The sequence below is a fragment of the Martelella mediterranea genome, from assembly GCF_021021415.1.
Classification (GTDB): Bacteria; Pseudomonadota; Alphaproteobacteria; order Rhizobiales; family Rhizobiaceae; genus Martelella; species Martelella mediterranea_C.
Genome location: NZ_JAINWJ010000009.1, coordinates 57672 through 114886, shown reverse-complemented (window position 1 = coordinate 114886; position 57215 = coordinate 57672). Strand labels below are relative to the sequence as shown.

The following is a 57215-nucleotide window of genomic DNA, read 5'->3' as shown; positions in this document are numbered from 1 at the left end:
CAAGACACTCGACAATGAAGGCAAGAAGACGCTTAAGCTTAAGCCGTCGGGTGTGAGCCAGGGCACCGTGCGCCAGGATATGGGCCGCGGTCGCAGCAAGGCGGTCGTGGTGGAAACACGCAAACGCCGGATCCACAAGCCCGGCGAAGACACTTCAAATGCAGCCTCGACATCGCGCGGGCCGACCTCTCCGAGCGGCCAGCCGCGCGTTAGCGAGACCCGCCGCAATGACGACCGGCCGACGCACCAGCCGAAGGGCCAGCCCTCGCGGCCGGGTGCGCAGAACCGCCAGCGCGGCGGCCAGCCGGATCGCGGTAACGCTGACCGTGGCGGCCAGAACCGCCAGCGCGGCAATGTGCTGCACGATCTTTCCCAGGGTGAGATGGATGCCCGCCGCCGCGCGCTGGTAATGGCCCAGCAGCGCGAGGCCGAGGACGCCGAACGCCGCAAGCGCGAAGCCGAAGAGGCCCGCATTGCCGAGGAAAAGGCAAAGCGCGAGGCCGAGGAAAAGGCCAAGCGCGAAGCCGAAGAGGCCAAGGCCCGCGCCGCGGAGCCGGCGCCCGCCGCCGAGGAAACGCCGGCCGAGGCCGAAGCGCCGGTTGTGCCCGATCTGCCGCCGGGCGAAGACGCCAAGCCGAGCCGGACCGCGCAGCGTCCGCGCCCCGCCGCGCGCACGACCGAAGATGATGATGACGCGGCGCGCGGTCGCAAGCCCCGTCGCGAAGGCGAGAGCGAAGGCGGCCCGGCGCGCGGCAAGGCGCTGCGCCCCGATACCGCGCCGAAGCCCGCATCGCGCCCGAAGGGCACCGGCGAGCGCCGTCGCGGCAAGCTGACCGTAACCGCGGTTACCGGCGACGACGAGGGCGGCAGCCAGCGCGGCCGTTCGCTTTCGGCGATGCGCCGGCGCCAGGAAAAGATGCGTCGCGCCCATTCGCAGGAACCGCGTGAAAAGGTTCTGCGCGAGGTCATTCTGCCGGAAACCATCACCATTCAGGAACTGTCGCAGCGCATGTCCGAACGCTCGGTCGATGTGATCAAGTACCTGATGAAGGAAGGGCAGATGATGAAGCCCGGCGACGTGATCGATGCCGATCTCGCCGAGCTGATCGCCACCGAATTCGGCCACACCGTCAAGCGTGTTGCCGAATCGGACGTGGAAGAAGGCATTTTCGACGTCAAGGATGACGAGGGCGATCTGGAGCCGCGCGCCCCGGTCGTGACCATCATGGGCCACGTCGACCACGGCAAGACCTCGCTGCTCGATGCCATCCGCCATGCCAATGTGGTCTCCGGCGAAGCCGGCGGCATCACCCAGCATATCGGCGCCTATCAGGTCGAGCAGGACGGTCAGAAGATCACCTTCATCGACACGCCCGGCCACGCCGCCTTTACGGCGATGCGCGCCCGCGGCGCGGAGGTGACCGACATCGCCATTCTCGTGGTGGCGGCGGACGACAGCGTCATGCCGCAGACGATCGAATCGATCAATCACGCCAAGGCTGCCGGCGTGCCGATCATTGTTGCCATCAACAAGATCGACAAGCCCGCCGCCGATGCCCAGAAGGTGCGCACCGAACTGCTTCAGCACGAAGTGTTCGTCGAAACCATGGGCGGTGAAACGCTGGAAGTCGAGGTCTCCGCCAAGACCGGCAAGAACCTCGACAAGCTGCTGGAAGCGATCCTGCTGCAGGCCGAACTTCTCGACCTCAAGGCCAATGCCGACCGCACCGCCGAGGGCGTCGTGATCGAGGCCCAGCTCGACCGTGGCCGTGGTTCGGTCGCGACCGTTCTGGTGCAGAAGGGCACGCTGAAGCCCGGCCAGATCGTGGTTGCCGGCGATCAGTGGGGGCGCGTGCGCGCGCTCGTCAACGATCGCGGCGAACATGTGAAGGAAGCCGGACCGTCGATGCCGGTCGAGATCCTCGGCCTCAGCGGCACGCCCGCTGCCGGCGATCGCTTCGCCGTCGTTGAAAACGAAGGCAAGGCCCGCGAGGTTTCCGAATACCGCCAGCGGCTCGCCCGCGACAAGGCGGCGGCCCGCCAGTCGGGTTCGCGCGGCTCGCTCGAACAGATGATGAGCCAGTTGCAGGATACCGGGCTGAAGGAATTCCCGCTGCTGATCAAGGGCGACGTGCAGGGCTCGGTCGAGGCGATCGCTGCGGCGCTCGAAAAGCTCGGGACCGACGAAGTGCGCGCCCGGATCGTCCATGCGGCGGCAGGCGGCATCACCGAGTCGGATATCTCCCTTGCGGAAGCCTCCAATGCGGCGATCATCGGCTTCAATGTCCGCGCCAACGCGCAGGCTCGCCGGCTTGCCGAGCAGGAAGGCATCGAGATCCGCTACTACAACATCATCTACGATCTGGTGGATGACGTGAAGTCGGCGATGTCGGGTCTTCTGTCGCCGGAACGGCGCGAGACCTTCCTCGGCAATGCGGAGATCCTCGAGGTCTTCAACATTTCGAAGGTCGGCAAGGTCGCGGGTTGCCGCGTCACCGAAGGCCGCATGGAGCGCGGCGCCGGCGTCCGCCTTGTCCGCGACAATGTGGTCATCCATGAGGGCAAGCTGAAGACGCTGAAGCGGTTCAAGGACGAAGTCTCCGAAGTGCCGGTCGGCCAGGAATGCGGCATGGCCTTCGAGAACTACGAAGACATCCGCGCCGGCGACGTCATCGAAGCCTTCCGCGTCGAGCACGTCACACGCACGCTCTGATTTTCAGGGCACAACGGAAATCGAAAGGGCCGGCAGCGATGCCGGCCTTTTGCTTGTTGTGGATGGTCGTTTTGCGGTTGCCGCTTTGGCGGAGTGTGTCGTGCGAAGAGCAGGGCAGCCCACAATCTCTCCCCTTGAGGGAGAGATGCCCCGACAGGGGCAGAGAGGGGGGAACCCTATTCTGAGAGCACGGCGTCTGCGGCTTATGCCCGATACCCCTCTCTGTCGCTTTCGCGACATCTCCCCCTCAAGGGGGGAGATTGGGAACGGTGGGGCCTCAGGTGGGGGGAAGCCTCGTGATTCGGCGTTTTTCGTTCAAAGGCAGGCAGTTCGCCGGCCAGCGCCTCATACCCAATGCCCGTTTCGCCCCATCACTCCGCCGGCGGCGTGGCGGTGGCTGCGGCGCCGAGCGGGCGGATGCGCAGTTTGGTGATGCGGTTCTTTTCGCGTTTCATCACGATGAAGCGCTTGCCGTAGAAGGTGAAGGACTGGCGCTCCTCGGGGATGGTCTGGCTTTCGTGGATGACGAGGCCGGCAATGGTGGTCGCTTCCTCGTCGGGCAGGTTCCAGTCGAGCGCGCGGTTGAGGTCGCGGATCGGGACCGTGCCGTCGACCACGATCGAGCCGTCGGCCTCCTGCTGCACGCCCGAGATTTCCAGATCGTGCTCGTCGGCGATATCGCCCACGATTTCCTCCAGAATATCCTCCAGCGTGACGATGCCCTGCACCTCGCCATATTCGTCGACCACCACCGCGATATGCACCTTGCGGCGCAGAAACGCGTTGAGCTGGTCCTTCAGATTGGTGCTGTCGGGCACGAACCAGGGCTTTTGCGAGACCTTGACGATGTCGATGGTCGATGGCGCTGCATGCGGTTCGGCGAGCGCACGCGAAAGATCCTTCGAATGGATGACGCCGATGATGTTGTCGATCGAGCCGCGCCACACCGGAAGCCGTGTATAGGGGCTTTCGAGTACGGTCTTGACGGCCTGTTCCGGCGCGTCATCGGCATTGACCGCGCGCATGGCGGTGCGGTGGATCATCACGTCGGAGACTTCGAGCTCGCCGAGATCGAGCACGCCGCCGAGGCGGTCGCGGTCGGCCTTGATCACCGAGCCCTCACGGTGGAGCAGATCGACCGCGCCGCGCAGCTCCTCATGCGCGGTCAGCATTTCCGTGCCCTTGGTCAGCGTCACGCCGAAGACGCGCAGGATGCCGCGCACCACGATGTTGACGAGGCTCGAAAGCGGGCCGACCACCAGAACGAACAGCCGAACGAAGGGCGACACCACAAGCGCGAACCGGTCGGTGGCCGAGATCGCCCAGCTTTTCGGCAGCACTTCGGCGAAGATCACCAGAAGCGTCGTCATGATCAGCGTCGCATAGGCCACCCCACTGTCGCCGAAAATGCTCAGGAACAGCGTGGTCGTCAGCGACGAGGCCAGAATGTTGACGAGGTTGTTGCCGATCAGAAGCGCGCCGATCAGACGGTCGCGCCGGGCGATCATGGCGTTGACGAAGCCGGCGCGGCGGTCGCCCTGCTGCTCGAGCGTGTGCATGCGCGCCCGCGAGACGGCGGTCAGCGCCGTTTCCGAACCGGAGAAAAAGGCCGAGACGACGATCAGGGCGAAAATGATCGCCATGGTGAGGCCGTAGTCGGAGAAGAATTGCGAAATATCGCCTGTGGTCATTGCGGATGTTTTTCCGTCAGAAACGCCAGAACCTCGGAGGGCGGCACGTCATCTGCGATGAAGGCTTCTCCGATGCCGCGGGTGAGAATGAAGGTCAGCTTGCCGCCCTTCACCTTTTTGTCCTGGCCGATGGCATCCAGCATTATATCAGGCGGGGGCAGGTCCCCGTCAATATCGGCGAGCGATGTCGGCAGGCCCGCTTCCTTCAGATGCGCCGCCACGCGCTTGGCGTCGTCCGGGCTTGCGAGGTTCATGCGCGCGGAAAACTCGTGCGCCAGCACCATGCCGATCGCCACGCCCTCGCCGTGGACCAGCCGGGCGCTGTCGTAACCGGTGGCCTTTTCCAGCGCGTGGCCGAAGGTGTGGCCGAGGTTCAGCAGCGCGCGCCGGCCGTTTTCGCGCTCGTCGGCGGCAACGACGGCGGCCTTGGCCGCGCAGCTTTGCGCGATCGCCTCGATCCGGGCACCACCGCCGGCAAACACAGCCTCGCGGTGCTTTTCCAGCCAGTGGAAGAAGTCCGGCTGGTCGATCAGCCCGTATTTGACGACTTCGGCATAGCCCGCGGCAAATTCGCGCGGGCTCAGCGTATCGAGCACGGCGGTGTCGGCCAGCACCAGATCGGGCTGGTGGAAGGCGCCGATCAGGTTCTTGCCGTGGCGCGAATTGATGCCGGTCTTGCCGCCGACGGAACTGTCGACCTGGGCCAGCAGCGAGGTCGGCACCTGGATGAAGCGCACGCCGCGCCGGGCGATGGCGGCGGCAAAGCCGGTGAGGTCGCCGATCACGCCGCCGCCAAGCGCGATCACCGCGTCGGAGCGCTCGATCCGGGCCTCAAGGATGAAGTCGACCACGGCGGTGAGGTTGTCGAAGCTCTTGGTCTTCTCGCCGGCCGCAAGCGTCATCGAAAAGGTCTCGATGCCGTCGGTCTGCAGGCTTTCGACGAGCGTATCGAGGTAGAGCGGCGCGACATTGACGTCGGAGACGATCGCGACCTTGCGGCAGTCAAGCCGCGCGAGCGTCTCGCCGCCGGCGCTGGTCAGAAGGTCCGGGCCGATCAGGATGTCATAGCTGCGGTCTGCGAGATCGACGCGGACGATCCGCTTGTCGGATACGCTTTCAGTCATGGGAATATTTTCCTTCATCAACGGCGGCGAGCGCCTTCAGCACATCGCGCATCACAGCTTCCTTTCGGACATTGCGGGAGTGGACGGTGATATCGGCTTCTCCATAGACCGGATAGCGCTTGTCCATCAAATCCTTGAGCGTCTGCTTCGGGTTCTCGGTTTTCAAAAGCGGGCGGGTCTGGCGGCGCTTGACCCGGTCCCACAATGTCTCGAGGTCGGCCTTCAGCCACAGCGACAGGCCGGAACGGGCGATCAGTTCGCGGTTCACCGGGTTGATGAACGCGCCGCCCCCGGTGGAGACGATCGCCGGCCCCTCCGCCAGCACGCGCTCGATCACCCTTGTTTCGAGCGCGCGGAATTCCGGCTCGCCATAGGCCGCAAAAATATCGGCGATCGACATCTGGGCGGCGGATTCGATTTCGTGGTCGGTGTCGATATAGGGCAGGCCGAGCTGGGCGGCGACGAGCTTGCCGATCGCGCTCTTGCCGGCGCCCATCAGGCCGACCAGGATCAGATTGCGCCCGGCAAGGCCGGCAATCGCCTTTTGCCGCAGTCCCGCGCCGCCGGTATCTTGTTTTACGTTCATAGCGTGCCCATTCTTGTCCTGCCACGTATCGGCAAATGCCGTGATGGCGTCAAGGCGAAGGGCGCCGAATTCCGGTTTCGGACAACAGGGAGTTAACCGCATTGGATCTTTCCGGCGCCCATATCGAGGCGTTCATCGAAATGCTGAGCGCGGAGCGGGGGGCGGCCGTCAATACGCTTGCCGCCTATCAGCGCGATCTCGACGACTATCGCGATTTCATGATCGACCGCGGGATTGCGGTCGATGACGCGGCTTCCGGCGATGTTTCGGCCTATCTCGCGGACCTTGCAAAACGCGGCTTTGCGGCCAGTTCCCAGGCAAGGCGGCTTTCGGCGCTGAAGCAGTTCTATCAGTTTCTCTATGCGGAAGGTCTGCGCGGCGACGATCCGACCGGCGTCATCGATGCGCCGAAAAAGGCGCGGCCGCTGCCGAAAACCCTATCGGTCGCCGATGTCGACCGGCTGCTGGACCAGGCGGCGGCGGAGGCCAGCGCCCCCGGTCCACAGCATTTTGAAAAGCTGCGCATGAGCGCGCTTTTGGAAACGCTTTATGCCAGCGGCATGCGGGTTTCCGAACTGGTGACGCTGCCGGCGAGCGTGATGAAGAAGAGGGAGCGGTTTCTGACGGTGCGCGGCAAGGGCAACAAGGAGCGCGCCGTGCCGCTGTCGCGCCGCGCGCTGGAGGCGCTTGTCGCCTTCGATGCCGAGCGGCAGAAGGCAGCGGGCGACGACGAGAACCCCTATCTGTTCGCCTCGAGAGGCGCTGCCGGGCATTTGTCGCGCCAGGTCTTCGCGCGCGACCTGAAAGGCTTGGCTGCGCGGGCGGGGCTTAGGACCACCGCGATCTCGCCGCATGTGCTGCGCCATGCCTTCGCCAGCCACCTGCTGCAGAACGGCGCGGACCTGCGCGCGGTGCAGGAAATGCTCGGCCATGCCGATATCTCGACCACCCAAATCTACACCCATGTGCTGGAAGAAAGGCTCCGGGAACTGGTGGAAATGCATCACCCCCTTGCAAAAGAGGCCAAAAAACGGGATTAAGCGGCACAATATTGTAAGTGGAAGCCCGAGAACGCGGTTCCGGGCGCGGCGGAAAACCCAGGGAAATTGCGACAATGTACAGCTATCTCGATTTCGAAAGGCCGATCTCCGACCTGGAGGCCAAGATTATCGAGCTGAAGAAACTGGCCGACGACGGCGAGAGCATCGACACGTCGGAAGAGATCGCGCGTCTGGAAACCCGCGTCAGCGAAGCGATGACCGACATCTACGGCAAGCTTTCGCCATGGCAGAAGGCGCAAGTTGCCCGCCACCCCCAGCGCCCGCACTTTCTCGACTACGCAAAGCGGTTGTTCACCGAGTTCACCACGATCGCCGGCGACCGCAATTTCGGCGAGGACGCGGCGATCCAGGCGGGCCTTGCCCGGTTCCGCGGACGCCCGGTCGCCGTCATCGGCGAGGAAAAGGGCCACGACACCAAGAGCCGGCTGAAGCACAATTTCGGCATGCCCCGGCCGGAAGGCTACCGCAAGGCGATCCGCCTGATGGAGCTTGCCGACCGCTTCAACCTGCCGGTGATCTCGATCGTCGACACGCAGGGCGCCTATCCGGGCGTCGGCGCCGAAGAGCGCGGTCAGGCCGAGGCGATCGCGCGCTCGACCCAGATGTGTCTGAGGCTCGGCGTGCCGATGATCACGCTGGTGATCGGCGAGGGCATGTCGGGCGGCGCGATCGCGATTGCGGCGGCCAACCGGGTCTATATGCTGGAGCACGCGATCTATTCGGTGATTTCACCGGAAGGCGCGGCCTCGATCCTGTGGCGCGATTCCGCCCGGGCCAAGGAAGCGGCCACCAACATGAAGATCACCGCGCAGGATCTGAAGGGGTTCGGCATCGTCGAGGAGATCATCCCAGAGCCGGTCGGCGGCGCGCATCGCCATGCCGACACCGTGATCGATGCTTCGGGTGACCAGATCGCCGAGGGGCTGGCGGAGTTTGAAGGCAAGTCTTCCGAGGAAATCCGCAATATGCGCCGCCAGAAATTCCTCGCCATCGGCCGCAATCTCTGAGGGCTGCGCGCTCTTGCCGGGTTGCCGCCAGCGGGGCGGAAAGAAAGAGTTAACGCTTTCTTGAAGTTTGACTGTGCATTATGGTGCCACTCAGCGGCGGGCGACCGTTGCGTTTGAAGGCAAAATCCGGCAGGTTCTATCCATGCGCTTGACTGTACTGGCCCCGATAATGTTCGCCGCTGTGGCGCTGACGGGCTGCAACAGCTTTTTTGACAGTACCGACTTCTCCTCCGTGCAGGAGAAGATGAACTATTCTTTGCCGTCTTCCATGGTGGCGAAGATGAGCAAGTACGACATGGCCAAGAACGCGCCGATCACGATCCGGATTTTCAAGGAAGAGGGCGTTCTCGAAATCTGGAAGCAGAAGCGCGACGGCACCTATGGCGAACTCGAGACCTACGAGATCTGCGCCTGGTCCGGCAAGCTCGGCCCGAAGAAGAAGGAGGGCGACCGTCAGGCGCCCGAGGGCTTCTATCCGCTCTCCAAGGGTCTTCTGAACCCCTATTCGCAATATTTCCTGGCGATCAATACCGGCTATCCAAACCGCTATGACCGCGCCAACCAGTTCACCGGCTCCGACCTGATGATCCACGGCGCCTGCTCCTCGCGCGGCTGCTATTCGATGACCGACGAGCAGATACTGGAAATCTTCGCCTTCGCGCGCGATGCCTTTTCCGGCGGCCAGCAGGCGATCATGCTGCAGGCCTATCCGTTCCGCATGACCGCGGAGAACATGGTGCGCCACCGCTATAACGAGAACTATCCCTTCTGGCAGATGCTGAAGGAAGGCTACGACTATTTCGACGTGACCCACAAGATTCCGGACGTCGATGTCTGCGGCGGCGAATATCTGTTCAACAAGGACCCGGTCAATGGCGGCGATGTCGCCTCCGATCGCGCCTGCCCGGTCATGGCGTCCAATCTTACCGCCCAGGACAAGATGGCGCTGGCTCAGAACCAGAGCGACTATCAGAAGCAATTCGCCAAGGCGCTCGCGGAGAACGACGACAAGGTCTGGATCGATCCGAGCGAAGCGGAACGCAAGGCCATCGTCGCCGATCTGCGCGAGGACCCGACCGATGCGCTTTACCAGCCCACCGGTTCCTCGCTGGAAGCCGGCCGCTTCGTGACCGTGGAACAGTACCGGATCTCGAAATACGGCCCTCTGGAAACGCCGGAAGATGTCGCTTCCGAAATCGATACCGTCACCCAGACGGCCGCGATCCCGGATGTTCCGGAGGTGCCGGTTTCCTCTGCGGTGCCGATCCCCGAGCCAAGCCCGATGGCGGCCTATGCCGAGCCGGAGCAGCCCACGAAAGGCGACAGGCCTTTCTGGAAATTCTGGTGAGCGACGGCTTCGTGCCGCAGTCCTTCCATTATGATCTGAAGGGGCTGAAATGCCCGCTGCCGGCGTTGAAGACCGGCAAGCGCCTGGCCGAGCTTGCGCCCGGAAGCCTGCTGACGGTGGAGACCACCGACCCGCTCGCCGTGATCGACATACCTCATCTCTGCCAGCAGGACGGCCACCGGCTCATTGAAAGCATGGCGACCGAAAGCGGTCATCGTTTCGTGATTGAACGGTCGTGAATTCGATCAGCGCTTGAAGCCGAAGGCCGCAAGCGGGTTGTCCTCGAGCGCCGCCCGGTCCGGTCGGTCGACCGCCGGCTGGTCCAGGAAGCTTGCGAAGAGGTCGCGCACCGCCTTCTCGCCGAGGTCCGCGCCAATCACGACGATCCGCGTTTCAGGCGCGCTGTCCTCCGGCCAGCCGGCGAGATAACGCGACGGATAGACCGTGGCGCCGACGCCGTGGATCACAAGCGGTCGGGGCTCGCCGGCAATCGCCACGATCCCCTTGACCCGCAGGATATGCTCGCCGTGTTCGCGGGCAAGGCGATGCTGGAAGGCTTCGATGACCTGTCGCGACGGGAGCGCGCCCGCAAGAAGCGCGAAGGCGCGGATATGCTCGTCATGGCGATTGACGTCGTGATGGTGGTGATCGTGGCCGGTTTCGGCCGCCCGCAGCCATTCGCCGACTCGCGGCGATTTGCGCGCCGGATCGAACAGGCCTGCGACCAGGAGATGGGGATTGGCGGCCATCGGCGTCGCGCCATCGACGATTTCGGCGGTCGGATTGATGGCGGCGAGCCGTTCGGCAAAGCTTGCCGCGATTTCGGCGGAGACGAGATCGGTCTTGGTGATGACGAGGCGATCGGCAACGGCGACCTGGCGGGCGGCCTCGTCATGGCGTTCCAGCGTCGCGATCCCGGTCACCGCGTCCACCAGGGTCACCACGCCGTCGACCGAAAAGGCGGCGGCGATCGCCGGATGCGCCATGATCGCCATCAGCACGGGAACCGGATCGGCAAGGCCGGTGGTTTCGATGATCACCCGGTTGACCGGTTTGATCCTGCCGGTCTGCATCCGGTCGAGCAGGTCGGCGAGCGTGTCGATCAGTTCGCCGCGCACGGTGCAGCACAGGCATCCATTGGCAAGCTCGATGACCGAATCGCCGGAGCGTTCGACCAGGAGATGGTCGATGCCGACCTCCCCGAACTCGTTGATGATCACGGCGGCATCGGCCAGCGCCGGATCAGCGAGAAGGCGGTTCAGAAGCGTCGATTTGCCCGCGCCGAGAAAGCCGGTGACGATCGAGACGGGGATGGGATGCGATGGCTGATACATTCTGGCTTCTATTGCTCGGGCCGGGCATAGGGCAGCGGCACATAGGTAAGATTGTCGAGCGCGCCCGCCACGGTTTCGGTGTCGTTGGGCAGGCGGAAAGCGTCGATGGTCGCGTATTCCTTCGGCAGCGGCTTCAGATAGGGCGACTTGAAGATGTAATTGCCGTCTTCATCGCGGATATCGCCGCGATCCTCCACGGCCTGCGCGCTGCAGACCTCGTTGGTGATGTCGGCAACGGGGCGGTCCGGAGCGGGCGGCGGCAGATAGCTCGAAAGCTCCGGCCCGGAGCGATCGTTGGACGTCAGCCCGGCCTGCAGCAGCTCGGCGGCCTTGTCGGCGCGCGCGGGCACACTGTTGGCGCCGAAGGCGACGGCGATCACCTCGCGGCCGCCGCGCTTGGCCGATGAGACCTGATTATAGCCCGAGGCGCAGACGAAGCCGGTCTTCATCCCGGTGGCGCCGTCGAAATTGCCGACCAGCAGATTGGTGTTGCGGTATTTTCCGCTGTCGGCCGCAATGCCGGGGATGGTGAAATAATACTGGTATTCCGGAAAGTCGCGGCTCATGGCAAGCGCCAGCACAGCCATGTCGCGCGCGGTGGTATATTGGCCGGTCTGCGGATTGGCCATCGAGGTCATGCCGTTGGCATTGACGAAATGGGTGTCGACCATGCCGAGCTCCGCGGCCTTGGCGTTCATGCGCGCGATGAAGGCGTCGCGCCCGCCGATCGCGGCGTCGGCCACGGCATGGGCGGCGTCATTGGCCGAATGCACCAGCATCATCTTCAGCGCATTGTCGACCGTCACGCGCGTGCCGGGGGCGAAATACATCTTCGAGGCGGGCTCGTTGGCGGCGGCGGCGGAAAAGGTGATCGCCGCGCGCGGATCGAGCCGTCCCGATTTCATGTCCTCGAACACCAGATAGGCCGTCATCAGCTTGGTGAGGGACGCCGGATACCATTTCTTGAACGGCTCATTGGCAAACAGCACGCGCCCGGTTTTCGCATCGACCACGATATAGGGATGAGCGAGCGCCGCCGCGCCGGCGGAGACCAGCGTTGCGAGCACTATTCCGGCGCACAGCACAGCGGCGGCCATCCTCCGACCAAGGTGCCGGGTTGTCGATTTCGTCCTGGCGATTTGAAACACGGTAGCTCTCTCTACTTGCCTGTCGGCTGCTATCGATATACCCCTTGAAGGGCTCGTCTTCTTGATGCGGACACGTTTTGATCCCACTTAATATTAGCGTGTTTTACAACGAATTTTGCAAAAATGCAGGGGTATCATTAATGCCGGTGCTGAACTACGCCGCCGAACTCCAAAGTCAAGCGACCGAATGGCGCCATCACCTTCATCGGCATCCGGAACTTCTCTACGACGTCGAGGCGACGGCGGGCTTCATAGCAGAACAATTGCGGCAGTTCGGTGTCGACGAGGTCGTTGAAGGCATCGGGCGCACCGGGCTTGTCGGCGTCATCCATGGCCGGGCGGGCGAGGGGCGCACGATCGGCTTGCGCGCCGACATGGATGCCTTGCCCATCAGTGAGAAAACCGGCCGTCCGTGGGCCTCGATGGTTCCCGGCAAGATGCATGCCTGCGGCCATGACGGTCATATGGCGATGCTGCTGGGGGCTGCGAAATACCTCGCCGAGACGCGGAATTTCAGGGGTAGGGTCATCGTGATCTTCCAGCCGGCGGAAGAGGGCGGCGGTGGCGGCAAGGCGATGATCGAGGACGGGCTGATGGACCGGTTCTCGATTGCCGAGGTCTACGGCATGCATAATTTCCCGGGCCTTCCGGTCGGCGAATTCGCGATCCGGCCCGGCCCGATCATGGCGGCGACCGACGAGTTCCGGATCCTGATCCGGGGCAGGGGCGGGCACGCGGCCCAGCCGCACACGACCATAGATCCGGTCGTGATCGGCAGCCAGATCGTCGGCGCGCTGCAGACCATCGTCTCGCGCAGCGCTGATCCGGTGGGCGCGCTGGTGGTCTCGGTGACTGAGTTTCATGCGGGCTTTGCCCATAACGTCATTCCTTCGGAGGCCGAACTCGGCGGCACGGTGCGCTCGTTTACGCCGGAAAACCGCGACATGGCGGAGCAGCGGCTCACGGCCATCGCCGAAGGTCTTGCCGCCGCCCAGGGCGGCGAGGCCGTGGTGACATACACCCGCAACTATCCCCCGACGGTCAATCACGAGGAAGAGACGCGCCATGCCGCGGATGCGGCGATCGCGGTCGCGGGGCCTGAGGCGGTTAACACCGCGGTTGAGCCCTGGACGGCGGCGGAGGATTTTTCCTACATGCTGGAGGCAAGGCCCGGCGCCTTCATCATGCTCGGCAATGGCGACAGCGCCGGCCTGCACAATCCGGACTATGATTTCAACGACGAGGCGCTCGCCCACGGCATTTCCTACTGGGTCCGTCTTGCCGAAGCCCGCCTCGCCGCCTGAGCCATGGCTGCCGCAAAGCAAAAACAGGGCTTTTCATCGGAGCCCCGCTTTTGTATGGAGAGGCGAGTGGTCCCGTAGCTCAGCAGGATAGAGCATCAGATTCCTAATCTGAGGGTCGCGCGTTCGAATCGCGCCGGGATCACCATTTTTCAGTTTTAGCGTCTCATGAGTCGTGCGCAAAGCGACACTCGACATTACGCTCTGTTTGGCCTATATGGGCGCCAGCATTGAGATAGATGCGCATGAATGGCCCCTGCTGGACGACATCCCGGCCCGGGCGACTTGAAACACCCTCATTTCTTAAAGAAAGGATGACCGATGTCGATTACTGCTGAACGCAAGGCAGAGCTGATCAAGGAATTCGCAACCAAGGAAGGCGACACCGGTTCGCCCGAAGTTCAGGTTGCCATCCTGACCGAACGGATCACCAACCTGACCGAGCACTTCAAGGACCACAAGAAGGACAACCATTCCCGCCGTGGTCTGCTGACGCTGGTTTCGACCCGTCGTTCGCTGCTTGACTATCTGAAGCGCATCGATGAAAGCCGCTATACGAGCCTTATCGGCCGTCTCGGCATTCGCCGCTAAGCTTTATCCGGCGGGCGTTTGCGCCCGCCGGTTCCATTTGCGCTGACAAGCGCCGGTTTTGCGCCGTGGCGGGCGCTGGATCAGAAGACGCGGCCCCGGAACGTCCGGCGCCGCATGCCGAAACGGACCTGTCATGGGGCAGGATTGCAGGCTGCTTCGCCACCGGAAGCAGCACGTTGTCTTGCCCGTGACGTGTCGAACGAAACGTGACGCCGTGATTTCGCCTTTCCTTCGGGTAAGAGCGGGATCACAGCATTTGTTAAAGGACAAGACATGTTCAACTCCCACAAAGTGGAAATCGAGTGGGCCGGCCGCACGCTCACGCTTGAGACCGGCAAGGTTGCCCGTCAGGCTGACGGCGCGGTTCTGGCCACCTATGGCGAAACCGTCGTTCTGGCCACCGTTGTCTCCGCCAAGGAGCCGACGCCGGGCCGGGACTTCTTCCCGCTGACCGTCAACTACCAGGAAAAAACCTTCGCCGCCGGCCGGATTCCGGGCGGCTATTTCAAGCGTGAAGGCCGTCCGAGCGAAAACGAGACCCTCGTTTCCCGCCTGATCGACCGTCCGATCCGTCCGCTGTTCCCGGAAGGCTACAAGAACGACACTCAGGTGGTGGTCACTGTTCTCCAGCACGACCTTGAGAACAATCCCGACGTTCTGGCGATGGTCGCGACCTCCGCCGCTCTGACGCTTTCCGGCGTTCCGTTCATGGGCCCGATCGCCGGCGCGCGCGTCGGTTACATCAACGGCGAATATGTACTGAACCCCCATGTCGACGAAATGCCCGAAACCGCGCTTGACCTGATCGTCGCCGGTACGGGCGATGCGGTGCTGATGGTTGAATCGGAAGCCCAGGAGCTTCCCGAAGACGTCATGCTCGGCGCCGTCATGTTTGGCCACAAGGGCTTCCAGCCGGTGATCGACGCGATCATCAAGCTTGCCGAAGTCGCCGCCAAGGAGCCGCGCGAATTCGAGCCGGAAGATCATTCCGCCCTTGAAAACGACATGCTCTCCTTCATCGAAAACGAGCTGCGCGACGCCTACAAGATCACCGAAAAGGCCGCCCGCTACGCCGCCGTCGACGCCTGCAAGGCCAAGGTGAAGGAGCGCTACGCCCCGGCCGAAGGCGAGGAAGCCAAGTACACGGCGGAAGAAATCGGCGCGGTGTTCAAGCACCTCCAGGCCAAGATCGTCCGCTGGAACATTCTCGACACCAAGAGCCGCATCGACGGCCGCGATCTCGAGACCGTCCGTCCGATCGTCTCGGAAGTCGGCATCCTGCCGCGCACTCATGGTTCGGCGCTGTTCACCCGCGGCGAAACCCAGGCGCTGGTCGTCGCCACGCTCGGCACCGGCGAGGACGAGCAGTATGTCGATGCCCTGACCGGCATGTACAAGGAACGCTTCCTGCTGCACTACAACTTCCCGCCCTATTCGGTGGGTGAGACCGGCCGCATGGGTTCCCCGGGCCGTCGCGAAATCGGCCACGGCAAGCTCGCATGGCGCGCTATCCGCCCGATGCTGCCGACGGTGGAGCAGTTCCCCTACACGCTGCGCATCGTTTCCGAGATCACCGAATCCAACGGTTCGTCCTCGATGGCGACCGTCTGCGGCACCTCGCTGGCGCTGATGGATGCGGGCGTTCCGCTGGCCAAGCCGGTTGCCGGCATCGCCATGGGCCTGATCCTCGAAGGCGAACGCTTCGCGGTTCTCTCCGACATTCTCGGTGACGAGGACCACCTCGGCGACATGGACTTCAAGGTCGCCGGCACGTCCGACGGCATCACCTCGCTGCAGATGGACATCAAGATCGCCGGCATTACCGAGGAGATCATGAAGGTCGCGCTCGGCCAGGCTCAGGGTGGCCGCAAGCACATTCTCGGCGAAATGGCCAAGGCCATCACCGAGGGTCGCGAGCAGCTCGGCGAATACGCACCGCGTATCGAGATGATGACCATCGCCGTCGACAAGATCCGCGACGTTATCGGTTCGGGCGGCAAGGTCATCCGCGAGATCGTCGAGAAGACCGGCGCCAAGATCAACATTGAGGACGATGGCACGATCAAGATCGCTTCTTCTTCCGGCAAGGAAATCGAAGCGGCCAAGAAGTGGATCCACTCGATCGTCGACGAGCCGGAGCTGAACGCGATCTACGAGGGCACGGTCGTCAAGACCGCCGATTTCGGCGCTTTCGTGAACTTCTTCGGCCCGCGCGACGGTCTCGTCCACATCTCGCAGCTCGCCGCCGAGCGCGTTGCCAAGACCACCGACGTGGTCAAGGAAGGCGACAAGGTCTGGGTCAAGCTCATCGGCTTCGATGAGCGCGGCAAGGTCAAGCTGTCGATGAAGGTCGTCGACCAGGAAACCGGCAAGGAAATCGAGCGCAAGCCGAAGTCCGACGCCGCCGAGTAAGGCTGGCCTGAGTGGTGGTGGGTTTGCCCTGTAGAGGGGCGTCCGGTTCTTTCCGCGTCTCCTAGCCCACGGCCGTCATGCTCGGGCTTGTCCCGAGCATCTAACCACCTTTCCTGCGGGAGGAGTGGCGTTTTGGCTCGGCCTTTTCCGTGCCGCTCACGCCAGTTGTGCGGTTACGTGCTTAGATCCTCGGGTCAAGCCCGAGGATGACGCCAGAGAGGGTGGACGGGCTGCAGCTTGGCTCAAGCGCAGACGCGTCCGCTCAATCTCCCCCCTTGAGGGGGAGATGTCGCGAAAGCGACAGAGAGGGGTAATGGGCATAAGCCCGTTACTCCGCATTTGCCGATAGGGTTCACCCCTCTCTGCCCCTGTCGGGGCATCTCTCCCTCAAGGGGAGAGATTGAGGGAGAGAGCCGCAAGGCATTCATTTTCAGGCGTGAGCAGCTATCGCTCGCGCCTTTTTCACAGGTAGAATCATGGCTCGCGAGACGCTGAAAACCATTTTCCATCCCTTCGAAAGCGGCACCATCGCCATGCCGGAGGCTGGGCGTTGTCTGTTTCTGGGCGCCGAGCCCGGTTACCGGGTGCCGGAGGGCTTTGGCGCGGCGATCGAGGCGGTGCAGCCCTATCGCCCGCATTTCATCGGGCTGGAGCGCGCGCATGCCGATGTCGCGCCGGAGGCGGGCGAGGGGCCTTATGACCTGACGCTTATCCTGCTCACCAAGCATCGCGGCGAGAACGAGAACCGGATCGCGGAAGCGCTCGCAAAGACAGTGCCCGGCGGCTTCATCGTGATCGCGGGCACCAAGGAGGAAGGCATCCAGTCGCTGAGGAAGCGGCTCGGCCATCTGTTTTCCGATCTCGAATCGATGCCGAAATATCATGGCGTGGCGGTGTGGTTCACGCGCCCGGATGATGCCTCGGAGGCGATCGAAAAACTGACCCACCCCACGGTCGAGATCGATGGCCGGTTTACCACCGTGGCGGGCCTGTTCTCGCATGACCGGATCGACGAGGGCTCACGCATTCTTGGCGAGCGCCTGCCGGAAGATTTTTCCGGGCTGGCAGCCGATTTCGGCGCGGGCTGGGGCTATCTTTCGGCGATGCTCGCCGAACGCGCGCCGCGCGCTGAGGGCATCGATCTCTACGAGGCGGACTATCGCGCGCTGGAACGCGCCAAGGTCAATCTCGCCGGCGAACAGGGCGCGTTCCGCTATTTCTGGCAGGACCTTGCGGGCGAGAAGGTCAGGACGCGCTACGACCTGATCGTCATGAATCCGCCCTTCCACGCCGGAAAGGCGGCCGAGCCGTCGCTTGGCAAGGCGCTGATCAAGGCTGCCTGCGATGCGCTGAAGCCCGGCGGGCGACTGCTTCTGGTCGCCAATCGCGGCCTGCCCTATGAGCCGGTGCTTGGCGAGAACTGCAAGTCGAGCGGCGAGGATTATCGCAACGCCCGCTTCAAGATCCTCTGGGGCCGCAAGTGAGGTTCAACGCCATCATCCCGGAACTCGGCGTGAGGGACCTGGCGAAAAGCCTCGATTTTCACGTGGGGTTGATCGGCTTTTCGATTGCTTATCAGCGCCCGGAGGAGGGCTTTGCCTTTCTGGAGCTTGGGGCGGCGCAGCTCATGCTGGACACGATCGGCATGGGACGAAGCGTGGGGGACGCGCCGCAGAACCTTGGCGGCGGCATCAACTTCCAGCTCGAGGTTACGGATTTCGACGGCATCGTCGCGCGGCTCGCCAAGGCGAAATGGCCGCTGGTGCTTGGACCAGAGGAGCGGCGCTATCGAACGCCGAATGGCGAAAGAGGCCAGCGCCAGCTCTGGGTGCGTGACCCGGACGGATATCTGCTCAGGCCGTTTCAGCCGATCTGATCTTTCCGCCCGGGGCGCGCCTCACTGTTCGCCGAGCTTGATCGACGGGTCATATTCCTTGCCCGCGACTTCCTTCACCACGGCCTGGCCGCAATAGGTCTTGCCGAGATTGGGGTCGAAGGTCAGCGACGGCGCGCCGTGCAATTCCCAGCCCTTGTTGAGGGCGTCGGTGACACGGTGGCAGAAGGACGAATCATCCGGGCCGGTGAGGAAGCGGTAGAGTTTCATCGGGTATCCTTTGTCGATTGAATGGCGTCGACCTGCGCAAGCAGCGATCGGGCCTGCTCCAGATGCAGGCGCTCGACCATGCGGCCGTCGAGATCGATGACGTTTAGCGCTTCCGCGCCCGGCTTTGCAAATGCTTCCACGATCGCGCGCGCTTCGGCCACGGCGTCTTCCGACGGGCTGAAATGGCGGTTGGCGGCCTCGATCTGGTTCGGGTGGATCAGCATCTTGCCGTCAAACCCCATGGCCGCGCCTTCGGCGCATTCTGCTTCGTAGCCCTCCTGATCCGCGAAATCATTGTAGACGCCGTCGATGACGCGGATGCCATAGGCGCGGGCGGCAAGCACGGTCTGCATCAGCCATGGCACGAGATAGGCGCGGCCGGGCAACGGCGCTACGCCGGTTTCCGCGCGCAGATCGTTGACGCCGACAACCAGCGCCTCCAGCCGCCCGCCGGCCCGCACATCGGAAAACGCCCCGGCAATGGCCGCGGCATTGACCACGCCCTCCGGCGTCTCGATCATCGCCCAGAGCTTGATGCGCTCCGGTGCGCCGTTTCTCTTCAAAAGCGCACCCGCCGCCGCCATGTTTGCAACATTGCCGACCTTGGGCAGCAGAACGGCATCCGGCTGGCAGGCGAGCACGGTCTTCATGTCCTCGCTGCCGTCTTCGGTATCGAGCGGGTTTACCCGGATCGCGGTCACGCCCTCGGGCCGGTCCTCGCTGTAGAGCCGCTCCAGGTTCTCGCGCGCCTCGGCCTTTTTACCCGGCGCGACGGCATCCTCCAGATCGTAGATGATCGCGTCGGCCGCAAGCGCTCTCGACTTTTCCAGCGCGCGGCGGTTGATGGCGGGGACGCTCAGCAGAGAACGCCACAGTTTTATGGAAGTCATGTTTATGGAAGTCATGGCCATATTCCTGACAATTTCGGGACTCACTAGTTTTAGCAGTGCCTGAAAATGATGCTTCGCAAAGTTTTCGTACGCATTCAATGAGACAAAATGGTCGCTGCCCCTTGCGCAAAGACCACCGACGCGCCAGATTAACAGGTGTGAAAGGAAACTGATGATGGAAAACATCCGCTCCGTAGTAATGGCAATCGTCGGTCTGGCTGCCGTGGCCTTCGTGACCGTATTTGCTTTTTCCGTTGGTCTGGCGCTGATGGGCGTTCTTGCCGTGCTGACCGTTGCCCGCATGGTTGCCGGCAAGCTTAGTCAGGCACCGGTTCCGGTTCGCACCCGCGACTGCCGCCGCAAGGATGGCATGCGCGTATGGGATGATGGCAAGGGCAAGATCATCGACCTCTAAGAGGTGCGCTTTTGCAGTTCGATCGCTTTTCGGGCAGCCCTTGCGGCTGCCTTTTGTTTTCGCCCACGCGTACCAAAAGGTACAGTTTTCCGTTGAAAGCGGCGTAAAACCGCTATAGAGCGATGGCAAGCTCAATAAAATCTGCCGAGGATGTCCCATGGAAAAATTTGTCAAGCTGACGGGTGTTGCCGCGCCGCTGCCCGTGGTCAATGTCGATACCGACATGATCATTCCCAAGGATTATCTGAAGACGATCAAGCGCACCGGTCTCGGCGTCGGGCTTTTCGCCGAGGCGCGCTACAATCAGGACGGTTCGGAAAATCCTGATTTCGTGCTGAACAAGCCAGCATATCGCGACGCCAAGATTCTCGTGGCCGGCGACAATTTCGGCTGCGGCTCCTCGCGTGAACATGCGCCCTGGGCGCTGGCCGATTTCGGCATCCGCTGCGTGATTTCCACCAGCTTCGCCGACATTTTCTACAACAACTGCTTCAAGAACGGCATTCTGCCGATCATCGTTTCGCCGCAGGAGCTGGAGAAGCTGATGGACGACGCCGAGCGCGGGTCCAACGCGGTTCTGACGGTCGATCTGGAGAACCAGGAAATCACCGGTCCCGATGGCGGCTCGATCAAGTTCGAGCTCGACGCCTTCAAGCGCCACTGCCTGCTGAACGGTCTGGACGATATCTCGCTGACGCTCGAAAAGAGCGACAATATCGCCAGCTACGAAAACAAGCTCGCGGCCGAGCGCCCCTGGGCCTGATTGCGCACCTTCTCCCGGTGGATGCCGGGAGAAAGCTTTTTCATGCGCATGAAAAACCCCGAAGCCTTCATTCTTGAAAACACCGAAATCCTGGCTCCGCCGCATGTGCCGGAAATCCGCCTGTGGCTGGCGAGCGAGGTGCATGATCTGTGGCAGAAGACCGAGGCCGAGCTTGAGGCAATCGGCGTGCCGCCGCCATTCTGGGCCTTCGCCTGGGCGGGCGGACAGGGGCTGGCGCGCTATGTGCTCGATCATCCGGACTGCGTGGCGGGCAAGCGGGTCGTCGATTTCGCCAGCGGCTCCGGGCTGGTGGCGATCGCCGCGGCCAAGGCGGGCGCCGCCTCTGTTCTCGCGGCGGATATCGATCCGTTTTCGCGCGTTGCCGCGAAGCTCAATGCCGAGCTGAACGATGTCGCGCTCAGCTTTACCAGCCAGAATCTGATGGAGACCACGCCGGATTGCGACGTGCTGCTTGCCGGCGATGTGTTTTACGATGCCGCATGGGCAGCGGCGCTGCTGCCCTGGTTCGAGCGGCTCGAAGCGCGAGGCATCATCATTCTCGTCGGCGATCCGGGGCGGGCCTATTGCCCGAAGGAGCATCTGGAGCGGCTGGCCGAATACCAGGTGTCGGTCACCCGTGTTCTGGAGGATAGCGAGGTGAAAAAGACCACAGTCTGGCGCTTCATCGGATGCACCTGAGTCGTCAAACATGAGTTCTACACTCATGTTAACCGCTTGAAATTCCACGACCCGGATGGACTTGATGACAAAAGCATGCGATTTTCCGGGCCCGATAAACGGTCTTTTTCAATCCGCCGACTGTCAAACCGATTAAATCGGGACGGGCGGAGCGAATGGACTTGTCGCGGCCGTTTGCGGTGGCTACACCACCGGTGAACGTCGGTTGCGTCCGGCTCTGGTTGCCGGGCGATGCCGAATGCATAATTGCCGCGTCCTAAAGAACGCCTGCGAGGTTTTGATGGCCACTCCGACCAGCAACCGGCCCCTATCGCCGCATCTTCAAGTCTACCGGTTCATTCCGACGATGGCGATGTCGATCATCCACCGCATTACCGGCGGCGCGATGTATTTCGGCACGATCCTGCTTGCCGCCTGGCTGGTCTCTGCGGCCATGGGCAAGGAAGCCTTCGATTGCGTGAGCTGGTTCTTCGGTTCCTGGCTCGGGCTCTTGATCCTGTTCGGCTACACATGGGCGCTGGTGCATCATCTGCTCGGCGGCCTGCGCCATTTCGCCTGGGATCTCGGCCACGGTCTCGGCAAGGAATTCACCACGAAGCTGGCGATCGCTCTGCCCTTCGTCTCGGTCGCGGTCACGGTCCTTCTGTGGATCGTCGGGCTTCTGGTCTGGTAAGGAGAGCACCATGGATATGCGTACACCGCTGAAAAAGGTTCGCGGCCTCGGCTCCGCCAAGGAAGGGACCCATCATTTCTGGATGCAGCGGATGACGGCCGTCGCGCTCGTGCCGCTGTTCGTCCTGTTCATCATCTTCATCATCGCCCATATCGGCGCGCCGTATGAAGAAGTGGTGGCGAGCCTTGCCAACCCCTTCATCGCCGTGCTGATGGGCCTGATGATCGTAGCCGGCCTCGTGCATATGCGCATCGGCATGCAGGAGATCATCGACGACTACGTCCATGGTGAAGTGCTGAAGCTCGTCGCGGTGATGGCGAACACCTTCTTCACCGTGCTGATCGGCGGGCTCTGTCTGTTCGCCATCCTGAAAATCGCGTTTGTAGGATAATATTCACATGGCTAATCCTTCTTCCCCCGCCGCCAATGGCAAGGCCTATGAATATGTCGACCACGCCTATGACGTGATCGTGGTCGGCGCCGGCGGTTCCGGCCTGCGCGCCACGCTCGGCATGGCCGAGCAGGGCTTCAAGACCGCCTGCATCACCAAGGTTTTCCCAACGCGCTCGCATACCGTGGCCGCCCAGGGCGGCATCGCCGCCTCGCTGCAGAACATGACGCCCGATTGCTGGCAGTGGCATCTCTACGATACCGTCAAGGGTTCCGATTGGCTCGGCGATGTCGACGCCATGCAGTATCTCGCCATGGAAGCGCCGCAGGCGGTCTATGAGCTTGAGCATTACGGCGTGCCGTTCTCGCGTAATGAAGAGGGCAAGATCTACCAGCGCCCCTTCGGCGGCCACATGCAGAATTACGGCGAAGGCCCGCCGGTGCAGCGCACCTGTGCTGCCGCCGACCGTACCGGCCACGCCATCCTGCACACGCTTTACGGCCAGTCGCTGCGCAACAATGCCGAGTTCTTCATCGAATATTTTGCGATCGACCTGATCATGAGCGATGATGGCACCTGCACCGGGGTCGTCGCCTGGAACCTTGATGACGGCACGATCCATCGCTTCTCCGCCAAGATGGTGGTGCTGGCGACCGGCGGTTACGGCCGCACCTATTTCTCGGCAACCTCCGCGCATACCTGCACCGGCGATGGCGCCGGCATGATCGCGCGTGCCGGCCTGCCGCTGCAGGACATGGAGTTCGTCCAGTTCCACCCGACCGGCATCTATGGCGCGGGCTGCCTGATTACCGAGGGCGCGCGCGGCGAGGGCGGTTATCTGGTCAACTCCGAGGGCGAGCGCTTCATGGAGCGCTATGCGCCTTCTGCCAAGGACCTCGCTTCGCGCGACGTTGTCTCGCGCTGTATGACGATGGAAATCCGTGAAGGCCGTGGCGTCGGCAAGAACAAGGATCACATCTTCCTGCATCTCGACCATCTCGATCCGGCTGTGCTGCATGAGCGCCTTCCGGGCATTTCCGAGAGCGCCAAGATATTCGCCGGCGTCGATGTCACCCGCGAGCCGATCCCGGTCCTGCCGACCGTCCACTACAATATGGGCGGCATTCCGACCAATTATTACGGCGAAGTGCTGAATGCCGATGGCGACAATCCGGAACGTCTCGCGCCCGGCCTGATGGCCGTCGGCGAGGCCGGTTGCGCCTCGGTTCACGGCGCCAACCGTCTCGGCTCCAACTCGCTGATCGACCTCGTGGTCTTCGGTCGCGCCGCGGCGATCCGCGCCGGTCAGGTGATCGACCGCGAGGCCTCGATCCCGGCGCTCAATATCGAAGCCTGCGACAGGATCATGGAACGCTTCGACAAGACCCGCCACGCCTCCGGCTCGCAGCCGACGGCGGTGCTGCGCGACAAGATGCAGCGCGCCATGCAGGAAGAGGCGGCCGTGTTCCGCACCCAGGAAACGCTGGAAGAGGGCTGCCGCCGGATTTCGGAAATCTGGAAGGAACTGCCGGACGTCAAGGTCACCGACCGCTCGATGATCTGGAACTCGGATCTGGTCGAGACACTGGAACTGCAGAACCTGATGGCCTGCGCGATCACCACCGTCTACGGCGCGGAAGCCCGCAAGGAAAGCCGCGGCGCGCATGCCCGCGAGGACTATGCCGACGGCCCGTTCTCCGGCCGCGACGACGAGAACTGGCGCAAGCACACGCTCGCCTGGGTCAACGAGGCCGGCGACGTCAAGCTCGACTACCGCCCGGTCCACACCGACCTCATCGCCGACGGCATCGACATCAAGAAGATCGCGCCGAAGGCGCGGGTGTATTGATCGAGGATAGATGTGATGGGTGAGATAACGATCAAGGTCGCGGACGAGGCGCTGGTACGGCGGCTGACCGAACTGGCCGACACCCATCAGATCTCGCCGGAAGCCGAAGCGACCGCAATTCTCCGCCGCGCCACCGGCGTTCCGCTCGATCGGGAGAGCAGACTGGCGACGGCGAAGCGTATTGCCGACCTGACACCGCACCGGCGGCAGACGGACGCGGTGGAAATGCTGCGCGAGGATCGCTCGCGATGACGTTGGTCATCGATTCTTCGGTGATCGTGAAGTGGTTCGTGCGGGAAGAAGGGCACCCGGAGGCGGTGAAACTGTTGGAGATGACGGAGCAATTGAGTAGCCCGGACTTTGCCTTGGCCGAGGCCGCCAATGTTCTTTGGCGGAAGGTTCGTCTTGGTGAAATCGGCTCGGGACAGGCAAGGGAGGCCATCGGCCAGATGCCCGGTTTTTTCGACTCGATCGTTCCGTCTTCCGAATTGCTGGAGACGGCTTTCGACTTGGCCGGAACGCTTCAGCACAGCGTTTACGACTGCATGTTTCTCGCTTGTGCGCTGTGGCGAGAGGGCGACGTTCTGGTGTCGGCCGACGAGAAATTTCTGACGAAAGCTTCAGAGAGCGGCTTTGCGGCATCGGTCCGGCCGCTGTCCGGGTTGAACCTCTGAGGCGAGACGGTATATTTTAGGAACACAGGATAACCGCCATGGTTGAATTCACGCTTCCCAAGAACTCGAAGATCAAGACCGGCAAGACCTGGCCGAAGCCGGAGGGTGCGTCCAATCTTCGCGAGTTCAAGATCTACCGCTGGAACCCGGATACCGGCGAGAACCCGTCGATCGACACCTATTTCATCGATCTCGATGATTGCGGGCCGATGGTTCTCGATGCGCTGCTCTATATCAAGAACAATATCGATCCGACGCTGACGCTGCGCCGCTCCTGTCGCGAAGGCATTTGCGGTTCGTGCGCGATGAATATCGACGGCACCAACACGCTCGCCTGCACCAAGGGTATGGACGACATCAACGGCGCGGTGAAGATCTATCCGCTGCCGCATATGCCGGTGGTCAAGGACCTTGTGCCGGACCTCAACAATTTCTACGCGCAGCACCGTTCGATCGAACCCTGGCTCAAGACCGTGTCGCCGCCGCCGGCGAAGGAGTGGAAGCAGAGCCATGAGGACCGCGTCAAGCTCGACGGGCTTTACGAGTGCATTCTGTGCGCCTGCTGCTCGACCTCCTGTCCGTCCTACTGGTGGAACGGCGACCGCTATCTCGGCCCCGCCGTGCTGCTGCAGGCCTATCGCTGGCTGATCGACTCCAGAGACGAGGCGACCGGCGAGCGGCTTGACGATCTGGAAGATCCCTTCCGGCTCTATCGCTGCCACACGATCATGAACTGCACCCAGGCCTGTCCGAAGGGGCTGAACCCCGCCAAGGCAATCGCCGGCATCAAGAAGATGATGGTCGAGCGGTCGGTTTGATCGTTTGTTCGAGCCTTCGGTTTCTTACGCCGCTTACGCAATCGTGAAGCCGGTTCAGGCCCCGGCGTGGTTGCGCTTGCGGGTGAATGTGGTGTAGCCCTTGCCGGATTGGACTTGCGCACGATATGATTGCCGACAGGTCCGGTCGTCTCCTCGCCTTGTTGGCGTGGCGGGCAGGCAGGCACTTTGAAGCTGTGCAACGGGGCCGCGCCCCATTGCGCCAGAGGAGCAGGAGTTCGGGTTGATGGTTCACAAGGTTTTGGTGGTCGCGGCAGTGACCGGGGTTCTCGCCCTCAGCGCATGTCAGCGGACGACCTATGATTATTCTCCGCCGGCGCCCCCGCCGCCGCAGCCCTTGACCCCGGCGCCTGCCGGACAGGTGCAGAGCGGCTCGCTGCCGCCGCCTGCGGGCGCTTCGGCCTATCCGACCGGCACTTACGGCGGCACCCAGCCGGGCATGACCGATACGGCGACCGGGCAGTATCCGGCAGCCCCGGGTGCCCCGACCGAGACGGCGGGCGGCATGGGCAATGTGTCCGCCCCCGCAGGCGCGGTTCCGGTGACCAATTCGGCGCTCGTCGGCAGCTGGAAGGTCAGCGAAGGCGGCGTTTCCTGCGACATGTTCCTGACGCTGACCAATCTTGGCGAAGGCCTGCGTGGCGGCACGCGTGGTTGCACCGGCGGGCTTTCCACCATGAAGTCCTGGGGCATCAATGGCGACCAGGTCGTGCTGAACGATGCCAATGGCTTTGCCATCGCCAGGCTTTACAAGACGGCCGACAATCGCATCGAAGGCACCAGCAGTTCCGGCCAGCAGGTCGTGCTGAGCCGCTGACGAAAAGGGCCCGGACGGGCCCTTTTTTCTGCCTTTCCGGCGGGCCCGCCTGGCGGAGTTCGCCACCAGATTCCCAAAACCGGAAATATTGATGGCTGCGACTGTGACCGCGCGCCTGCAGGCGCTGACTGACGACAAGACACTGAGCCCGGATGAAGCGCAGCGCGCCGTGGCGGCCCAACTCGATACGGTGCTGGAGGGGCTGAAGGCCGCGCCGTCGCGGCGGAAGGGCAAGCTGCTCTCGCGACTGTTCAGCAGCAAGAGCGCCGGACCGCTGACCCGAGGGCTCTATATTCATGGCAGTGTCGGGCGCGGCAAGACCATGCTGATGGACATGTTCTTCGAGCTTGCGCCGATCGCGGACAAGCGCCGCGCCCATTTCTTCGCCTTCATGGCCGATGTGCAGGACAGGCTGAACGCCTATCGCCGCAAGCTCAAGGCCGGCGAGGTGAAGGAGGCTGACCCGATCGGCCCGGTGGCTGACGAGATCATCGCCGAAAACCGCCTTCTGTGCTTCGATGAGTTCACCGTCACCGATATCGCCGACGCGATGATCCTGTCGCGGCTGTTCTCGGCGCTTTTTGAACGTGGCTGCGTGCTGGTCGCGACCTCCAATGTCGCGCCCGACGATCTCTACAAGGATGGCCTGAACCGCGGCCTGTTCCTGCCCTTCATCGACGTGCTGAAGGAGAATGTCACGGTAACGACACTCGACTCTGCTACCGACTACCGCATGGAGAAGTTCGAGGGCCGGCCGGTTTACCTGACCCCGCTTGACGAGAAGACGGCGGCACGGATGGACGAGAACTGGAACCTTTTGACCGGCGGCAGGCAAGGCGAGGCCGAGGAGATCGAAATGCGCGGCCGCGTGCTGCACGTGCCAAGGGCCTGTGGCGAGGTTGCCCGGTTCAGCTTTGATGACCTGTGCAAAAAGCCGCTCGGAGCCACGGACTATATGGCGATCGCCAGGCGATACCGCACGGTGTTCATCGATGGGGTGCCGGTGCTCGGCAGCGATAGCCGCAATGAAATCAAGCGCTTCATCATGCTGGTCGATACGCTTTACGACCAGACGATCCGCACGGTGATCTCGGCGGCGGCCATGCCGGAGGATCTGCTTCCGGAGCGCAAGGGACGTGAAGGCTTCGAATTCGATCGCACCGCCTCGCGGCTTTTCGAGATGCGCAGCACGGATTACCTTGCAGCGCACAAGAAAAAATGGGCTGCAAATGCGGCGGAATGACGATCACGTCTTTTTGAATTCTTACCTTTACGTCAATTAAAATATATATAACCGATTGAAAATATTAGCGTCCGAAAAACCGGTTGAAAATCACCCGGATAGGGGCTATCCCAACTTGCGACATGGGCAGGCTTTGCGGCGTGCTCGGAAATGGATTTTCAGAGGATATAATTCATGGCGCGCAATAAAATCGCATTGATCGGTTCGGGCATGATCGGGGGCACGCTCGCGCATCTCGCCGGGCTCAAGGAACTGGGCGACGTCGTCCTGTTCGATATCGCGGACGGCCTGCCGCAGGGCAAGGCGCTCGACATCGCCGAATCCTCGCCGGTCGACGGCTTCGACGCAAAGCTTTCCGGCGCATCCGATTATTCCGCCATCGCCGGCGCCGATGTTTGCATCGTCACTGCCGGCGTGCCGCGCAAGCCCGGCATGAGCCGTGACGACCTGCTCGGCATCAACCTCAAGGTCATGGAAGCCGTTGGCGCGGGTATCGCGCAGCACGCTCCGAACGCCTTCGTCATCTGCATCACCAACCCGCTCGACGCCATGGTCTGGGCGCTGCAGAAATTCTCCGGCCTTCCGGCGAACAAGGTCGTCGGCATGGCCGGGGTTCTCGACTCAGCCCGTTTCCGCTACTTCCTCGCCGAGGAGTTCAACGTTTCGGTTGAAGACGTCACCGCCTTCGTCCTCGGCGGTCACGGCGATACCATGGTTCCGGTCGCGCAGTATTCGACGGTTGCCGGCATTCCGCTGCCCGATCTGGTCAAGATGGGCTGGACCACCCAGGAAAAGCTCGACGCGATCATCACCCGCACCCGTGGCGGCGGCGGCGAGATCGTGGCGCTGCTGAAGAACGGCTCGGCCTATTACGCGCCTGCCGCTTCCGCGATCGCCATGGCTGAGAGCTACCTCAAGGACAAGAAGCGCGTCATGCCGGCCGCCGCACACCTTACCGGCGAATACGGCGTTGACGGCATGTATGTCGGCGTTCCGATCGTGATCGGCGAGGGCGGCGTCGAGCGCATCGTCGAAATTCCGCTGGAAGGCGAGGACAAGGCCGGCTTCGACAAGTCGGTGGACGCCGTGAAGGGCCTTTGCGATGCCTGCAAGGAAATCGCGCCCTCTCTGAAATAAGCCGCTTTCTCTAAAAGGACGGATATCGAATGAATATTCATGAATACCAGGCCAAGGCTCTGCTGAAGAGCTACGGCGCGCCGGTGGCCGATGGCGTCGCCATCCTGACCAAGGATGAAGTCGACGCCGCGGTGGCGAAGCTCCCGGGCCCGCTTTACGTGGTCAAGAGCCAGATCCATGCCGGCGGCCGCGGCAAGGGCAAGTTCAAGGAACTCGGCCCCGATGCCAAGGGCGGCGTGCGTCTGGCGAAGTCCGCCGATGAGGTGAAGGCGTTTGTGGACGAGATGCTCGGCAACACGCTGGTGACCAAGCAGACCGGCCCGGCCGGCAAGCAGGTCAACCGCCTTTATATCGAGGATGGCGCCGATATCGACCGCGAGCTTTACTGCTCGCTTCTCGTCGACCGCACGGTGGGACAGGTGGCCTTCGTGGTCTCCACCGAAGGCGGCATGGACATCGAAGCCGTCGCCGAGGAAACGCCGGACAGGATCGTCACCGTGGCGATCGACCCGGAAACCGGCGTCACGGCCTCTGACGTCAAGACGCTCTGCGAGGCGCTGAAGCTTGAGGGCGATGCGGCCAAGGATGCCGAGCGTCTGTTCCCGATCCTCTACAAGGCCTTTGTCGAAAAGGACATGAGCCTGCTCGAGATCAACCCGCTGATCGTCATGGAAAACGGCCGTCTGCGCGTTCTCGACGCCAAGGTCTCCTTCGACGGCAACGCCCTGTTCCGCCACGACGATGTCCGCGCCCTGCGCGACACCACGGAAGAGGACGCCAAGGAAATCGAGGCTTCCAAATATGACCTCGCCTATGTCGCGCTCGACGGCAATATCGGCTGCATGGTCAACGGCGCAGGCCTTGCCATGGCGACCATGGACATCATCAAGCTCTACGGCGCAGAGCCCGCGAACTTCCTCGATGTCGGCGGCGGCGCGTCCAAGGAAAAGGTCACGGCGGCGTTCAAGATCATCACCGCCGATCCGGCTGTGAAGGGCATTCTGGTCAACATTTTCGGCGGCATCATGCGCTGCGATGTCATCGCCGAAGGCGTGATTGCCGCGGTCAAGGAAGTCGGTCTCAAGGTGCCGCTGGTTGTGCGTCTCGAAGGCACCAATGTCGAACTCGGCAAGAAGATCATCAACGAGAGTGGCCTCAACGTCATCTCCGCCGATGATCTCGACGACGCGGCCCAGAAAATCGTTTCGGCCGTTAAGGAGGCCTGAGTACCCATGTCCATTCTGGTAAACAAAGACACCAAGGTTCTGGTTCAGGGCCTCACCGGCAAGACCGGCACGTTTCACACCGAGCAGGCGCTTGCCTATTACGGCACCAAGATGGTCGGCGGTATCCACCCCAAGAAGGGTGGTTCCGAGTGGTCCTCCGGTGTTGACGGCACAAATCTGCCGATCTTCGCCTCGGTTGCCGAGGGCAAGGAAAAGACCGGCGCCGATGCATCCGTGATCTACGTTCCGCCGGCTGGCGCGGGCGCTGCGATCCTGGAAGCGATCGAAGCGGAAATTCCGCTGATCGTCTGCATCACCGAGGGCATTCCGGTGGCTGACATGGTCAAGGTCAAGGCGAAGCTCGACAAGTCGAAATCGCGCCTGATTGGCCCGAACTGCCCTGGCGTTCTGACGCCGGAAGAATGCAAGATCGGCATCATGCCGGGTTCGATCTTCAAGAAGGGCTCCGTCGGCGTTCTGTCGCGTTCCGGCACGCTCACCTATGAAGCCGTGTTCCAGACCACCAATGAAGGCCTCGGCCAGACCACGGCCGTCGGCATTGGCGGCGACCCGGTCAAGGGCACCGAGTTCATCGACATGCTGGAAATGTTCCTGGCCGACGACGCCACCCAGTCGATCATCATGATCGGCGAGATCGGCGGCTCGGCTGAGGAAGAAGCAGCCCAGTTCCTGAAGGATGAGGCCAAGAAGGGCCGCAAGAAGCCGATGGTCGGCTTCATCGCGGGTCGTACCGCCCCTCCCGGCCGCACCATGGGCCATGCCGGCGCCGTGATTTCCGGCGGCAAGGGCGGCGCTGAAGACAAGATCGAGGCGATGGAATCGGCCGGCATTACCGTGTCGCCGTCTCCGGCCCGCCTCGGCAAGACGCTGGTTGAAGTCCTGAAGGGCTGATCCAGCTGAGAATGATGTCGTGGCGACCGGCGGGTCGCCACGAAAATACCGTTTTCCTCGTGATCTCACGGCGGCTCGACGGAATTTTAGAGGGTGGACCGGCGTGAGGCCGGTTTCACCGTTTCAAGCGGGAGGCGGACGAATTCGTCCGCGCGTGCACATGTCCAGGCAAGAAGCCAACGAACAATTTCTCCTGACCTCGTTTCTCGATGGGGCGAATGCCACCTATATCGAGCATCTCTACGCGGCCTATGAGGATGATCCGAATTCGGTGTCGGAAGAATGGCGCGATTTCTTCAAGGCGCTCGGCGATGATCCGGACGCGGTGAGGAAGGCGGCCGAGGGTGCGTCCTGGAGAAAGGACAACTGGCCGGTCAAGCCCGCTGACGAGCTGACCGCCGCCCTTGACGGCAATTGGGGCGATGTCGAGCGCGTGGTCGAAAAGAAGCTTCACGCCAAGGCGGCGGCCGAAGGGTCCGCCCTTTCCGGCGAGGAGGTGTTGCGCGCCACCCGCGATTCCGTGCGCGCGCTGATGATGATCCGCGCCTTCCGCATGCGCGGCCATCTGCACGCCAAGCTTGACCCGCTCGGTCTGGCCGGCATGGCCGACGACGATTACAACGAGTTGTCGCCGCAGGCCTATGGCTTCACCGAGGCCGATTTCGATCGACCGATCTTCATCGACAATGTTCTGGGGCTGGAATACGCTACGATCCCGGAAATGGTCGATATCCTGACCCGCACCTATTGTTCGACGCTCGGCGTGGAATTCATGCACATCTCCAATCCGGAGGAGAAGTCCTGGATTCAGGAGCGGATCGAAGGTCCGGAAAAGAGCATCACCTTCACCGAGAACGGCAAGAAGGCGATCCTGCAGAAGCTGATCGAGGCCGAGGGCTTCGAGAAGTTTCTCGATGTCAAATACAAGGGTACCAAGCGTTTCGGTCTCGATGGCGGCGAGTCGCTGATCCCGGCCATGGAGCAGATCATCAAGCGCGGCGGTTCGCTGGGCCTGAAGGAGATTGTGCTCGGCATGCCGCATCGCGGCCGCCTCAACGTGCTGTCCCAGGTGATGGCCAAGACCCATCGCGCGATCTTCCACGAGTTCAAGGGCGGTTCGTTCAAGCCCGACGATGTCGAGGGTTCGGGCGACGTGAAGTACCATCTCGGCGCGTCCTCCGACCGCGAGTTCGACGGCAACAATGTTCATCTGTCGCTGACGGCGAACCCCTCGCATCTGGAAATCGTCGATCCGGTGGTGATGGGCAAGGCCCGCGCCAAGCAGGATATCCTCGCTACCCAGCGCGAGGGCGAGGTCGTGCCGCTTTCCGAGCGCGCCAAGGTCATGCCGCTGTTGCTGCACGGCGATGCCGCCTTTGCCGGCCAGGGCGTTGTGGCCGAGGTGCTTGGCCTTTCCGGTCTGCGCGGCCATCGCGTTGCCGGCACGGTGCATTTCATCGTCAACAACCAGATCGGCTTTACCACCAACCCGGCGTTTTCGCGCTCCTCGCCCTATCCGTCGGATGTGGCGAAGATGATCGAGGCGCCGATCTTCCACGTCAATGGCGACGATCCGGAAGCCGTGGTCTATGCCGCCAAGATCGCGACCGAGTTCCGGATGAAGTTCCACAAGCCGGTCGTCATCGACATGTTCTGCTATCGCCGCTTCGGCCATAACGAGGGTGACGAGCCGTCCTTCACCCAGCCGAAGATGTACAAGGCGATCCGCGGCCACCAGACCGTGACCCAGCTTTACGCCGAGCGGCTGATCAAGGAAGGCCTGATCACCAAGGACGAGTTCGAGCAGATGCTTTCCGACTGGAAGGACTTCCTCGAACAGGAATTCGAGGCCGGCTCCTCCTACAAACCGAACAAGGCCGACTGGCTGGACGGCGAGTGGTCGGGCCTGCGCGCCGCCGACAATGCCGACGAGCTGCGGCGCGGCAAGACCTCGGTGCCGATGAAGACGCTCAAGGAAATCGGCAAGAAGCTGACCGAGGTTCCGGAAGGCTTCAATGTGCACCGCACCGTGCAGCGCTTCCTCGATAACCGCGCCAAGATGATCGAGACCGGCGAGGGGATCGACTGGGCGATGGCCGAGGCGCTGGCCTTCGGCGCGCTCTGCCATGAAGGCTTCAAGGTTCGGCTTTCCGGCCAGGACGTCGAGCGCGGCACCTTCTCGCAGCGCCATTCGGTGCTCTACGATCAGGAAACCGAGGAGCGCTATATCCCGCTCCAGCACATCCATCAGGCGCAGGGCCGCTACGAAGTCATCAACTCGATGCTTTCGGAAGAGGCCGTTCTGGGCTTCGAATACGGCTATTCGCTGGCCCGCCCGAACGCGCTGACGCTCTGGGAAGCCCAGTTCGGCGACTTCGCCAATGGCGCGCAGGTGATCTTCGACCAGTTCATCTCGTCGGGCGAGCGCAAATGGCTGCGCATGTCCGGTCTCGTCTGCCTTCTGCCGCATGGTTATGAGGGGCAGGGGCCGGAGCACTCCTCCGCCCGCCTGGAGCGCTGGCTGCAGATGTGCGCCGAGGACAACATGCAGGTCGCCAACTGCACCACGCCGGCGAACTATTTCCACATCCTGCGCCGCCAGTTGAAGCGCGACTTCCGCAAGCCGCTGATCCTGATGACGCCGAAATCGCTGCTGCGCCACAAACGCGCGACCTCGACGCTGTCGGAAATGGCCGGCGAGACCGCGTTCCACCGCCTGTTGTGGGATGATGCGGTCGAGCACGACACGCCGATCAAGCTGGTGAAGGACGCCAAGATTCGTCGCGTGGTTCTGTGCTCGGGCAAGGTCTATTACGACCTGTTCGAGGAGCGCGAGAAGCGGGGCATCAACGATGTTTACCTGCTGCGCGTCGAACAGCTCTATCCCTTCCCCGCCAAGGCGCTGATCAACATGCTGTCGCGCTTCAAGAACGCGGAGATGGTATGGTGCCAGGAAGAGCCGAAGAACATGGGCGCATGGTCGTTCATCGAGCCCTATCTGGAATGGGTGCTGACCCATATCGACGCCAAACATACCAGGGTGCGCTATGCCGGCCGTCCGGCGGCGGCCTCCACGGCCACGGGCCTGATGTCGCGCCATCTGGCGCAGCTCGAGGCCTTCCTGGAAGACGCGCTCGGCGAGTGATTTGAACTTTCCCAGCATGCCGGTCGAGGAGCCCGGCATGCGCAAACCGCCGGAAGGCGTTTTGAAACAGACATTATCAAGATCGGGACTTTTGAAATGGCCACTGAAATCCGCGTTCCCACTTTGGGCGAATCCGTTACCGAGGCGACGGTCGGCACCTGGTACAAGAAGGTCGGCGACGCGATTGCCGCCGATGAGCCGATCGTCGAGCTTGAAACCGACAAGGTGACCATCGAGGTTCCCGCACCGGCCGCCGGCGTGCTGTCGGAAATCGTCGCCGCCGAGGGCGAGACGGTGGAGCTGAATGCCCTTCTCGGCCAGATCGGCGAAGGCGATGGCGCTGCCGCCAGCGAGAAGAAGGAAGAAAAGCCCAAGGAAGAGGCCAAGAAGGACGAAGCGCCGAAGGAAGAGGCCAAGTCCGAAGAAAAGGCCGAGGACAAGGAAAGCAAGAGTGGGGACATGCCGGCCGCGCCCGCCGCCGCCAAGATGATGGCCGAGAAGAATATCTCGGAAGATCAGGTCGAAGGCTCCGGCAAGCGCGGCCAGATCCTGAAGGGCGACGTCATCGCCGCGGCCGCCAAGGGCACATCGGCTCCGGCCCCGTCGGACACCAAGGCGCCGGCCCGCGCGCCGTCCAAGGTCGAGGATGCTGACCGCGAAGAGCGCGTCAAGATGACCCGCCTGCGCCAAACCATCGCCAAGCGCCTCAAGGACGCCCAGAACACGGCCGCGATGCTGACCACCTTCAACGAGGTGGACATGACGGCGGTGATGGAGATGCGCAACAAGTACAAGGACCTGTTCCTGAAGAAGCACGACGTCAAGCTCGGCTTCATGGGCTTCTTCACCAAGGCCGTCTGCCATGCGCTGAAGGAAATCCCGGCGGTGAATGCCGAGATCGATGGCACCGACATCATCTACAAGAACTTCTGCCACATCGGCATGGCCGTCGGCACCGACAAGGGCCTCGTGGTCCCGGTCGTGCGCGATGCCGACCAGATGTCGATTGCCGAGATCGAAGCCGAGATTGCACGGCTCGCCAAGGCGGCCCGTAGCGGCCAGCTTTCCATGGCGGACATGCAGGGCGGCACCTTCACGATCACCAATGGCGGCGTCTATGGTTCGCTGATGTCCTCGCCGATCCTGAACGCGCCGCAGTCCGGCATTCTCGGCATGCACAAGATCCAGGAGCGGCCGATGGCGATCGGCGGCCAGGTGGTCATCCGTCCGATGATGTATCTGGCGCTGTCCTACGACCACCGCATGGTCGATGGTCAGGAAGCGGTGACCTTCCTGGTGCGCGTCAAGGAAACGCTGGAAGATCCCGAACGCCTCGTTCTCGATCTCTGATCAACAGAACCGGGGGGCTGGAACATGAGCATCGAATTCCTGATTACGGCGCTGATTGTTGTTCTGGCTCCCGGCACGGGCGTGGTTTACACGCTTGCCACCGGTCTGGCGCAGGGCAGGATGGCAAGCGTGGCAGCGGCCTTCGGCTGCACGCTCGGCATCATTCCGGCGATCCTCGCCTCCGTCTTCGGCCTCGCCGCGCTGTTTCACACCAGCGCGCTGCTGTTCCAGACGGTGAAGTTCGCGGGCGTTGCCTACCTGCTCTATCTCGCCTGGCAGACGCTGCGGGATCGCGGCACGCTCAGGGTCTCGGGCGAGGGGACGCCGCGGCGCAGCCTGTTTGCGGTTGTCCGCAACGGTTTTCTGATCAATATCCTGAACCCCAAGCTCTCCGTGTTCTTCCTCGCCTTCCTGCCGCAATTCGTGTCGCCCGCCGCTGCCTCGCCGATACTGGAAATGTTGGCGATGTCGGCGGTGTTCATGGCGATGACCTTCGCGGTGTTCGTGCTCTACGGCCAGTTTTCCGGGCTGATGCGCGACCGCGTATTGTCGAGCGAACGGGCGATGGCATGGATGCGGCGCAGCGTGGCGCTGGCCTTTGCCGGTTTCGGCGTTAAACTCGCGCTCAGTAGGCAATAGAAATCGGGACGCCTTCCATGGATCATCAATATCTGATCGAGCTCGCGTCGCTGATGGCGATTTTCTCCTTCGCCATTGTCGCTCCCGGCGCGGATACCGCGATGATCATCCGGCAGGCGCTGGTGCATGGCAGACGCTCGGCGGTGCTCAGCAGTTTCGGCGTCGGCACCTCGCTGATGTTCCATGTCAGTTACACGATCATGGGGCTCGGCCTGATCATTTCGCAGTCGATCATGGTGTTCAACGTGATCAAATGGGCGGGCGCGGCCTATCTTATCTATCTCGGTATCCAGTCGCTGCGTTCCGGCAAGGCCGATGTTTCGCCCGTAGCCCAAGCCGGCGCAACGGCAAGACAGGGAGCGGGAAAGGCCTTTTCGCTCGGCTTTCTCGCGAATGCGCTGAACCCGAAGCCGGTCTTGTTCTTCCTGTCGATATTCTCGACCGTTGTCAGCCACGAAACGCCCGCGGCGGTGAAGTTCGGCTATGGCCTCGTCATGGCGACATGCCTGATCGCGTGGTTCGTCGGCGTCTCGCTGTTCCTGACCACGCCGCGCATGCGCTCGGCGTTTGAAAAGGCGACCGTCTGGATCAACCGCGCGAGCGGTGCGGTCTTCATCGCCTTCGGTCTGAAGCTGGCAACGGAAAAGGCGGGCTGAGCCAACGACAACAAATCCGGCCATCGGCCGCCAGAAGATACGGTCATGCAGCGCCCATCCTTCGCATCGGCGATGACCTCAATAAGAGAAGGAAATCAGATGTCCTATGATCTCATCGTAATCGGTTCCGGTCCCGGCGGCTATGTTTGCGCGGTCAAGGCCTCGCAGCTCGGCATGAAGGTCGCCGTCGTCGAGAAGCGCGCCACCTATGGCGGCACCTGCCTCAATATCGGCTGCATCCCCTCCAAGGCGTTGCTGCATGCCTCGGAATATTACGCACACGCCGCCCATGGCATGGAAAGCCTCGGTATCAAGCTTTCCGGCGTCGAACTCGATCACGACAAGCTGATGGGCCACAAGGACGCGGTGGTGAAGTCGAATGTCGAAGGCGTCGCCTTCCTGTTCAAGAAGAACAAGATCGACGGCATTCAGGGCACCGGCAAGATCCTCGCGCCCGGCAAGGTGCAGGTGACCAAGGAAGACGGCTCGACCGAGGAGCTTGAGGCGAAGAACATCGTGATCGCCACCGGCTCCGATGTCGCCGGCATTCCGGGCGTCAATGTCGAGATCGATGAAGAGACGATCGTTTCCTCCACCGGCGGCATTGCGCTCAAGAAGGTGCCGGAAAAGATGATCGTTGTCGGCGGCGGCGTGATCGGCCTCGAGCTTGGCTCGGTGTGGTCGCGCCTCGGCGCCAAGGTGACGGTCGTCGAATACCTCGACAAGATCCTCGGGCCGATGGATGGCGAGGTCTCCAAGCAGTTCCAGAAGATGCTCGCCAAGCAGGGCCTCGACTTCAAGCTTTCCGCCAAGGTGACGGCGGTCGAGAAGGCCGAAAACGGCGCGAAGGTGACCTTCGAACCGGTCAAGGGCGGCGATGCCGAAACCATCGAGGCCGACATCGTGCTGATCTCGACGGGCCGCAAGCCCTATACCGAGGGCCTTGGCCTGGAAGAGGCCGGCGTGAAGCTCGACGATCGCGGCCGCGTGGAAATCGACAGCCACTTCAAGACCAATGTCGATGGCATCTATGCGATCGGCGATGTGGTCAAGGGGCTGATGCTCGCCCACAAGGCCGAGGACGAGGGCGTGGCGCTCGCCGAAATCCTCGCCGGCCAGGCGGGCCACGTGAATTACGACGTGATCCCGAGCGTGGTCTACACCCAGCCGGAAGTCGCCTCCGTCGGCAAGACCGAGGAAGAGCTGAAGAAGGACGGCGTCGCCTACACTATCGGCAAGTTCCCGTTCATGGCCAATGGCCGGGCTCGCGCGATGGAGGCGACCGACGGTTTCGTCAAGGTGCTCGCCGACAAGGAGACCGACCGCGTGCTCGGCGTCCACATCGTCGGCTTCGGCGCCGGCGAGATGATCCACGAGGCGGCGGTGCTGATGGAGTTCGGCGGCTCGTCCGAGGATCTCGGCCGCACCTGCCACGCCCACCCGACCATGTCGGAAGCGGTGAAGGAAGCGGCGCTCGGCGCGTTCTTCAAGCCGATCCACATGTAAGGCAGGCGGGGTGCGCCAAGGCTCGTTGAGCCTATCCCACTCTCCTCCGTCATGCTCGGGCTTGTCCCGAGCATCTAAGCACGTATCAACACGACAGGCGTTTCGGATGAAAAGGTCTTCAAAGACAATTCATTACGAACCGCCCACGCCGCTCGTGCGGAAGGGTGGTTAGATCCTCGGGACAAGCCCGAGGATGACGTCCGCGCAAGGGGTAGGGTCGTCGACAATCTGAGAGCGGTTAGCGCCCTTTTCATGAAAAAGATGTCACCTTCGAAAGTGCGGCTTGCTTTGCAGGCCGCATTTTCGTTTCATGGTTTATCCGAACAAGCTCTTGATAAGAGGGGTAAATCCTGTGCGTCCGACTCCGGTTTCCTTTTCGCGCTCGCAGCGCGCCCTGCACTGGATCATAGCGTTGCTGATCCTGTTCAACCTGCTCTTCTCCGATGATTTGGTTCGCTGGGGCGTTCTGTATTATGGCAACAAGCCCATTCCCGACGATGTTCAGCTCTCGGCCGACATCCATGCCTATGTCGGGATCACGGTTCTCGTTCTCGCGCTGGTCCGGCTGGCGCTGCGTTTCATCCAGGGCGTGCCGCCCGAGCCTGCGGGCGAGCCGGCGATCTTCCGGCTGCTGTCGAAGGTCGCGCACTGGACGTTTTATCTGATGTTCATCGTGATGCCGCTTGCCGGCATCGCCGGCTATTATTTCGACAGCGGCGCGGCCGCCCTGGCGCATGCCAATCAGATGAAGCTCGTGATGTGGTTTCTGATCATCACCCATATCGCCGCCGTCGCGGTCCACCAGTTCTACTGGAAGACCGGGATATTGAAGCGGATGACCACCGGCTGACGGCTACCGCGCGGTCGCGAGGCGGTTGCCGGCCTCGTCGAACGCATGGCAATGCGCGGGCGCGGCGGCGAGGTGGATCGTGGCGCCGGCGGCAAGTTCGCGGCCGGCCGGCTGTTCCAGGATGATAGGACCGTGGCCCTCGACATCGGCATGGACCAGCCGCGCATTGCCGAGATATTCCGTCAGCCTGACCTTCGCGGCGATGGCGCCCTGATCCTCCGACGTGATCTCAAAACTGTCCGGCCGGATGCCGCAATAGCGCGTTTCGGGCGGAAGCCCGCTCGCGGCGCGAAGGTTTTCGAACGCCGGCGTCAGCTCGAAGAGGTTCATCTTCGGCGCGCCGATGAACTGGGCGGCGAACAGATTGGCCGGGCGCTCGTAGAGGTCCTCGGGGCTGCCGACCTGCTCGATTTTGCCATCGCGCAGGAGCACGATCTTGTCGGCAAGCGTCATCGCCTCGACCTGGTCATGGGTCACATAGATCATCGTCCGCTTCAGCCGCGCATGCAGCTCGGAAATCTGGGTGCGCATATGCACCCGAAGTTCGGCATCGAGGTTGGAGAGCGGCTCGTCGAAGAGGAAGGTCTCCGGCTGGCCGACGATCGCGCGGCCGATCGCCACGCGCTGGCGCTGGCCGCCGGACAGCTCGCGCGGATAGCGCTCGGTGAGGGTGTCGAGCTGCAACGTGGCGACCGCCTCTTCCACCAGCCGGTCGATCTCGGCGGCCGGCGTCTTGCGCACCTTCAGCCCGAAGGCGATGTTTTCGCGCACGGTCAGATGCGGATAGAGCGCATAGGACTGGAACACCATCGCCACGCCGCGCTTGGCCGGCGCGATGTCGTTCATGCGCTTGCCGCCGATTTCGAGCGTGCCGCCGGTGATATCCTCAAGGCCGGCGATCATCCTGAGCAGCGTGGATTTGCCACAGCCGGACGGGCCGACGAACACGCAGAACTCGCCGTCCTCGACCGCAAGGTCGATGCCCTTGATGATCTCCGCCGCGCCATAGGACTTTCTGACGCCCTTCAGTTCAAGCTTGGCCATTGTTGTTACTCCACGCGTCCGAACAGTTCGAGCCGCGGCGTCTCGCGGATATGCTGCGGCCAGACGAGCGGCACCTCGAAGCGGCTTGTCAACAGGTTCTGGAAATCCGCCAGCCGCTCCGGCGTCTCGCGCACGCCGCGCGGCGAGATATCGTTGTCGAGGCAGTAGGCGGCAAGCGCGCCGACGCTTTCGCCGATATTCCATTCCACCGGATGCAGCCGGTAGCAGCCATTGGTCAGATGGGTGGTGCCGATATTCTTGCAGGCGGGCAGCATGTTTTCGACCCGCTCCGGGATCAGGCTGCCCAGCGGAATCTGGAACGGCCAGTTGGCGATGTCGACATAGTTGCGCGGCGCGGTGGAGGGGTGAAGGTCGATGCGATAGGAGCCGACGCCGACGCTGTCGAAGAACTGCTCGGCGCCCTTCCGCCCTTCGCGGGCATCGATGCCGACATGGTTTTCGGTCACCGTGAACAGTGCCTTGATGCGGCGGCTTTCGCGGATATAGGGGGCGATTGTCAGGCCGTCGAGCGTGCCCATCACGCTTCCCGCCGGCTTCAAGCCGCGATAGCCATAGCCGCCGTCATGGCGCGGCGCTTCGGTCTGCATCCAGTAGAGCATGGAGAGCGAGAGCTGGCGCGCGCCCTCCAGATGCTTCTCCGCCTCCTCGGGCGAAACGCCGACAATGGGGCCGCCGCAATAGTCGATCTGCGGCCAGTTCACGAGGCAGATGTCGGAGGGGTAGCGGTTGCCGACATGGTTCTTGCGATAGAATATCCGCCGGTAGTGCCAGTTGTCCGGCGCGAACTTGGCGTCGCTGTCGCCCACGAACAGCGGCCGGTTGTCTGGCTCCAGCGTCACGGGATTGGGGCCGATGAAGGAAAGCTGGCGGTCGGGCCAGAAATCGAGCTTGAAATCGCGCCAGATATCATAGTCGCGCGGGCGCTCGATGGTGTGGTCCTCGTCCGGGTGATAGCTCATGGCGAAGCACCAGCTCACCGCCTGCTGGTCATTGGGGTCGGCCTCGCCCGCAAGGGCTGCCGGCTCGCCGGTCTGCGCCTGGCTTTCCGCGCCGATGACGTGCTCGACATTGCCGAGTTCCAGCAGATCGCCAAGTTCGGTGGCGTCGATGAAATAGCGGCCGGTCAGCACCATCTCTCCATGTTCGGCGGAGCGCACGGTGACGGCGGTGAAGCGGTCGCCATCGGTCTCGGCGGCAACCGGTTTGGCGTTCATGAGAACCGTCAGCCGGCCGGTCGCGTACCACGGCGCAAGCAGGGCTTCGATCGCCGCCACGCCGGCGCGCGGTTCCACGCAGATCGGCGAGACGTTACCGCTTCCGGGGTTGAGGTTTTCGTCGTTGCGGGCCTCATCGGTCAGCGGGTAGTGGTCGCGGTAGTAATCGCGAATGTTCCGGCGAAGCGCACGGTAGCTCGCCGTCGAGCCGTCCTTCTCGATCCACGGATTTTCATCCGGCGGCACGGCCTGCGTCGTCAACTGGCCGCCGAGCCATTTGAATTCCTCGGTCAGGATGACGCTGCGGCCGAGTTTCAGCGCCGAAAGCGCCGCTGCGACCCCGCCCAGACCGCCGCCGATGATGACGATGTCGCTGGTGAGTTCCTTCATTTTGTTATCCTTTCACGCCAGACAAGGCGAAACTTTCAACGATCTGGCGCTGGGCCAGAATGTAGACGATGAGCATGGGAATGACGGCCAGCGCGGTGGCCGCAAGCTGCAGGTGCCAGAGCGGCAGGCCGTAGGTGTCGGTGAAATTGGCAAGCGCCAGCGGCAGGGTGAACAGCTCGATGTCGTTGACGAACACCAGCGGCTCCAGAAACAGGTTCCACGAAAACAGGAAGGTGATGATGCCGACGGCGGCAAGCGCCGGTTTCGACAGCGGCAGCGCCACCTTGAAATAGACGCCGAAGCGCGTCAGCCCGTCCATGCGGCCGGCCTCCTCCAGCTCCTTCGGCAGGGCCAGGAAATACTGGCGCATCAGGAAGGTCGCCATCACCCCCTGCGAGCCGAAGATCGGCAGCAGGATCAGCGGCATATGGGTGTTCATCAGGCCGAGATTCTTCATCAGGAAGAAGTTCGGCACGATGGTGACCTCCTCCGGCATCATCAGCGCCGAGATCAACAGCAGCAGAACCAGCGCGCTTCCGGCAAAGCGCAGCCGCGCCAGCGCATAGCCGGCCATCGAAGACAGGAACAGCGTCAATCCGGTGACGAGCACGGCGATATAGAGTGAGTTGAAATATTGCCGGGCGAAGGGCTGATAGGCGAAGACCTCGGAAAAATTCGACCAGTGGAATGTCGCCGGGATCAGCGCGGCCGAGGAGAACACGTCCGCCTGGCCCTTGAGCGCGCCCGACAGCATCCAGATGAACGGGAACACGAAGGGAATGGCGAGTGCGGAAAGGCCGATAACCCAGCAGATGCGGGTGATCTTCTGTTGCAGGCGGTAGTTCATTTGCGCACCGTTTTCAAAAGCATCTGCAGGACCGTCAGAGCCAGGATCAGCACGAACAGCACCACGGCGAGCGCCGAGGCATAGCCGGTGTTGAAGAACTTGAAGCCCTGCTCATAGATATAGAAGGCGAGCACGAGGGTGGCGTTCTGCGGCCCGCCGCCGGTCATCAGGTAGATATGGTCGAACACCTTCAGCGAGCCGACCACCGTGATCACCATGATCACCAGTGTCGTCGGCGCCAGAAGCGGCCATGTGATGCGGCGGAAGATGTCCCAGCCATTGGCGCCCTCCAGCCGCGCGGCCTCCTCATAATCGCGCGGGATCGCCTGCAGTGCGGCGATATAGAGGATCATGTTGAGGCCCACGGTCTTCAGCACGCGGGTGACGATCACCGAGGCCATGGCCCAGCGCGGCTCGTGCAGCCAGTTCGGCCCGTCAATGCCGACGACCGAGAGCGCCTGATTGACCGCGCCGCTTTCATGCTGAAGCAGGAAGGTCCAGATGATCGCCCAAGCCACGGCGGATGTGATGACGGGCGCGAAGAACAGGGTGCGGAACACCACGACGCCCCGGAACGGCCGCGACAGCGCGATCGCAAGCCCGAGCGCCAGCGCCATGTTGAGCGGCACGAGGCCCGCCGCGAACACCAGCGAATTGCCGAGCACGTGCCAGAACGTGTCGTTGCGGGTCAGCGCATCGACATAGTTCTCCATGCCGACGAAGCGGGATTGCTGGGTCAGCAGGTTCCACTCCGTCGTAGAATAATAGAACACGGCGATCAGCGGGCCGACGAAGAAGATCAGGAACCCGGTCAGGATCGGGCTGACAAACAGCCAGCCGGCGATCGCCTCACGCGTCTTCAGTGTCAGTCCGGAACGGAGAGCGGACATCATCGCTTCCTTTATGCGGGCGAATTTCGAATGTTTCCGGCGGCGTTTCGCAGACCGAGCCACGTCGATATGGCATGCCTTCCTCACCCTGCGTCATCCTCGGGCTTGACCCGAGGATCCAGGCCCCGAGACGGGCGCTGGTGGATGCTCGGGTCAAGCCCGAGCATGACGCGGAGAGAAGGGACAACCTCAGCGGTGACGCAAAAGCTCCGTCGGAAAACCTCTCTTACTTCAGCAGCGGGTCGATATCGTCGCAGAGCCTGGCGAGCACGGCGGGCACATCGGCGTCGGCTGCCCACAGCGCATCGAAATCGGGCCGCGATGCCGCCTCGATCTGCGGGTAGCGCTCATGGCTCGGCAGCACCGAACCGCCTTCGATCCCGGCCGCCACGATTTCCATCTGTTCCGGCGTCACGGCAGGGTTGCTGGAAAGGAACGCATCGCTTTCCAGAACGCTGATGCGCGCCGGCGGGAAGAACTCGGCCATCTTGGCGACGTTTTCCGCCGAGGTCATATGCGCCAGGAATTCGGCCGCGACCTCCTTGTTTTTGCCCTGCGCGAAGGCGACGACGGCGGCCTGGCCGACGGTCGAGGCTTCACCCGCCGGACCGGAGGGAAGCGGCGCGATCCCCCAGTCGAAATCGACATCCGCCAGTTTGGTGACGCGCGAAATCTGCGTCATCGTCAGCGCCGCGTTGCCGGAGAAGAAATCGCCCTGCTCGCCCGGCGGCACGGTCGATTGATCGGCATAGACCATGTCGTGGAAAAGCTGCACGGCTTCGGCTGCTTCCTGGCTGTCCAGGGTGCAGGCGCCGTTGCTCCAGGCTTCGCCGCCATAGGCGCGCACGATTGGCATCAGATTGTGCATCACGCGGGCGCCATAGCCCTGACCATCGACGGTTTCATAGCCCCAGACGCCGGCATCGGCGTTGCGCAGGGCGGCCGCATCGGATTTGAGCTGTTCCCAGGTCCATGTGCCGTCCGCAGCGCGCTCGGCAGGCGTTTCCAGACCGGCCTCGTCATAAAGCGTCTTGTTGAAGTAGATCAGGAAGGGCGAGGTGGAGAAGGGGATGCCGTAAACCGCATCGCCCTTGGTCCAGAGCCCCATCGCCGGCTCGGAGAAATCGGCATAATTGTAATCATCAGCCGCCGTCAGCGTGTCGGAAATATCCTCAAGCACGCCGGCATTCACAAACGCGGGCGCGGAACTTTCCAGCAGCCAGCCGAGATCAGGCGGATTGCCGCCGGCAAGCTGGAGCGTCAGCTTCTGCACATAATCGCCGAACGGAATGGTGTCGAACTGCACAGTGACGTCCGGATGGGTTTCGGTAAAGCTCTCGGCAATGCCGTTCAGCATGGCCAGATGCGCCTCGCTGCCGGTCCATACGGTGAACCGAAGCTCCTCGGCCGCCGCCGTCGAAGCGAGGGTGCCGGTGAGGGCTGTTGCGATGATTAAACGCTTAATCATTTGGGTCGACATGATCTCTTAAACCTCCCGTTTCAGATCAGATTCAAATTGCTTGCAATGTTGCCCCCGGCACATAGCCGCAGGGCAGTGTGGTGCGCATGACGTCGTGCTCGGGATCGCCGATCCTGGCAATCAGGTTGCGCACCGCGCGCTCCCCCATCTCTTCGCGGGGAATGGATATCCGGGTCCAGCGTTCGACGCCGGCCGGGTCGAGCATCGGCGCGGCGAGCGCGACGATGGAAGCGGTTTCGGGCACGCTGCCGCCGGTCGCCGCGATCTGGCGTTCGAGCGCGACGGCATGGCTGAAGGTCTCAGTGAGGAAGACCGTGACGCCCGCGCCAAGCCAGGCGGAGACTTTCTCGGTATCGATCGCCGCGGGCTCGAGGCGTTCGACCGTAAGGGTCAGCCTCTCGGCGGCGCTGCGGCGGAAGCCTTCCTCGCGGTCGGCATGCTGTTCGCGCACTTCGGTGCCGCCCAGAAACAGCATCTTCTTGTGGCCGAGGGCGGCGCAACGCTCGACGACGTCGCTGACGGCGGAAGCATAGTCGGCGGCAACCCAGTCAATCTCGGCGCCTTCCGCCTCGCGGCGGCCGATCGTCACGAAGGGAAAGCCGGTGTCATGAAGCCGTTTCAGCTCGCTTTTGTCCGGTTCCTCGCCCAGCAGCACCGCGCCATCGGCCACGCCCATGCGATTGGTGCCGGAGGGAAAGATGCTGCGCGGGCCGGTGTCGAGCGAGGACGAGGTGAACAGCAGCAGATCCTGCCCGAGCTTCATCGCGCCGCGTTCGATGCCCAGCAGAAACGGATAGAAGAAGTTCTCCCGGTCGGAGGGAAACATCGCCTCATAGGTGAACACGCCGATGATATTGCGCCGTCCGCGCGCCAGTGATTGCGCCACGATATTCGGCGCATAGCCAAGCGCTTCCATGGCCGCGCGAACGCGTTTCTCGGCCTCCTCGCCAACGCGGATGGTCTTGCCGGGCTTCGGCGAAATCACGGCGGATACGACGGCGGTGGAAACCCCCGCCATCGCCGCGACATCGCTCTGGGTCACGCGCCGCGCGCGCTTCGGCCCGGTCAAAGTCAAGATATCCTCCCGAATGCTTTTGATTAAGCGTATAATCAAAGCGAAACGCGGTCAATGGGGTCGGTGTGAAATCTTTGCCAGGTGCGGATTTGAACTGACTTTTCGCCCTAGACGCCTGTCGAGCAGACGCGTTCTTAGATGCTCGGGACAGGCCCGAGCATGGCGGCGTTGAGGGGGAAGGCCTTATCACCAGACTGAGTTATCTGGATGGCTATCTCGTCATCAACGTCTCGAAGCATTAGAATTCTGGTGCTGCCGATGAACGGCAAGGAGTGAAAAGGAGAACCAGATGACAAAGTTGCAATTATCGCTGCCCACCGCAAACCTCATGCAGGGTCGAAATTGTAGCCTTTTCGGCTCCGGCGCCCAACGATCCCTTACCGCCGCGACAGCGCGACGGAAGAACAGGGCGCGTCCAGCAGGTCGGCGAGTTCGTCGTCGAGATGCATCAGCGAGATCGAGACGCCGGCCATGTCGAGCGAGGTGTAGTAGCGCCCGACCAGCGATCGCGTGACCTGCAGCCCGTGGGCCTTCAGGCGTTTCCGGATGCGGCCGTTCAGGATGTAGAGTTCCATGTCGGGCGTCGCTCCCAGCGAATTGACCAGCAGGGCGACGCGGTCGCCTTCCTTCGGCATCATTTCATCGAGCAGGCGGTCGATCACGAGGTCGGCGGCCTGATCCGCCGTGCCGATGGCGGCGCGGGCGATGCCGGGCTCGCCATGAACGCCGACGCCGATTTCCATCTCGTCGGGGCCGAGTTGAAAGGTCGGGCGGCGGGTTTCGATCGAGGCGCCGGGCTCCAGCGCCAGCCCCATGGTGAAGGTGCGCTCATTGGCTCGCCGCGCCACCGCCACGCAGGCGTCAAGCGGCATCATCCGCTCGCAGGCAGCACCCGCGACCTTGAAGATGAACACATTACCGGCGACCCCGCGCCGCGTGGCTCGCATTTCTTTCGGCGAGGAGGCGATGTCGTCGGTGGTGACGACGGCCTGCACCGCAATGCCCTCGGCCGCGGCCATCTCGGCGGCGATCTCGAAATTCATCACGTCGCCGGAAAAATTGCCGAAAATGTGCAGCACGCCGGCCCCGCCATCAACCGCGCGGGTGGAGGCGAGGATCGGGTCGGGCGGCGGGGCGGCGAACACGTTGCCGACGACCACCGCATCCGCAAGCCCTTGGCCGACATAGCCGAAAAAGCCCGGCTCGTGCCCCGCGCCGCCGCCGATGACGAGGCCGACCTTGCCGGCACGGGGGGCGTGAACCGAACGCAGGGCGCGCGGTGCGCCCGGTACCGGGGCCAGGTTTTCCGGATGCGCCAGAAGCGCGCTCGCAAGCGTTTCGTCGACGGCGTCCTGCGGGCGGTTGATGAATTTCTTGGTATGGACGCGTTCGGGCAGTTGCGGCGCTCTGGCGGTCTCCATCCGCTGTGGGCGGATATCCACATTCTCGGAGCGCAATATGCCCCAGGCGGTGTCCACATCGGTGACCAGCACGCTGACATAGCCGCCGCGCAGCGCCGCGAGGATCGCCTGCACCTTGTCGATCCCGCCGGCAACAGCGATGCGCTGGGGAATCGCGCGCAATGCGGCGAGTTCAATGCCGACGGTGCGCCCGTCGAGCGGCCCGGCGACGGGCTCGCCGCGCGCATTGATCAGCCGCCCGGCAATGCTGCCGACGGCGGCGTGATAATGCTCGTTGACGTCCACCTTGTCGAAGAATCCGCTGGTGTGGATCGTGCTTTCGGCCCTCAGCGACGAGATGCCGAGCAGGATGCGGTTTGCCGCTGCCAGCACGCCAAGCTGTTCGGCGATCACCGGCTCCTCGAACAGCACGTCGCGGACGGCCGCAGAGGACAGGATCGCGGGGGACGACAGCGGAATGCAGCGGGCGTCCAGCGCTTCGGCCAGCCGCGTGGCGCAAGCTTCCGGCGTCCACGGTATCTTGGCGGTGGTGCCGCCGGTCGCCTGAACCACGCGCATGTCCCTGAGATTGACGCGTTCAACGGCATTGGCGATCGCCAGCATCGTCCGGCCCCAGGTCACCGCGATGGTATCGCCGGATTGCGCATGAAGCGCCAGCACCTGCGCGCCGGCCGCGCCAAGCCGTTCCGTCAGCGTGCGCTCCCCGCCGGTTGACGGGATCACCAGGCAGTCGGCGAGGCCGAAATGCTCCTTGAGGCTCTGAGCGAGTGACAATTGCCGGAATTTTTCCGGCGCGATTTCGATCGAAACGATGCCGCGTGTGCGGGCATCGGCGAGATAGGCGTTGACGGTGGGGCGCGAAATGCCCATGGCGACGGCAATGTCGCCCTGGGTCATGCTCTCCTCGTAATAAAGCCATGCCGCCCACAGCAGCGGATCGCCGCCGAAGCGCAGGGGCAGTTGGGAACCGGATTGCCTCTCGGAGGCGGACAGGGCGCGCGGACCGCTCTTTCGTGCCATCAAAGGGTCTCTCGCTCGGCTGCCGCAGATACCCACTCGCTGGCGGCGTCGATCAGCGCGGCGGCGGAGACTGCGCCGGGATCGAGATGGCCGATGGTGCGCGCGCCAAGGCGAGCGGCGCGGCCCTTGGCCGCCACCATGCCGCGCGTCGCCTCGGCTCCTTCGGCGGCGGCCGCAGCGGCGCGGCTCATGACTTCGGCGAACGTCGCGCCCTCGGCCCTGGCATCGCGGATCGCATGGGTCGCCGGCAGCCACGCATCGAGCATGGTCTTGTCGCCGGGGGATGCCTTCCCGCGTTCCTCGATTCCTTCCGAAATCGCGAGCAGAATATCGGCAAGGCGCTCGATCGGCACCTGCTTTTCTTCCGGCATGGCAAGGCCGGCGCGGGTCAGCCCGCTGGCATAGAGTGGCCCGGTGGTGGCGCCGACGGCATTGAGGAAGGAGCGGCCCGCCTGCGTCAGCGCGATCCTGAGCGAGGGGTAATCGGCGGCATTGTGGGTGAGCGCCACCGCCGCGGCGGAAAAGCCCTCGGCCATGGCCGTGCCGTGGTCGGCATCGCCGATCGCCCCGTCCAGTTCCGCGAGATAATCGCGTTCATCATTCATCCGGCGCGCGAAGGCGCGAAACAGGTCGGCGAGGGCATGGCAATCGAGATACATCATGGCCGCATTATGCTGCGAGGTGGCGGGCGAGCACAAGCTTTTCCGTGCCCGCCCGCGCCGCCTTCATCAATCCTGAAGGCGGCGGGAGAACCCGTTTCCAAGTTCGGTCAGGATCATGCAGCAAGAGGTGGCGCCTGCATCCAGAACACCGCGCGAGCGCTCGCCGAGCCGGCTGGCGCGCCCGATGCGGGCAACCAGATCGACGGTGGAATCGCGACCCTTTTCCGCGGCTTTCGCCATGGCTGCAAGGGCAGGGGCGAAACCGTCAGCCTTCGCGGCATCGAATGCCTCGACGGCCGGAACCAGCGTGTCGATCAGCGTCTTGTCGCCGACCTTGGCCGAGCCGGTGGAGCGTACGCCCGAAAGACCCGCATTCAGCATCTGCGAAAACGCATCGGCGTCGATGGCGGTGCGGCCCTTGATGGATGACGCCATTTCCTGGAACATCAGACCGTAGAGCGGGCCCATGGAGCCGCCGATCTCCGACATCAGAACATCCGACAGCACGCTCATCGCCTCGTCAAGCGGCATCGATGAGCCGGCGATCCGCTCGGCCGCGCGGCCGAAACCCTTGGCCATGTTGATACCGTGGTCGCCGTCGCCGATCTTGCCGTCGATTTCCGAAAGCCAGGCCTTGTTCTCGATGATCACCGCCGCGATCTCCTCGACGATCGCCGCATTGCCGGCATTCTTCACCGAAGGGCCGTTGATGGTTTCGGGCGCGCGCGGCGCGTCGTTCTCGGTGTTTGCCGTCTTCGCCTGAGCGGTGGTGGCAGCCTTTGCTGCGGATCGCTGGATTGCCGGCGCGGCATTGCCGGTCTGGCTGAAGCCGGGCGCGGACGCTTCCATATCCAGCAGCGCCTTCATCTCATCATCCAGCACCATGACCGAGAGCGTCGCGCCGATCATTTCCAGCGAGGTGAAGTAATTGCCGACATAGGCGCGGTAGACGGTCGCGCCGCGCGCCTCGATTTCCTGCTCCATACGGTCGTAAAGCACATAAAGCTCGTTGACCGGGGTTGCGCCCAGCCCGGAGACCAGCACGGCGACTTCGCTGCCCTTCGGCAGATCGTGATCGTCCATGACGATCTTGACCATGTCGGCGGCGACCGCGTTGGCGCTCTTCAGCGGTTCCACGCGGGTGCCAGGCTCGCCGTGGTGGCCGATGCCGACCTCCATCGTGCCCGGCTCGATCTGGAAATTCGGATGGCCGACGGCCGGCAGGGTGCAGGGGCCAAGCCCGACGCCGACAGAGCGTACGCTGTCGATCGCCTTTTGCGCGGCGGCCTGCACATCGGCAAGCGATCCGCCTTTGGCGGCAACCGCGCTGCCGATCTTCCACATGAAGATTTCGCCGGCGACGCCGCGGCGCTTCTCGCGCTCGGAAAGCGGCGCGGAGCAGACATCGTCATTAGCGACCACGGTCGCGACCTCGATGCCCTCTTTCTCAAGCATGCCGGCGGCCATTTTGACGTTCATGTTGTCGCCGGCGTAATTGCCGTAAAGCACGGCGACGCCCGCGCCGCCATCGGCGGCGCGCATCGCATCGGCAAAGCTCTTGGCCGTCGGTGAGGAGAACAGTTCGCCGACGGCGACCGCGTCCACCATGTTGCGGCCGGTATAGCCGATAAAGGCCGGCTCGTGGCCCGAACCGCCGCCGGTGACGATGCCGACCTTGCCGGAAACCGGTGCTGTCTGCGATACGATCACGCGCGGATTGGCCGGGTCGAGCCGCACCAGATCGCGGTGGGCCCGGACGAAACCGGCCACGGTCTCGTCGACAAGATCGTCGGGGTTGTTGATAAATCTCTGCATTGAAGCGACCTTATCGTTCATCATTTACCGGACGGTGTAGCCGCCATCGACCAGAAGATCGGCGCCGTTGATCATCGCCGCCTCATCGGAAGCGAGGAACACGGCGGCGGCGGCGATTTCTTCCGGCTCGGCAAAGCGGCCGCTCGGGATCTGGGCCTTCATCGCGTCGCCCTTTTCGCCTTCCCATGCCTTGCGGCCGAGATCGGTCATCACCACGGTGGGCGAAATCGAATTGGTGGTGATGCCGTGCTTGCCCCATTCGAGCGCCAGCGTCTTGGTGACGCCGATGACGGCGAATTTGGTGGCGCAATAGGCGACATGGCCTTCGATGGCGACCGAGCCGGCCTGGCTTGCGAGGTTGACGATCCGCCCGCCCTTGCCGGCGGAAATCATCGCGCGCCCGACGGACTGGCACATCAGATAGGTGCCGGTCAGGTTGACGGCGATGGTGCGGTCCCAGGCGGCCTTCGAAAGCTCTTCGGCGGGGGCGAGGTCGACGATGCCGGCCGAATTGACGAGGATATCGATCTCGCCGAGCGCGGCTTTGACGTCGGCGACCGCGGTTTCAATGCTGTCGCTGTCGGTGACGTTGCAGGAAAACGCCTTCGCGCCGTCGAGCTCGGCGGCCATGGCATCGGCCGCATCGCGGTTCATGTCGAGAATGGCGACGCGCGCGCCCTTGGCAGCAAACGCTCGGGCAATCGCCGCGCCGATGCCGGATGCCGCGCCGGTGACGACCGCGACCTTGCCGGCAAGTGAAAATTCAGGGGAAGACGCCATCGAAACGTCCTTTCTTCTGGCTGCTGTAACGGCCGTGCCGCGACGGGTCGCCTGCGGCCGCTATCGGCCGCAGGCGGTATTCGGATTTACTGACGCTGCTGCAGGAGTTCGTCGACATTGTCGGCGGTCACCGGCGTCCACGGCACATTGTACTGCTTGGATTCGCCGTTGTTCCACTGCATTTCCGGGTATTTTTCCCAGATGCCAGAGGTCGGCTGATAGTCCGGGTTAACGGCCTTGATGGCGACGTCGATTGCGCCGAGCGCCTGGGCCTGGCCATCCTGCAGGATCGAATGCATGTCGCCGCGCTTGACGGCTTCCAGCGCATCGGTGACGCCGTCGACGCCGGCAATCGAGAAATCGCTGACGTTGAGGCCAGCGGCCTTGATCGCCTCGATCGCGCCGAGCGCCATCTCGTCATTCTGCGCGATTACGCCCTTGATGTCGCCGCCATGGGCGGTCAGCCAGTTTTCCATCAGCGACTGCGCTTCCGCGCGGCTCCAGTTGGCGGTCTGCTGTTCGACAACGCTGACGCCGTCGCCGCATTCGGCGATTGCCTTCTCATTGCCTTCGCCGCGCTGGATCTGCGCGGACTGGCCGATCGGGCCTTCGATGATGACGACATCGCCGGAGCAGCTGATGTCATCGAGCACGGCCTTGGCTTCGAGATAGCCTGCTTCGACGTCGTCGGAGCCGACATAGGAGGTCAGCAGATCGGAGTTGACCTGGGTGTTGGAGCCGACCACCGGAATGCCGGCATCGGAGGCGGATTCGACGGCCGTTGCGCCGGCTTCGATGTCGATCGGGACGAAGACGATGGCGTCATAGCCCTGGGTGATCATGGTTTCGAACTGTTCCTGCTGGACCAGCGCGTCATAACGACCGTCGAAGATGGTCAGGTCGACGGAACCGTCCTTCACCGAGGGGTGGTTTTCTGCGGCATTGGCCCAGAGCTGCATGAATTCGGCGTTGAGGCCGTAAACGGCGGCGCCGATCTTCAGCGGGTCCTGTGCGCTGGCGGTGGTGGCGGCGAATGCGGCGCCGACCAGGGCTGTGGTTGCCAGGATATTACGAAGTTTCATGTCGGGTTTCCTCCCTTTGGTGACATGGTGGGTGCCGCGCAGCTTGTTAAAACGGACTGCGAATTTGCGGCGCGGAAGAACCGGCAGAGCCGGATTTCAGGCTTCGCTCTTGCGCGAGCGGTCGAGCATGACGGCGGCGACGATCAGCGCGCCCTTGATGACCTGCTGGTAGTAGGATTCGACGCCCAGCAGATCGAGGCCGTTATTCATCACGCCGATCAACAGCGCGCCGATGACGGTGCCGCTGACCCGGCCGATGCCACCGGAAAGACTGGTGCCGCCGATCACCACCGCAGCGATTGCGTCAAGCTCATAGGCGACGCCGGCCTGCGGCAGCGCGGAACCCGTGCGGGCGGCAAGCACCATGCCGGCGAGCCCGGCCAGCGCGCCGGAAATGACGTAGACCATGAAGCGGATGCGGTTGACGCTGAGGCCGGAGACCTTGGCCGCATGCGGATTGCCGCCGACGGCATAGATGTGGCGGCCGAACCTTGTGTTGGTCAGCACGAAATGGGCGACGAGGAACACCAGGGCGAACAGGATGATCGGGATCGGAAGTCCGAACACATCGCCGGTGCCGATCCAGCGATAGCCGTCGGTCAGCGCCGGGATCGGACGACCGCCGGAATAGATCAGCGTCAGCCCGCGCGCTGCCGACAGCATGCCGAGCGTGGCGACGAAGGCGGGTACGGAAAACCGTGCCACCGCCGTGCCGGAAATCGCGCCCATGGCGATGCCGGCGGCAAGGCCGATGACGATCGCGATCGGCGCGATATAGGGCGTGCCGGGAATGAAGGCGCTGGAAGATGTCGTGGCGAATGAGGCCGAGACCACGCCGGCAAGGGCGACCACGGAGCCGACCGACAGATCGATGCCGCGCGTCAGGATGACGAAGGTCATGCCGATGGCGAGGATGCCGTTGATCGAGGTCTGGCGCAGCACGTTGACGATATTGCGCGGGCTTAAAAAATTCTCGCTGACGATCGAGAGCACGATGCAGACCAGGATCAGCGCGATCAATATCCCGTAGCGCTGGGCGATCGGCCCCAGCCGCTCGGTCATCGGCCGCTTCTGCTCGGTTCCGGCGCCCGCCGGGGTTTTGGCATTCTCAGTGTCAGTCAACGTATGGTCCTCCCCGATTGACGGGTTATCGGCAGGTGAAAAACGCGCGCTCGTCGCGGCGTCCCGCCCTGCGTCACGTTTTTACGCCGCGAGATGCAGCAGTTTTTCGGCGGACATTTCCGCCCGATCCAGGGTTCCGGCGACGCGGCCATCGCGCATCACGATGGCGCGGTCGGCCATGCCGAGCACTTCGTCGGTTTCGGAAGAGATCATGATCACGGTCCCGCCGCCCTTGGCGAAATCGGACATGACGCGATAGATTTCCCGCTTGGCGCCGACATCGACGCCGCGGGTCGGCTCATCCAGAAGCAGCACGTTCGGCTCGGTCAGGAACCATTTGCCGAGCACCACCTTCTGCTGGTTGCCGCCGGAAAGGTTGGAAACGCCGAGCTTCAGCGATGCGGTCTTGATGTTGAGCGTTTCGACCATGCGCCCTGCGGCTTCGGTTTCGGCCTTGCCGTTCATCATCAGCGGGGTCGACATCCGGTCGAGGGTCGCGAGGCAAAGGTTTTCGCGGACATCGCCGGTGAGAACGAGGCCCGAGACCTTGCGGTCCTCGGTAACATAGGCGAGGCCCGCCGCGATCGCCTGGGCGGGGCGGGTGATCTGCTGGCGAACGCCATTGATCTCGATCGTGCCGGCGGTCTCGTCCGACAGGCCGAACAACCTGTCGAAAATCTCGCTGCGCCCGGAGCCCATCAACCCGTATAGCGCCAGAATTTCCCCGCGATGGGCCTCGAATGAAACGTCGCGCACGCCATGATTGGCGGCCAGACCCTCGACGCGCAGGGTTGGCTCGGTTCCGGCGGTGTTGTCCTTGACGAATTCCTCCGTCAGCGGACGCCCGACGATCAGGCTGATCAGGCGATCCTTGTCGATATCGGCCATCGCGCCGTCCTCGACGAAGCGGCCGTCGCGGAAAACAGTATAGCTGTCGCAGATTGTGAAGATTTCGGAGAGGCGATGGCTGACATAGATCACGCCCTTGCCGCGCGCCTTCAGCGTCTTCACCGCCTCGAAAAGCTGGTCGGCCTCGGCCTCGCCGAGCGCCGATGTCGGCTCGTCCATGATGATGACTTCGGCATCGTAAGAGAGCGCCTTGGCGATCTCGACGAGCTGGGTCTGGGCGACCGTCAGATCCATCATCATGTCGGTCGCGCGGATGGTGAATTTCAGCCCGTCGAGCAGGTCCTGCGCCTTGGCGTTCATGGACTTGAAATCGATCCGGCCGAAAGCGCCGCTCGGCTCGCGCCCGAGAAAGATGTTTTCGGCCACCGTCATCGCCGGCACGGGGCTCAGTTCCTGTTCGATGATCGAGATGCCGTTGGCGAGCGCCTCGCCGGGAGAGGAGAACTGCACGGTCTCGCCATTGCGCTTGATTGTGCCGCGGTCGCGCGGCTGGATGCCCATGACGATCTTGAGGAATGTCGACTTGCCGGCGCCATTGCCGCCGCAAAGCGCGTGGACAGATCCCGGCATCAGCCGGAATGCGCCGTCTATCAGCGCGGGCACCCCGGAAAACGATTTTCCGAGCCCATGCACCTCAAGCAAAGCCGTCACGACAATTCCTCCCATTCTCAGTCTATCGAACTAATGTAAAATTATGCTCGACAATTGTCTTTTAATGGCATCGCTTTGCGTATGTCAAACGTGTTCTGACATTTTTAAAGCCGGTATGTGGACAAGTTGTGTCCAGCGGGGCGGCGGGGCCGGCCTATTCGCTTGTTTTGTCGCGCTTTCTGAGGGACAGTCGGCCCCATTATTGCCGGCAGCGCTTCAAGACGGGTGCCTGGCAAAACTGCGCCGGGGGAGGGACCATGCCGAAGACAATAACCAGGGTCGAAGAGCTGCTTGATGTGCTTTCAGCCTTGTCGGGTGGTCGCCGGCTGGTGGCAATCGCGGGGGCGCCCGGCAGCGGCAAGTCCACGGTCGCGGACGATCTCGTTGCCCGCCTCAACCGGCGGACGCCGGGTTCTGCCGCGGTCATTCCGATGGACGGGTTTCATCTCGATGACGGGTTACTGGAGGCGCGCGGGGCGCTGTCGCGCAAGGGCGCGCCCCATACGTTCGATGTCGGTGGGCTCGCGGCGATGCTGCGGCGCCTGAGCGCCAATGAGGAAGACGAGGTTGTCGTTCCGTTGTTCGACAGGAAGCTTGAAATCTCGCGGGCAGGCGCGCGCGCCGTTCCCGCTTCGATACCGCTGTTGGTGGTCGAGGGCAATTATCTGTTGCTGGATGAGCCGGGCTGGCGCGATCTTCGCGCCATTTTCGACCTGACCATCAGCCTGGATGTGCCCTTCGAGGTTCTGGAGCGCCGGCTGCTGCAGCGCTGGAAGGACATGGGTTTTGCGCCGGAAGCGGCGCATGCCAAGGCGTATGAAAACGACCTCCCCAATGCGAAGACCGTCATTGACCGCAGCCGCCCGGCGGATATCGTCTTCCGGCCGGTTGGCTAACAGTCTTTTTGGCTCAGCTCACGCCGCCAAGCAGCTTGGCGTTGCCGCCCGCCGCCGTGGTGTCGACGCAGACATGGCGTTCCTTGAGCGCATGGCCGGCATCGGGCGCGCCCGTTACCAGCGGCAGGATCGGGCCCTTGCGGCTGGCGAGTGCCTTGCGGAGCGCCCGCGCGGTCTCCTCGTCGCCCCACCAGAGAACGGCTGAAACGCCTTCCAGATCGGCAAGGCTTTCCGGCGCGATCGCGCCGGTTGCGACGGCGGGGCGACCGCCCTGCGCGCCGACCATGATCGCCTGTTTTCTGGCGGCCTCCTTGCCCGGGCCGAGGCAGAGCAACGGCGCGCGGGGCAGCGCGGTGAGCACGTTCGATTCGCCCGTCGGTCCCGGCAGCGTGTCGCGGAACACCCGGCCCGACTCGAGGGCGGCGCGCGAAATTTCATCCCTCAGCGCTGCCGGCGACATTTCGGTGTCCCAGGCTTCGTCGACGCTCTCGGCCGCGTGCTTGCGGAAGCGGTCGAGATAGCGCGGGCCACCCGCCTTCGGGCCGGTGCCGGACAGGCCTTCGCCGCCGAAGGGCTGGCTGCCGACGATCGCGCCGATCTGGTTGCGGTTGATGTAGATATTGCCGGCCTGGATGCGGTCGGAAACGTGCTGCACGCGGTCGTCGATCCGGGTCTGGAGGCCGAAGGTCAGGCCATAGCCGGAGCCGTTGATGGCATCGATCACCGCATCGATCTCGTCCGCCTCGAAGGTCGCGACATGCAGGACCGGGCCGAAGATTTCGCGCTCCATATCCGCGATGCCGCC

The 57215-nt window shown here is 63.1% G+C and carries 52 protein-coding genes and 1 tRNA gene (2 of these 53 cut by a window edge); 32 read left to right on the top strand and 21 right to left on the bottom strand.

The window, feature by feature from the left end; all coding sequences use genetic code 11:
• Positions 1-2713, top strand: partial view of a translation initiation factor IF-2 gene (gene infB / locus K7H91_RS07285; RefSeq protein ID WP_230719534.1) — the 3' portion only. It extends 20 nt beyond the left edge of the window; the window shows 2713 of its 2733 coding nt (coding positions 21-2733); the start codon falls outside the window, past its left edge; the stop codon is at positions 2711-2713.
• A gap of 371 nt (positions 2714-3084) precedes the next feature.
• Here the strand turns inward: infB and K7H91_RS07280 are convergent, their stop codons facing one another.
• From K7H91_RS07280 to K7H91_RS07270, 3 genes are read right to left on the bottom strand one after another with little or no spacing between them, the layout of a single operon-like run.
• Positions 3085-4404, bottom strand: a complete 1320-nt coding sequence (locus K7H91_RS07280) for an HlyC/CorC family transporter (RefSeq protein ID WP_230719533.1) — start codon at positions 4402-4404, stop codon at positions 3085-3087.
• Positions 4401-5528 carry a 3-dehydroquinate synthase gene (aroB, locus tag K7H91_RS07275; RefSeq protein ID WP_230719532.1) on the bottom strand — a complete coding sequence of 376 codons (1128 nt, stop codon included), beginning with the start codon at positions 5526-5528 and terminating at the stop codon, positions 4401-4403. The genes K7H91_RS07280 and aroB overlap by 4 nt, the downstream gene beginning before the upstream one ends.
• Positions 5521-6114, bottom strand: coding sequence for a shikimate kinase (locus K7H91_RS07270; protein WP_230719531.1), 594 nt, complete (start codon positions 6112-6114; stop codon positions 5521-5523). Before K7H91_RS07270 ends, aroB begins: the two co-directional genes overlap by 8 nt.
• 101 nt (positions 6115-6215) lie before the next feature.
• Here K7H91_RS07270 and xerD point away from each other — a divergent pair, with 101 nt between their 5' ends.
• The 4 genes from xerD (at position 6216) to K7H91_RS07250 (ending at position 9769) form a co-directional block, all read left to right on the top strand.
• Entirely contained in the window at positions 6216-7154 is a 939-nt protein-coding gene (gene xerD, locus K7H91_RS07265) for a site-specific tyrosine recombinase XerD (RefSeq protein ID WP_269066058.1), read from the top strand.
• Positions 7155-7228: 74 nt separating this feature from the next.
• Entirely contained in the window at positions 7229-8182 is a 954-nt protein-coding gene (locus K7H91_RS07260) for an acetyl-CoA carboxylase carboxyltransferase subunit alpha (RefSeq protein ID WP_230719530.1), read from the top strand.
• A gap of 142 nt (positions 8183-8324) precedes the next feature.
• Complete coding sequence (locus K7H91_RS07255) at positions 8325-9530, top strand: L,D-transpeptidase family protein (protein ID WP_230719529.1); 1206 nt, start codon at positions 8325-8327, stop codon at positions 9528-9530.
• A complete protein-coding gene (locus K7H91_RS07250) occupies positions 9527-9769 on the top strand; it encodes a sulfurtransferase TusA family protein (RefSeq protein WP_230719528.1) in 243 nt (80 codons plus the stop codon). Before K7H91_RS07255 ends, K7H91_RS07250 begins: the two co-directional genes overlap by 4 nt.
• Before the next feature lie 6 nt (positions 9770-9775).
• On the opposite strand, the gene K7H91_RS07245 is transcribed toward K7H91_RS07250, so the two are convergent.
• Together K7H91_RS07245 and K7H91_RS07240 are read right to left on the bottom strand one after the other, a co-directional pair.
• Complete coding sequence (locus tag K7H91_RS07245) at positions 9776-10864, bottom strand: CobW family GTP-binding protein (protein ID WP_230719527.1); 1089 nt, start codon at positions 10862-10864, stop codon at positions 9776-9778.
• An 8-nt stretch (positions 10865-10872) separates the two neighbouring features.
• Positions 10873-11961 carry a D-alanyl-D-alanine carboxypeptidase family protein gene (locus K7H91_RS07240; protein WP_230719526.1) on the bottom strand — a complete coding sequence of 363 codons (1089 nt, stop codon included), beginning with the start codon at positions 11959-11961 and terminating at the stop codon, positions 10873-10875.
• A gap of 191 nt (positions 11962-12152) precedes the next feature.
• On the opposite strand from K7H91_RS07240, the gene K7H91_RS07235 reads away from it, so the two are divergent.
• From K7H91_RS07235 to K7H91_RS07210, 6 genes are all read left to right on the top strand, one after another.
• A complete protein-coding gene (locus K7H91_RS07235) occupies positions 12153-13316 on the top strand; it encodes a M20 aminoacylase family protein (RefSeq protein WP_230719525.1) in 1164 nt (387 codons plus the stop codon).
• 68 nt (positions 13317-13384) lie between these two features.
• Positions 13385-13461 (top strand) — tRNA-Arg (locus K7H91_RS07230).
• A gap of 173 nt (positions 13462-13634) precedes the next feature.
• Entirely contained in the window at positions 13635-13904 is a 270-nt protein-coding gene (gene rpsO, locus K7H91_RS07225; protein WP_230719524.1) for a 30S ribosomal protein S15, read from the top strand.
• Between the two features lie 273 nt (positions 13905-14177).
• The gene (gene pnp / locus K7H91_RS07220) at positions 14178-16316 is read left to right on the top strand and encodes a polyribonucleotide nucleotidyltransferase (protein WP_230719523.1); all 2139 of its coding nucleotides are present in this window, start codon (positions 14178-14180) and stop codon (positions 16314-16316) included.
• Between the two features lie 476 nt (positions 16317-16792).
• Positions 16793-17800: a class I SAM-dependent methyltransferase gene (locus tag K7H91_RS07215; RefSeq protein ID WP_230719522.1), complete on the top strand. Its 1008-nt coding sequence runs from the start codon at positions 16793-16795 to the stop codon at positions 17798-17800.
• Positions 17797-18192 (top strand): bleomycin resistance protein, encoded by a 396-nt coding sequence (locus K7H91_RS07210; RefSeq protein WP_230719521.1) that lies wholly within the window; start codon positions 17797-17799, stop codon positions 18190-18192. Before K7H91_RS07215 ends, K7H91_RS07210 begins: the two co-directional genes overlap by 4 nt.
• A gap of 21 nt (positions 18193-18213) precedes the next feature.
• Here the strand turns inward: K7H91_RS07210 and K7H91_RS07205 are convergent, their stop codons facing one another.
• Positions 18214-18420, bottom strand: a complete 207-nt coding sequence (locus tag K7H91_RS07205) for a DUF1737 domain-containing protein (RefSeq protein ID WP_230719520.1) — start codon at positions 18418-18420, stop codon at positions 18214-18216.
• Entirely contained in the window at positions 18417-19325 is a 909-nt protein-coding gene (locus tag K7H91_RS07200) for an HpcH/HpaI aldolase/citrate lyase family protein (RefSeq protein WP_230719519.1), read from the bottom strand. Before K7H91_RS07200 ends, K7H91_RS07205 begins: the two co-directional genes overlap by 4 nt.
• Positions 19326-19482: 157 nt before the next feature.
• On the opposite strand from K7H91_RS07200, the gene K7H91_RS07195 reads away from it, so the two are divergent.
• The 20 genes from K7H91_RS07195 to K7H91_RS07100 all read left to right on the top strand — a co-directional run bounded on the left by K7H91_RS07195 (position 19483) and on the right by K7H91_RS07100 (position 39091).
• Positions 19483-19725, top strand: coding sequence for a hypothetical protein (locus K7H91_RS07195; protein WP_230719518.1), 243 nt, complete (start codon positions 19483-19485; stop codon positions 19723-19725).
• A gap of 157 nt (positions 19726-19882) precedes the next feature.
• Complete coding sequence (gene leuD / locus K7H91_RS07190) at positions 19883-20488, top strand: 3-isopropylmalate dehydratase small subunit (RefSeq protein WP_230719517.1); 606 nt, start codon at positions 19883-19885, stop codon at positions 20486-20488.
• A 48-nt stretch (positions 20489-20536) separates the two neighbouring features.
• On the top strand, positions 20537-21187 hold the full coding sequence (locus K7H91_RS07185) for a class I SAM-dependent methyltransferase (RefSeq protein WP_419197451.1): 651 nt from the start codon (positions 20537-20539) through the stop codon (positions 21185-21187).
• A 280-nt stretch (positions 21188-21467) separates the two neighbouring features.
• On the top strand, positions 21468-21860 hold the full coding sequence (sdhC, locus tag K7H91_RS07180) for a succinate dehydrogenase, cytochrome b556 subunit (RefSeq protein WP_230719515.1): 393 nt from the start codon (positions 21468-21470) through the stop codon (positions 21858-21860).
• A 10-nt stretch (positions 21861-21870) separates the two neighbouring features.
• Positions 21871-22251, top strand: coding sequence for a succinate dehydrogenase, hydrophobic membrane anchor protein (sdhD, locus tag K7H91_RS07175; RefSeq protein ID WP_230719514.1), 381 nt, complete (start codon positions 21871-21873; stop codon positions 22249-22251).
• A gap of 7 nt (positions 22252-22258) precedes the next feature.
• On the top strand, positions 22259-24100 hold the full coding sequence (gene sdhA / locus K7H91_RS07170) for a succinate dehydrogenase flavoprotein subunit (RefSeq protein ID WP_230719513.1): 1842 nt from the start codon (positions 22259-22261) through the stop codon (positions 24098-24100).
• Positions 24101-24115: 15 nt separating this feature from the next.
• On the top strand, positions 24116-24352 hold the full coding sequence (locus tag K7H91_RS07165; RefSeq protein WP_230719512.1) for a hypothetical protein: 237 nt from the start codon (positions 24116-24118) through the stop codon (positions 24350-24352).
• The gene (locus K7H91_RS07160; RefSeq protein ID WP_230719511.1) at positions 24349-24774 is read left to right on the top strand and encodes a type II toxin-antitoxin system VapC family toxin; all 426 of its coding nucleotides are present in this window, start codon (positions 24349-24351) and stop codon (positions 24772-24774) included. The genes K7H91_RS07165 and K7H91_RS07160 overlap by 4 nt, the downstream gene beginning before the upstream one ends.
• 38 nt (positions 24775-24812) lie before the next feature.
• A complete protein-coding gene (locus K7H91_RS07155; RefSeq protein WP_230719510.1) occupies positions 24813-25592 on the top strand; it encodes a succinate dehydrogenase iron-sulfur subunit in 780 nt (259 codons plus the stop codon).
• A 244-nt stretch (positions 25593-25836) separates the two neighbouring features.
• A complete protein-coding gene (locus K7H91_RS07150; RefSeq protein WP_230719509.1) occupies positions 25837-26427 on the top strand; it encodes a protease inhibitor Inh/omp19 family protein in 591 nt (196 codons plus the stop codon).
• Between the two features lie 91 nt (positions 26428-26518).
• Positions 26519-27670: a cell division protein ZapE gene (zapE, locus tag K7H91_RS07145; RefSeq protein WP_230719508.1), complete on the top strand. Its 1152-nt coding sequence runs from the start codon at positions 26519-26521 to the stop codon at positions 27668-27670.
• 174 nt (positions 27671-27844) lie between these two features.
• A complete protein-coding gene (gene mdh, locus K7H91_RS07140; protein ID WP_230719507.1) occupies positions 27845-28807 on the top strand; it encodes a malate dehydrogenase in 963 nt (320 codons plus the stop codon).
• Between the two features lie 29 nt (positions 28808-28836).
• Complete coding sequence (gene sucC / locus K7H91_RS07135; RefSeq protein ID WP_230719506.1) at positions 28837-30033, top strand: ADP-forming succinate--CoA ligase subunit beta; 1197 nt, start codon at positions 28837-28839, stop codon at positions 30031-30033.
• A gap of 6 nt (positions 30034-30039) precedes the next feature.
• Positions 30040-30945: a succinate--CoA ligase subunit alpha gene (gene sucD / locus K7H91_RS07130; protein WP_230719505.1), complete on the top strand. Its 906-nt coding sequence runs from the start codon at positions 30040-30042 to the stop codon at positions 30943-30945.
• Between the two features lie 160 nt (positions 30946-31105).
• Positions 31106-34090: a 2-oxoglutarate dehydrogenase E1 component gene (locus tag K7H91_RS07125; RefSeq protein ID WP_230719504.1), complete on the top strand. Its 2985-nt coding sequence runs from the start codon at positions 31106-31108 to the stop codon at positions 34088-34090.
• A gap of 96 nt (positions 34091-34186) precedes the next feature.
• Positions 34187-35440: a 2-oxoglutarate dehydrogenase complex dihydrolipoyllysine-residue succinyltransferase gene (gene odhB, locus K7H91_RS07120; protein ID WP_230719503.1), complete on the top strand. Its 1254-nt coding sequence runs from the start codon at positions 34187-34189 to the stop codon at positions 35438-35440.
• A gap of 24 nt (positions 35441-35464) precedes the next feature.
• Positions 35465-36079, top strand: a complete 615-nt coding sequence (locus K7H91_RS07115; protein WP_230719502.1) for a LysE family translocator — start codon at positions 35465-35467, stop codon at positions 36077-36079.
• A gap of 17 nt (positions 36080-36096) precedes the next feature.
• Positions 36097-36735 (top strand): LysE family transporter, encoded by a 639-nt coding sequence (locus K7H91_RS07110; protein ID WP_230719501.1) that lies wholly within the window; start codon positions 36097-36099, stop codon positions 36733-36735.
• A gap of 99 nt (positions 36736-36834) precedes the next feature.
• Positions 36835-38241, top strand: a complete 1407-nt coding sequence (gene lpdA, locus K7H91_RS07105) for a dihydrolipoyl dehydrogenase (RefSeq protein ID WP_230719500.1) — start codon at positions 36835-36837, stop codon at positions 38239-38241.
• A 352-nt stretch (positions 38242-38593) separates the two neighbouring features.
• The gene (locus K7H91_RS07100; RefSeq protein WP_230719499.1) at positions 38594-39091 is read left to right on the top strand and encodes a cytochrome b; all 498 of its coding nucleotides are present in this window, start codon (positions 38594-38596) and stop codon (positions 39089-39091) included.
• A gap of 3 nt (positions 39092-39094) precedes the next feature.
• Here K7H91_RS07100 and K7H91_RS07095 read toward each other — a convergent pair whose 3' ends face one another.
• The 13 genes from K7H91_RS07095 to K7H91_RS07035 all read right to left on the bottom strand — a co-directional run bounded on the left by K7H91_RS07095 (position 39095) and on the right by K7H91_RS07035 (position 55514).
• Positions 39095-40135, bottom strand: a complete 1041-nt coding sequence (locus K7H91_RS07095) for an ABC transporter ATP-binding protein (protein ID WP_230719498.1) — start codon at positions 40133-40135, stop codon at positions 39095-39097.
• Positions 40136-40140: 5 nt separating this feature from the next.
• Positions 40141-41760 carry an FAD-dependent oxidoreductase gene (locus K7H91_RS07090; protein WP_230719497.1) on the bottom strand — a complete coding sequence of 540 codons (1620 nt, stop codon included), beginning with the start codon at positions 41758-41760 and terminating at the stop codon, positions 40141-40143.
• Positions 41761-41764: 4 nt separating this feature from the next.
• On the bottom strand, positions 41765-42607 hold the full coding sequence (locus tag K7H91_RS07085; protein ID WP_018062692.1) for a carbohydrate ABC transporter permease: 843 nt from the start codon (positions 42605-42607) through the stop codon (positions 41765-41767).
• Positions 42604-43500 carry a carbohydrate ABC transporter permease gene (locus tag K7H91_RS07080; protein ID WP_419197450.1) on the bottom strand — a complete coding sequence of 299 codons (897 nt, stop codon included), beginning with the start codon at positions 43498-43500 and terminating at the stop codon, positions 42604-42606. The genes K7H91_RS07085 and K7H91_RS07080 overlap by 4 nt, the downstream gene beginning before the upstream one ends.
• 223 nt (positions 43501-43723) lie before the next feature.
• A complete protein-coding gene (locus K7H91_RS07075; protein WP_230719495.1) occupies positions 43724-44965 on the bottom strand; it encodes an ABC transporter substrate-binding protein in 1242 nt (413 codons plus the stop codon).
• A 43-nt stretch (positions 44966-45008) separates the two neighbouring features.
• Positions 45009-46052: a LacI family DNA-binding transcriptional regulator gene (locus K7H91_RS07070; protein ID WP_230719494.1), complete on the bottom strand. Its 1044-nt coding sequence runs from the start codon at positions 46050-46052 to the stop codon at positions 45009-45011.
• Between the two features lie 377 nt (positions 46053-46429).
• A complete protein-coding gene (locus K7H91_RS07065; protein WP_230719493.1) occupies positions 46430-48493 on the bottom strand; it encodes a bifunctional sugar-binding transcriptional regulator/dihydroxyacetone kinase subunit DhaK in 2064 nt (687 codons plus the stop codon).
• Positions 48493-49155 (bottom strand): dihydroxyacetone kinase subunit DhaL, encoded by a 663-nt coding sequence (gene dhaL, locus K7H91_RS07060; protein ID WP_230719492.1) that lies wholly within the window; start codon positions 49153-49155, stop codon positions 48493-48495. The genes K7H91_RS07065 and dhaL (K7H91_RS07060) overlap by 1 nt, the downstream gene beginning before the upstream one ends.
• A 66-nt stretch (positions 49156-49221) precedes the next feature.
• Positions 49222-50970 carry a dihydroxyacetone kinase subunit DhaL gene (gene dhaL / locus K7H91_RS07055; RefSeq protein ID WP_230719491.1) on the bottom strand — a complete coding sequence of 583 codons (1749 nt, stop codon included), beginning with the start codon at positions 50968-50970 and terminating at the stop codon, positions 49222-49224.
• Positions 50971-50994: 24 nt separating this feature from the next.
• Positions 50995-51750, bottom strand: coding sequence for a GolD/DthD family dehydrogenase (locus K7H91_RS07050; protein WP_230719490.1), 756 nt, complete (start codon positions 51748-51750; stop codon positions 50995-50997).
• Positions 51751-51836: 86 nt separating this feature from the next.
• Positions 51837-52832 carry a substrate-binding domain-containing protein gene (locus K7H91_RS07045; RefSeq protein ID WP_230719489.1) on the bottom strand — a complete coding sequence of 332 codons (996 nt, stop codon included), beginning with the start codon at positions 52830-52832 and terminating at the stop codon, positions 51837-51839.
• Positions 52833-52928: 96 nt separating this feature from the next.
• Positions 52929-53954, bottom strand: coding sequence for an ABC transporter permease (locus tag K7H91_RS07040; protein WP_230719488.1), 1026 nt, complete (start codon positions 53952-53954; stop codon positions 52929-52931).
• 81 nt (positions 53955-54035) lie between these two features.
• Complete coding sequence (locus tag K7H91_RS07035) at positions 54036-55514, bottom strand: sugar ABC transporter ATP-binding protein (RefSeq protein ID WP_230719487.1); 1479 nt, start codon at positions 55512-55514, stop codon at positions 54036-54038.
• Positions 55515-55771: 257 nt separating this feature from the next.
• Between K7H91_RS07035 and K7H91_RS07030 the strand changes: the two genes are divergently transcribed.
• Complete coding sequence (locus tag K7H91_RS07030) at positions 55772-56410, top strand: nucleoside triphosphate hydrolase (protein WP_230719486.1); 639 nt, start codon at positions 55772-55774, stop codon at positions 56408-56410.
• Between the two features lie 13 nt (positions 56411-56423).
• Here the strand turns inward: K7H91_RS07030 and putA are convergent, their stop codons facing one another.
• Positions 56424-57215, bottom strand: partial view of a bifunctional proline dehydrogenase/L-glutamate gamma-semialdehyde dehydrogenase PutA gene (gene putA / locus K7H91_RS07025; protein WP_230719485.1) — the final stretch only. The gene runs 2637 nt beyond the window's last position; only the last 792 of its 3429 coding nucleotides appear in the window; its start codon lies off the right edge, out of view — the gene reads right to left on this strand; the stop codon is at positions 56424-56426.

What these genes read in the sequence shown, in the direction of transcription:
- K7H91_RS07200 (WP_230719519.1), bottom strand. Translation starts at nt 19,325, where the DNA reads ATGACTTCCATAAACATGACTTCCATAAAACTGTGGCGTTCTCTGCTG.
- sdhA (WP_230719513.1), top strand. Translation starts at nt 22,259, where the DNA reads ATGGCTAATCCTTCTTCCCCCGCCGCCAATGGCAAGGCCTATGAATAT.
- zapE (WP_230719508.1), top strand. Translation starts at nt 26,519, where the DNA reads ATGGCTGCGACTGTGACCGCGCGCCTGCAGGCGCTGACTGACGACAAG.
- sdhD (WP_230719514.1), top strand. Translation starts at nt 21,871, where the DNA reads ATGGATATGCGTACACCGCTGAAAAAGGTTCGCGGCCTCGGCTCCGCC.
- K7H91_RS07090 (WP_230719497.1), bottom strand. Translation starts at nt 41,760, where the DNA reads ATGAAGGAACTCACCAGCGACATCGTCATCATCGGCGGCGGTCTGGGC.
- dhaL (WP_230719491.1), bottom strand. Translation starts at nt 50,970, where the DNA reads ATGCAGAGATTTATCAACAACCCCGACGATCTTGTCGACGAGACCGTG.
- sucC (WP_230719506.1), top strand. Translation starts at nt 28,837, where the DNA reads ATGAATATTCATGAATACCAGGCCAAGGCTCTGCTGAAGAGCTACGGC.
- K7H91_RS07155 (WP_230719510.1), top strand. Translation starts at nt 24,813, where the DNA reads ATGGTTGAATTCACGCTTCCCAAGAACTCGAAGATCAAGACCGGCAAG.
- sdhC (WP_230719515.1), top strand. Translation starts at nt 21,468, where the DNA reads ATGGCCACTCCGACCAGCAACCGGCCCCTATCGCCGCATCTTCAAGTC.
- K7H91_RS07240 (WP_230719526.1), bottom strand. Translation starts at nt 11,961, where the DNA reads ATGGCCGCCGCTGTGCTGTGCGCCGGAATAGTGCTCGCAACGCTGGTC.
- K7H91_RS07150 (WP_230719509.1), top strand. Translation starts at nt 25,837, where the DNA reads ATGGTTCACAAGGTTTTGGTGGTCGCGGCAGTGACCGGGGTTCTCGCC.
- pnp (WP_230719523.1), top strand. Translation starts at nt 14,178, where the DNA reads ATGTTCAACTCCCACAAAGTGGAAATCGAGTGGGCCGGCCGCACGCTC.
- K7H91_RS07080 (WP_419197450.1), bottom strand. Translation starts at nt 43,500, where the DNA reads ATGATGTCCGCTCTCCGTTCCGGACTGACACTGAAGACGCGTGAGGCG.
- K7H91_RS07195 (WP_230719518.1), top strand. Translation starts at nt 19,483, where the DNA reads ATGATGGAAAACATCCGCTCCGTAGTAATGGCAATCGTCGGTCTGGCT.
- K7H91_RS07165 (WP_230719512.1), top strand. Translation starts at nt 24,116, where the DNA reads ATGGGTGAGATAACGATCAAGGTCGCGGACGAGGCGCTGGTACGGCGG.
- K7H91_RS07245 (WP_230719527.1), bottom strand. Translation starts at nt 10,864, where the DNA reads ATGTATCAGCCATCGCATCCCATCCCCGTCTCGATCGTCACCGGCTTT.
- K7H91_RS07235 (WP_230719525.1), top strand. Translation starts at nt 12,153, where the DNA reads ATGCCGGTGCTGAACTACGCCGCCGAACTCCAAAGTCAAGCGACCGAA.
- mdh (WP_230719507.1), top strand. Translation starts at nt 27,845, where the DNA reads ATGGCGCGCAATAAAATCGCATTGATCGGTTCGGGCATGATCGGGGGC.
- K7H91_RS07095 (WP_230719498.1), bottom strand. Translation starts at nt 40,135, where the DNA reads ATGGCCAAGCTTGAACTGAAGGGCGTCAGAAAGTCCTATGGCGCGGCG.
- lpdA (WP_230719500.1), top strand. Translation starts at nt 36,835, where the DNA reads ATGTCCTATGATCTCATCGTAATCGGTTCCGGTCCCGGCGGCTATGTT.
- K7H91_RS07030 (WP_230719486.1), top strand. Translation starts at nt 55,772, where the DNA reads ATGCCGAAGACAATAACCAGGGTCGAAGAGCTGCTTGATGTGCTTTCA.
- K7H91_RS07255 (WP_230719529.1), top strand. Translation starts at nt 8,325, where the DNA reads ATGCGCTTGACTGTACTGGCCCCGATAATGTTCGCCGCTGTGGCGCTG.
- K7H91_RS07160 (WP_230719511.1), top strand. Translation starts at nt 24,349, where the DNA reads ATGACGTTGGTCATCGATTCTTCGGTGATCGTGAAGTGGTTCGTGCGG.
- rpsO (WP_230719524.1), top strand. Translation starts at nt 13,635, where the DNA reads ATGTCGATTACTGCTGAACGCAAGGCAGAGCTGATCAAGGAATTCGCA.
- K7H91_RS07045 (WP_230719489.1), bottom strand. Translation starts at nt 52,832, where the DNA reads ATGAAACTTCGTAATATCCTGGCAACCACAGCCCTGGTCGGCGCCGCA.
- aroB (WP_230719532.1), bottom strand. Translation starts at nt 5,528, where the DNA reads ATGACTGAAAGCGTATCCGACAAGCGGATCGTCCGCGTCGATCTCGCA.
- sucD (WP_230719505.1), top strand. Translation starts at nt 30,040, where the DNA reads ATGTCCATTCTGGTAAACAAAGACACCAAGGTTCTGGTTCAGGGCCTC.
- K7H91_RS07110 (WP_230719501.1), top strand. Translation starts at nt 36,097, where the DNA reads ATGGATCATCAATATCTGATCGAGCTCGCGTCGCTGATGGCGATTTTC.
- K7H91_RS07115 (WP_230719502.1), top strand. Translation starts at nt 35,465, where the DNA reads ATGAGCATCGAATTCCTGATTACGGCGCTGATTGTTGTTCTGGCTCCC.
- dhaL (WP_230719492.1), bottom strand. Translation starts at nt 49,155, where the DNA reads ATGATGTATCTCGATTGCCATGCCCTCGCCGACCTGTTTCGCGCCTTC.
- leuD (WP_230719517.1), top strand. Translation starts at nt 19,883, where the DNA reads ATGGAAAAATTTGTCAAGCTGACGGGTGTTGCCGCGCCGCTGCCCGTG.
- K7H91_RS07085 (WP_018062692.1), bottom strand. Translation starts at nt 42,607, where the DNA reads ATGAACTACCGCCTGCAACAGAAGATCACCCGCATCTGCTGGGTTATC.
- K7H91_RS07215 (WP_230719522.1), top strand. Translation starts at nt 16,793, where the DNA reads ATGGCTCGCGAGACGCTGAAAACCATTTTCCATCCCTTCGAAAGCGGC.
- odhB (WP_230719503.1), top strand. Translation starts at nt 34,187, where the DNA reads ATGGCCACTGAAATCCGCGTTCCCACTTTGGGCGAATCCGTTACCGAG.
- K7H91_RS07065 (WP_230719493.1), bottom strand. Translation starts at nt 48,493, where the DNA reads ATGGCACGAAAGAGCGGTCCGCGCGCCCTGTCCGCCTCCGAGAGGCAA.
- K7H91_RS07280 (WP_230719533.1), bottom strand. Translation starts at nt 4,404, where the DNA reads ATGACCACAGGCGATATTTCGCAATTCTTCTCCGACTACGGCCTCACC.
- K7H91_RS07270 (WP_230719531.1), bottom strand. Translation starts at nt 6,114, where the DNA reads ATGAACGTAAAACAAGATACCGGCGGCGCGGGACTGCGGCAAAAGGCG.
- K7H91_RS07075 (WP_230719495.1), bottom strand. Translation starts at nt 44,965, where the DNA reads ATGATTAAGCGTTTAATCATCGCAACAGCCCTCACCGGCACCCTCGCT.
- K7H91_RS07050 (WP_230719490.1), bottom strand. Translation starts at nt 51,750, where the DNA reads ATGGCGTCTTCCCCTGAATTTTCACTTGCCGGCAAGGTCGCGGTCGTC.
- K7H91_RS07205 (WP_230719520.1), bottom strand. Translation starts at nt 18,420, where the DNA reads ATGAAACTCTACCGCTTCCTCACCGGCCCGGATGATTCGTCCTTCTGC.
- K7H91_RS07185 (WP_419197451.1), top strand. Translation starts at nt 20,537, where the DNA reads ATGAAAAACCCCGAAGCCTTCATTCTTGAAAACACCGAAATCCTGGCT.
- K7H91_RS07260 (WP_230719530.1), top strand. Translation starts at nt 7,229, where the DNA reads ATGTACAGCTATCTCGATTTCGAAAGGCCGATCTCCGACCTGGAGGCC.
- K7H91_RS07125 (WP_230719504.1), top strand. Translation starts at nt 31,106, where the DNA reads ATGTCCAGGCAAGAAGCCAACGAACAATTTCTCCTGACCTCGTTTCTC.